Source organism: Enterococcus sp. BWR-S5, assembly GCF_016745255.1.
Taxonomy (GTDB): domain Bacteria; phylum Bacillota; class Bacilli; order Lactobacillales; family Enterococcaceae; genus Enterococcus_L.
Genome location: NZ_JADOEQ010000011.1, coordinates 115,343 through 163,214 on the forward strand (window position 1 = coordinate 115,343; position 47,872 = coordinate 163,214).

Annotated in this window: 43 protein-coding genes and 1 pseudogene (1 of these 44 only partly in view); 8 read left to right on the forward strand and 36 right to left on the reverse strand. The window is 40.5% G+C overall.

Annotated elements, in window-relative coordinates:
* The 4 genes from IW510_RS13395 to IW510_RS13410 all read right to left on the reverse strand — a co-directional run.
* Positions 1 to 177, reverse strand: partial view of an AbgT family transporter gene (locus IW510_RS13395; RefSeq protein ID WP_202060485.1) — the beginning only. It extends 1,344 nt beyond the left edge of the window; the window shows 177 of its 1,521 coding nt (coding positions 1–177); its start codon is at positions 175 to 177; its stop codon lies beyond the left edge, outside the window.
* Positions 178 to 395: 218 nt separating this feature from the next.
* Positions 396 to 1,529, reverse strand: coding sequence for a sensor histidine kinase (locus IW510_RS13400; RefSeq protein WP_202060487.1), 1,134 nt, complete (start codon positions 1,527 to 1,529; stop codon positions 396 to 398).
* Entirely contained in the window at positions 1,530 to 2,180 is a 651-nt protein-coding gene (locus IW510_RS13405) for a response regulator transcription factor (protein ID WP_202060488.1), read from the reverse strand.
* Positions 2,181 to 2,199: 19 nt separating this feature from the next.
* On the reverse strand, positions 2,200 to 2,808 hold the full coding sequence (locus tag IW510_RS13410; protein WP_202060490.1) for a hypothetical protein: 609 nt from the start codon (positions 2,806 to 2,808) through the stop codon (positions 2,200 to 2,202).
* Between the two features lie 504 nt (positions 2,809 to 3,312).
* On the opposite strand from IW510_RS13410, the gene IW510_RS13415 reads away from it, so the two are divergent.
* From IW510_RS13415 to IW510_RS13435, 5 genes are all read left to right on the forward strand, one after another.
* Entirely contained in the window at positions 3,313 to 4,290 is a 978-nt protein-coding gene (locus IW510_RS13415; protein WP_202060491.1) for an ArsR/SmtB family transcription factor, read from the forward strand.
* A gap of 79 nt (positions 4,291 to 4,369) precedes the next feature.
* Positions 4,370 to 5,167 (forward strand): ABC transporter permease, encoded by a 798-nt coding sequence (locus IW510_RS13420; protein WP_236674746.1) that lies wholly within the window; start codon positions 4,370 to 4,372, stop codon positions 5,165 to 5,167.
* A 10-nt stretch (positions 5,168 to 5,177) separates the two neighbouring features.
* Positions 5,178 to 6,152, forward strand: a complete 975-nt coding sequence (locus tag IW510_RS13425; protein WP_202060494.1) for an ABC transporter ATP-binding protein — start codon at positions 5,178 to 5,180, stop codon at positions 6,150 to 6,152.
* On the forward strand, positions 6,152 to 6,952 hold the full coding sequence (locus IW510_RS13430; RefSeq protein WP_202060495.1) for an ABC transporter permease: 801 nt from the start codon (positions 6,152 to 6,154) through the stop codon (positions 6,950 to 6,952). The genes IW510_RS13425 and IW510_RS13430 overlap by 1 nt, the downstream gene beginning before the upstream one ends.
* Positions 6,953 to 7,071: 119 nt before the next feature.
* Positions 7,072 to 8,523: a helix-turn-helix domain-containing protein gene (locus IW510_RS13435; RefSeq protein ID WP_202060496.1), complete on the forward strand. Its 1,452-nt coding sequence runs from the start codon at positions 7,072 to 7,074 to the stop codon at positions 8,521 to 8,523.
* A 72-nt stretch (positions 8,524 to 8,595) separates the two neighbouring features.
* Here IW510_RS13435 and IW510_RS13440 read toward each other — a convergent pair whose 3' ends face one another.
* From IW510_RS13440 to IW510_RS13490, 11 genes are all read right to left on the reverse strand, one after another.
* Positions 8,596 to 9,030 (reverse strand): GNAT family N-acetyltransferase, encoded by a 435-nt coding sequence (locus IW510_RS13440; protein WP_330932657.1) that lies wholly within the window; start codon positions 9,028 to 9,030, stop codon positions 8,596 to 8,598.
* A 46-nt stretch (positions 9,031 to 9,076) separates the two neighbouring features.
* Entirely contained in the window at positions 9,077 to 9,541 is a 465-nt protein-coding gene (locus IW510_RS13445) for a DUF7832 domain-containing protein (protein ID WP_202060497.1), read from the reverse strand.
* Positions 9,542 to 10,009: 468 nt separating this feature from the next.
* Complete coding sequence (locus IW510_RS13450; RefSeq protein WP_202060498.1) at positions 10,010 to 12,589, reverse strand: HAD-IC family P-type ATPase; 2,580 nt, start codon at positions 12,587 to 12,589, stop codon at positions 10,010 to 10,012.
* Positions 12,590 to 12,755: 166 nt separating this feature from the next.
* Positions 12,756 to 14,168, reverse strand: coding sequence for a glycoside hydrolase family 1 protein (locus IW510_RS13455; protein ID WP_202060499.1), 1,413 nt, complete (start codon positions 14,166 to 14,168; stop codon positions 12,756 to 12,758).
* A 60-nt stretch (positions 14,169 to 14,228) separates the two neighbouring features.
* The gene (locus IW510_RS13460) at positions 14,229 to 16,079 is read right to left on the reverse strand and encodes a beta-glucoside-specific PTS transporter subunit IIABC (RefSeq protein ID WP_202060500.1); all 1,851 of its coding nucleotides are present in this window, start codon (positions 16,077 to 16,079) and stop codon (positions 14,229 to 14,231) included.
* 95 nt (positions 16,080 to 16,174) lie between these two features.
* Complete coding sequence (gene licT, locus IW510_RS13465; RefSeq protein ID WP_202060501.1) at positions 16,175 to 17,008, reverse strand: BglG family transcription antiterminator LicT; 834 nt, start codon at positions 17,006 to 17,008, stop codon at positions 16,175 to 16,177.
* Positions 17,009 to 17,517: 509 nt separating this feature from the next.
* Positions 17,518 to 18,150, reverse strand: a complete 633-nt coding sequence (locus tag IW510_RS13470) for an MATE family efflux transporter (RefSeq protein WP_202060502.1) — start codon at positions 18,148 to 18,150, stop codon at positions 17,518 to 17,520.
* Entirely contained in the window at positions 18,072 to 18,893 is an 822-nt protein-coding gene (locus tag IW510_RS13475; RefSeq protein ID WP_202060503.1) for an MATE family efflux transporter, read from the reverse strand. Before IW510_RS13475 ends, IW510_RS13470 begins: the two co-directional genes overlap by 79 nt.
* 308 nt (positions 18,894 to 19,201) lie before the next feature.
* On the reverse strand, positions 19,202 to 19,741 hold the full coding sequence (locus IW510_RS13480; protein ID WP_202060505.1) for a DUF3267 domain-containing protein: 540 nt from the start codon (positions 19,739 to 19,741) through the stop codon (positions 19,202 to 19,204).
* A gap of 23 nt (positions 19,742 to 19,764) precedes the next feature.
* Positions 19,765 to 21,156, reverse strand: a complete 1,392-nt coding sequence (locus IW510_RS13485) for an SMI1/KNR4 family protein (RefSeq protein WP_202060507.1) — start codon at positions 21,154 to 21,156, stop codon at positions 19,765 to 19,767.
* 43 nt (positions 21,157 to 21,199) lie between these two features.
* Positions 21,200 to 21,961 carry a hypothetical protein gene (locus IW510_RS13490; RefSeq protein ID WP_202060509.1) on the reverse strand — a complete coding sequence of 254 codons (762 nt, stop codon included), beginning with the start codon at positions 21,959 to 21,961 and terminating at the stop codon, positions 21,200 to 21,202.
* Between the two features lie 860 nt (positions 21,962 to 22,821).
* Here IW510_RS13490 and IW510_RS13495 point away from each other — a divergent pair.
* The gene (locus IW510_RS13495) at positions 22,822 to 23,766 is read left to right on the forward strand and encodes a helix-turn-helix domain-containing protein (RefSeq protein ID WP_202060511.1); all 945 of its coding nucleotides are present in this window, start codon (positions 22,822 to 22,824) and stop codon (positions 23,764 to 23,766) included.
* A gap of 152 nt (positions 23,767 to 23,918) precedes the next feature.
* On the opposite strand, the gene IW510_RS13500 is transcribed toward IW510_RS13495, so the two are convergent.
* The 8 genes from IW510_RS13500 to IW510_RS13535 form a co-directional block, all read right to left on the reverse strand.
* Entirely contained in the window at positions 23,919 to 24,659 is a 741-nt protein-coding gene (locus IW510_RS13500; protein WP_202060512.1) for a DUF2310 family Zn-ribbon-containing protein, read from the reverse strand.
* Positions 24,660 to 24,827: 168 nt separating this feature from the next.
* Positions 24,828 to 25,346 (reverse strand): hypothetical protein, encoded by a 519-nt coding sequence (locus tag IW510_RS13505; protein ID WP_202060513.1) that lies wholly within the window; start codon positions 25,344 to 25,346, stop codon positions 24,828 to 24,830.
* Positions 25,347 to 25,475: 129 nt separating this feature from the next.
* Positions 25,476 to 26,087: a hypothetical protein gene (locus IW510_RS13510; protein ID WP_202060514.1), complete on the reverse strand. Its 612-nt coding sequence runs from the start codon at positions 26,085 to 26,087 to the stop codon at positions 25,476 to 25,478.
* Positions 26,087 to 27,517 (reverse strand): glycoside hydrolase family 1 protein, encoded by a 1,431-nt coding sequence (locus IW510_RS13515; protein ID WP_202060515.1) that lies wholly within the window; start codon positions 27,515 to 27,517, stop codon positions 26,087 to 26,089. Before IW510_RS13515 ends, IW510_RS13510 begins: the two co-directional genes overlap by 1 nt.
* A gap of 82 nt (positions 27,518 to 27,599) precedes the next feature.
* Entirely contained in the window at positions 27,600 to 28,406 is an 807-nt protein-coding gene (locus tag IW510_RS13520; protein ID WP_202060516.1) for a histidine phosphatase family protein, read from the reverse strand.
* 24 nt (positions 28,407 to 28,430) lie between these two features.
* Positions 28,431 to 28,772: a PTS lactose/cellobiose transporter subunit IIA gene (locus tag IW510_RS13525; protein ID WP_202060518.1), complete on the reverse strand. Its 342-nt coding sequence runs from the start codon at positions 28,770 to 28,772 to the stop codon at positions 28,431 to 28,433.
* A gap of 22 nt (positions 28,773 to 28,794) precedes the next feature.
* On the reverse strand, positions 28,795 to 30,066 hold the full coding sequence (locus tag IW510_RS13530; protein ID WP_202060519.1) for a PTS sugar transporter subunit IIC: 1,272 nt from the start codon (positions 30,064 to 30,066) through the stop codon (positions 28,795 to 28,797).
* A gap of 20 nt (positions 30,067 to 30,086) precedes the next feature.
* The gene (locus tag IW510_RS13535) at positions 30,087 to 30,401 is read right to left on the reverse strand and encodes a PTS sugar transporter subunit IIB (protein ID WP_202060520.1); all 315 of its coding nucleotides are present in this window, start codon (positions 30,399 to 30,401) and stop codon (positions 30,087 to 30,089) included.
* A 248-nt stretch (positions 30,402 to 30,649) separates the two neighbouring features.
* On the opposite strand from IW510_RS13535, the gene IW510_RS13540 reads away from it, so the two are divergent.
* Positions 30,650 to 32,566 carry a BglG family transcription antiterminator gene (locus tag IW510_RS13540; protein WP_202060521.1) on the forward strand — a complete coding sequence of 639 codons (1,917 nt, stop codon included), beginning with the start codon at positions 30,650 to 30,652 and terminating at the stop codon, positions 32,564 to 32,566.
* A gap of 75 nt (positions 32,567 to 32,641) precedes the next feature.
* Here the strand turns inward: IW510_RS13540 and IW510_RS13545 are convergent, their stop codons facing one another.
* The 4 genes from IW510_RS13545 to IW510_RS13560 form a co-directional block, all read right to left on the reverse strand.
* Positions 32,642 to 33,367: an ABC transporter permease gene (locus tag IW510_RS13545; RefSeq protein WP_202060522.1), complete on the reverse strand. Its 726-nt coding sequence runs from the start codon at positions 33,365 to 33,367 to the stop codon at positions 32,642 to 32,644.
* A complete protein-coding gene (locus IW510_RS13550) occupies positions 33,351 to 34,283 on the reverse strand; it encodes an ABC transporter ATP-binding protein (RefSeq protein WP_202060523.1) in 933 nt (310 codons plus the stop codon). The genes IW510_RS13545 and IW510_RS13550 overlap by 17 nt, the downstream gene beginning before the upstream one ends.
* A gap of 64 nt (positions 34,284 to 34,347) precedes the next feature.
* Complete coding sequence (locus tag IW510_RS13555; RefSeq protein WP_202060524.1) at positions 34,348 to 35,313, reverse strand: sensor histidine kinase; 966 nt, start codon at positions 35,311 to 35,313, stop codon at positions 34,348 to 34,350.
* The gene (locus IW510_RS13560; RefSeq protein WP_202060527.1) at positions 35,314 to 36,006 is read right to left on the reverse strand and encodes a response regulator transcription factor; all 693 of its coding nucleotides are present in this window, start codon (positions 36,004 to 36,006) and stop codon (positions 35,314 to 35,316) included.
* A gap of 372 nt (positions 36,007 to 36,378) precedes the next feature.
* On the opposite strand from IW510_RS13560, the gene IW510_RS13565 reads away from it, so the two are divergent.
* Positions 36,379 to 36,666, forward strand: coding sequence for a hypothetical protein (locus tag IW510_RS13565; protein WP_202060528.1), 288 nt, complete (start codon positions 36,379 to 36,381; stop codon positions 36,664 to 36,666).
* Between the two features lie 49 nt (positions 36,667 to 36,715).
* Here IW510_RS13565 and IW510_RS13570 read toward each other — a convergent pair whose 3' ends face one another.
* The 9 genes and pseudogenes from IW510_RS13570 to IW510_RS13610 all read right to left on the reverse strand — a co-directional run.
* On the reverse strand, positions 36,716 to 37,273 hold the full coding sequence (locus tag IW510_RS13570; protein ID WP_202060529.1) for a TetR/AcrR family transcriptional regulator: 558 nt from the start codon (positions 37,271 to 37,273) through the stop codon (positions 36,716 to 36,718).
* Positions 37,274 to 37,371: 98 nt separating this feature from the next.
* Positions 37,372 to 37,869, reverse strand: a complete 498-nt coding sequence (locus IW510_RS13575; protein ID WP_202060530.1) for a hypothetical protein — start codon at positions 37,867 to 37,869, stop codon at positions 37,372 to 37,374.
* Positions 37,870 to 38,024: 155 nt separating this feature from the next.
* Complete coding sequence (locus IW510_RS13580; protein WP_202060531.1) at positions 38,025 to 39,407, reverse strand: MATE family efflux transporter; 1,383 nt, start codon at positions 39,405 to 39,407, stop codon at positions 38,025 to 38,027.
* 127 nt (positions 39,408 to 39,534) lie between these two features.
* Complete coding sequence (locus IW510_RS13585) at positions 39,535 to 41,388, reverse strand: BglG family transcription antiterminator (RefSeq protein ID WP_202060533.1); 1,854 nt, start codon at positions 41,386 to 41,388, stop codon at positions 39,535 to 39,537.
* Between the two features lie 134 nt (positions 41,389 to 41,522).
* A pseudogene (locus IW510_RS13590) lies at positions 41,523 to 42,859 on the reverse strand (PTS sugar transporter subunit IIC).
* A 4-nt stretch (positions 42,860 to 42,863) separates the two neighbouring features.
* A complete protein-coding gene (locus IW510_RS13595) occupies positions 42,864 to 43,154 on the reverse strand; it encodes a PTS sugar transporter subunit IIB (protein WP_202060535.1) in 291 nt (96 codons plus the stop codon).
* Positions 43,155 to 43,267: 113 nt separating this feature from the next.
* Positions 43,268 to 44,665, reverse strand: a complete 1,398-nt coding sequence (locus tag IW510_RS13600; protein ID WP_202060537.1) for a glycoside hydrolase family 1 protein — start codon at positions 44,663 to 44,665, stop codon at positions 43,268 to 43,270.
* A complete protein-coding gene (locus IW510_RS13605; RefSeq protein WP_202060538.1) occupies positions 44,658 to 44,999 on the reverse strand; it encodes a PTS lactose/cellobiose transporter subunit IIA in 342 nt (113 codons plus the stop codon). Before IW510_RS13605 ends, IW510_RS13600 begins: the two co-directional genes overlap by 8 nt.
* 208 nt (positions 45,000 to 45,207) lie before the next feature.
* Positions 45,208 to 47,872 (reverse strand): YfhO family protein (locus IW510_RS13610; RefSeq protein ID WP_202060539.1); only part of this gene is annotated, 2,665 nt, incomplete at its 5' end.

Here is a 47,872-nt window from a genome sequence, read left to right on the forward strand (position 1 = left end):
CAGATTTTTTACTTCGTATGTGGTTCCTTCCTGCACTCCTGCGTACTCTCCTTGAGCGATAAAACTGATAATAATAATAATACCTATCAAGATAAGAAATAGTAAATTTGACTCTGGTAATGCTGCACCAATTCGTTCAACTAACCCTTTTTTCATTTTTCCATTTTTATTTTTCATAGATAGCCTCCAATTAAAAGATAGGCTTATTCTATCATAGTGACAAATTTCATACATTACATATCTAAGAAAATTCTGTGAGGGGACTATTAAAATTGCCATTTCATTAGATATAGATTAAAAAAATATCCGCCATTTTGTGTTCACTTTCTTTCCTATTTGCATCAAAAAAAGAGTGACCATGCCCTATAAATCAGCATCCTCACTCAAAAAAACGATTAAAAGCTTATATTCACTTTTGTTTGCTTATCATCTGAATGAATAGTTATCTTGCCATGATGGAGCAAAACAATTTGCCGACAAATCAAGAAGCCTTGACCGGAGCCTTCATATTCAGATACAGAGAGCTTTTTGCCGCGATTCATTTTTTTCAGCTGACTATCGGAAATGCGCTTCCCTGCATTGACAAGCTCAAGCTCTTTTCCAGAAATTGTTAGCTGTACTATTTCGTTTCCAGCAGCTTTGAAGGCATTATCTAAAAGATTATCGAATAGACGCAACAATAGCACGCGATTCCCCCTAAGCTCTTTTTCTCCGGAAATAGATAACTGCAGCTTTGGGTATTTATGGCTGAGGTTTTGGAATAGCTCACTCACATAGAACTGCTCCATTTTGATGGTGCCATCCGTCAAGTCTCCCATGATTAATAGCTGTTCGATGACCTCCTGCAGCTGCTGCGCTTCTTGAAATATCTCCTGACTCATCGTCGTCTTTTCTTCCTCTGTTGTTTTCAAACGCATCAAATATTCTGAATAGCCTGAAATAAGCGTTAACGGCGTTCGCAGCTCATGAGCAAGATTTTGAACAGGTCGATAAATCTTCTTCATTTGCCAATAAATAACGCCACTCAAAAAAATGGAGAAAAGAATACCAAACAGAAGGCTGTAGCGGATGCGCTGGTTCTGTTCTAAATAGACGGAAGAACTGTCTTTGATAAAAAACACCTCAAACGTTTCTTCACCTATTTCTTTGGTTTCAATATAGAGAAGATAAGTTTTTTCGTTCCTCTTTTTAACTGAAAGTCTGTCCATCGTATAACTCTTCTCTTCCTCCAGAAAAACATCCTTTGGGATCGAAGAAAAAAGTGTTCCGTCACGATTATTAGCTACTTGAAAATAGAACTGCTGCTGCTCGTTTATTACCTGTACGAGTTCCTGAGTATGGCTTGAGGCAAACTCCTCAGTTACCCTCTCAATAAGGAAATCACTTTCTCCTCTTAATTGTTTAAATAGTGCGACATCCTTAGTCAGTGATTGTTGAAAGCTATAGCTGACAAAGGCAAACAGCCCTGTGAACAAGAGTATTTGAAACAGCAATACCACAAAGAAAAAATTCTTTTTCCATAGCTGCATTTACTCCACTTCCAATCTGTAGCCCAGTTTAAAAACGGTTTTCAACTGCTCATCCAACTGCAGTTTTTTTCGAAGCCGCTGAACATGGACGTCCACAGTGCGCACATCACCACTGTAATCAAATCCCCATGCCAGTTGCAATAGTTGTTCTCTCGTCAATGCCATATTTTTGTGACGAATGAAAACCTCCAACAGACTAAACTCCTGAGGCTTCAAGTCAATCGTGCCTCCATTCAATTTGACCGTATATTTTTCAAAGTTCACAGTCAGATTACGCCACTTGAAAACTTCCTCCTCAGAATCAAAACGCCGTAGGACAACTTGAACACGGGCAATCAATTCGTCTAAAGCAAAGGGTTTTACGATATAATCCTCCGCCCCACTGTTTAATCCATGAATACGATCTTCAATAGCCGAGCGGGCGGTCAAATAGATAACCGGAATATCTTTCATGCTTTTGATTAGAGAGAAGCCATCCGTATCTGGCAGCTGGATATCCAAAATAATCAAATCAACTGTTTCCTTTTGTAAAACGGCAAGAGCCTCCATGCCATAATAAGCCTGGAGGCAGCTGTAGCCGACAGCCGTTAAGCTGCTGAATATCAGCTTGTTGATTTTCACTTCATCTTCAACGATCAAAATAGTTTTCATTTACTCTTCCTTTTTCTGTCTATTCCGGATGATCGGATAACTCAAACAGCTTCTGATCAATCTCCATAATGATTTCCGGGCTCAAGTCGCGGATTTTTCCATCCGGATCTATACCATGTTTTACACAGATTTCAACAATCGGCGTTTCAGAATCAATCTCGTCGGATAGCGCAGCTACATCACCGGAAAGTGTTTCTAGGGAATAAGCAAAGTCTCCGTTTTCTCCGAGAACAACCTCTCCATCTTCTTTCTGTTCATTTCTGGCAAGGATTGGCTGATTCCCATTCTCATAAAATGAAGCCAAAGCTACAAGATAATTAAACTGTTCTCCCTTGACCTCATTCATTTTAGTTTGATTGGCATCAAGTGTATATTTTTCCTCAAAATCTGCTGCAATCCGCGGATCATAGTTCAAAAAATCAACATAATATTCTCGTACCGACATTTTTTCGATTCGTTCAAATTCCTGTTGTGCTTTCTCTATCGCTTCTTCTATGTCTTCTTCATTGGAAGCCGCAACAATAGATTCCTCTGATAGATTTTGGGCAAGCGTGATTCCCCCAAAAAACAACCCGCAGATTACCACAGTTGCAATAATCAATTTTTTCCAAAGTCCAATTTTTTTCATAAGCTTTTCCTCCTTCATTCTTACAGTACCATTCTTTTAACAGCATATTTCGATCGTTGCTTTTTTATCAGCAACCAACTTGTTGATACTCTAAGAATAGCGGACAGTTATTGCCAAGTTGTAAACAACTTTTATTTTGGTTAGTTGAATTTATTTTTTTCATTTTTTCTCTTTCAAGTTATCCAGTTGCACCAGCATCCAGATACCTTTTTTGACTTATTATTATGATTTGAGTATATCATGATAGAGAGTGCTCCTGAACAGTGATTCGCTGATTCTTTTCTTTCAATCAATTATTTACGATTCAGAAGTCAAAGCATAGAAACTCTCTTATTACCTGCTACATTTCTGTCTCCATTTCATACTACCATTTGTCTGTCGTAATATTCAGAGAAATCCTTTATACTTTATATAGAAAGATGCCTGTGCTTGGTACTATATAAGGTACAGGACAATGACACGCGGAAAACAGCTCTACAAGCCGCTGCAGGAGTGAATTTACCATTGAAAATAACAATTGAACAATCCTATATCTGCGAAGCCGCTATTGCTGCTTCCTATTTGGCAAAAAAAAATACAAAGGAACTGCTTCCTTTTTTTTCAGAGAAAGAGCTTGAGAATTGGTCCAAGCACTATGAGAACTTTCTGAATCAGCAGAATCAGATGTATTTTCCGATGCTGTTTCTTTGGGATTTTCTCAGTGAAATGCCGAACAAAAACGATTTAAAAGGTCTTTTTACTGCCATTAGTCGTTTATCAGAAACAGAGCTGCTGATAAAAATGCTTCCTGGGTTGTCTCCGAAAGAAATCGAGGAGAGACAATTTTCTTTTGAGAAGGCATACTCCGGCTTCAAAACAGAGGCTGCTTTCCAAGAATTTTTGAATAAGCCCAGAGAGATGTTCCAAGTTGCTGAACAGCTTTTGACAGAACTCTCACAAGATACCTTTTTGAAAAAGGTGACGATACCCAAAGAAGAATTTCAAGCAGCTGAAGCATGGTTAACTACCCTAACCCAAAAATCAAGCTATTTGGACATGCTACGGACAGTCACAGGAAAGCCGCTTCCTGCCTTTCCGGAACCGAAAGAAGCCGTCTTAATTCCGACCAAACTCTATTACATACCGGTTATCGCTCATTCAGAAGATTTTTCCAAGCAGCTGCTGACTTTCCCAGTTGCTTTTGCCGGACCGGAGGAAGTAAGGATTTCACGCGAACGGGCGGTCAAGACCTTGAAGGTGCTCGCAGACGAAACACGTCTGGCGCTAATTGAGCTGCTGCTGCAAAAAAGCTACTCGGGCAAAGAGCTGGCAGAGCTGCTTGCTATTCGCCCCGCTTCAATCTCTCACCATATTCAACAATTACGTGAAGCTGGTTTACTGATGGAGTATCGTGAAGGAAATACCAAGTTTTTTGGTATCAATAAACGCATTCTTCGTCAGACACAGGACTATTTGGAACACATGAAAATAAAAAGCCATTGACTTTCCACAGCTCAAACAATAGAATTAGACAAACATCTAATTAGATGTTTGTCTAATTCTATATAAAGAAGGTGTTTTTTTGTTTGCAATCATACGTAGAAATTGGCAAATGTACCGTCGCTATTTTCCATTTACATTATTTATTAATCGAATTTTAGGTTCAGCCTTTCAGCTAGTCAGTGTTTGGTTGATTGCCAATTTTCTTTTTAACAATCGAGTGGATTCATTGACTGCGGGCTATATGACAACCGCTCACTATTTTACTTATGCAGCGATTGGTATTCTTTTTTATAACTTGGGCGTTGCAACCTTAATGAATGTTGGGCGCGCATTAATCACGGAAGTACGTGAAGGCACTTTGATGAGTCTTTTGATTACACCCTACAAGGTTTTTCAGTATTTTTCCGGTGTCTTTTTGGAGCAGCTTTGGCGGACGCTCTTGGAGTTCGCTGCATTGTTTGGAATCAGTAAACTGTTAGATGCCGACTTTTCAACAATCAGCCTCGGGGCTTGGACAGCAGGGATTGCCTTTACTATTTGGGTATCCTTCGGTATGAGTATCTTTCTTGCCAATATTATGCTTCAGCTAAGAGATACGTATATCAGTCAGAACACTTTATTTATCCTTATCTATCTCGTCTCCGGCATTACCTTTCCTAAGGAAATACTGCCAAAATTTTTACAATGGATTGGGAATCTTCTCCCCTTAACTCAGGCCCTGGAAGCCTTTCGTATCCTTTGCTTTCGGCCGGAAAAATACAACCAGCTTGCCTCACTCTTTATCGTCGGACTGCTTAGCTCTTCTCTCTACTTGTTGGCAGGACTGTACTGGTATAGAAAAACGGAACAGAAAATCATCAGCTACATTTTTGAATAGGAGTGAAACTATGTTAGAAGCAGCCCACCTTTATAAACAATACACCACCAAGACCCGCTTAGGACTTTTTAAAAGCGAAAAAATAACAAAGCAGGCAACAACGGATATTTCGCTGACTATCCCACCTGGGAAAATCATTGGGGTACTAGGAGAAAATGGCGCTGGGAAAACAACATTGATAAAAATGTTGACGACACTATTACTGCCAGACTCGGGAACCATCCAATTAGATGGCGAAGATATCAATCAACAACTGAAAAAAACACGTAAGCGAATCAACATGATTGCCGGAGGAGAACGCAATATTTACTGGCGGCTAAACGCATTGGAAAATTTACACTATTTCGGCTCTCTATATGAGTTGCCGAAGAAGACTATCGACGAACGTTCTGAACAGCTGTTAAAGCAATTCGAGCTTTGGGAAAAGCGGCATATCCCCGTGGAGCAGTTTTCTAAAGGGATGAAACAGCGGCTGCAAATCGCCAAAGGACTGATTAATAATCCTGATTATCTCTTCTTGGATGAGCCGACACTTGGACTGGATGTTCAGATTGCGAAAGAACTGCGACAGACAATCAAACAGCTGGCAACACAGGACGGTAAAGGAATCCTGCTGACCACCCACTACATGGCTGAGGCGGAAGAGCTTTGCGATTATATTTATATTATCGATAACGGTGCTATTTTGTTGTCTGGAACGAAAGAAGAGATTTTCTCTCAACTGAATTTGACAAAGCAGGTGGTTTTCACTGTGCCCCTTTCAGATACTGAAGTGCTCAACCAATACCTGTCCGATTGGTCTGACCCCTTTGAAATAATTGAAAAGGATGACATGCTGGAAGTCCGCCTTTTTACTAATCAGCCGGATCTGCGTAAAATCATTAATTTCTTTTCTGATAAAAATATCGACCTGCTGCAGATAGAAATCATCGACCCCACCTTAGAATCTGCCCTGCTAGCGTCGAAGGAAAGGAGCGTTGAATAATGAACCTCCTACTCTTGCTTAAGGCTGAGCTGCGGCGAACCTTTTTGAATGATAGTATCAACAGCTTTTACCTTTTCTCCATGATTCTGTGGCCAATCGTTTCTTTTATCCAACTGAGCTATAACTACCAGATTTTCCCTATTGACTCACTGAAAATCTCTGGTATTCATTCTCAGAAGGAACTATTGTATTTTGTTTTTATCGGCTACTGTGCACTGACCTTCTTTCAAAATATCGTCCAAAGCGCTTGGCGCTTGGGCTATGAGCGACAGCAAGGAACACTCAGCCAGATTTTCATGACACCGGTCAATAAGCTGAAATGGCTGTACAGTCGAACCTTTGCCATGCTTTTTGGTAATGCCTGGTTTTTCCTGTTACTATTCGTTTTAGGAAATTTATGGTACTCAGGGATAACCAGCCATAGTCTTTTAACTGCTCTGCTTTCAGCCGTTCTGATTAGTATTGGCGGATTAATTTGGGGTGCTTTTATCGTCAGCTTTTTTGTAATTTTGAGGGATGGAACGATTCTTTATGTATTTTTAGAAGGACCTCAAGAAGCCTTCAGCGGAGTAAAAGTTCCATTATCCGTTTCTCCCATACTGATTCAGTTTATTGGTTCTCTTTTCCCTTTATCTTATACAATCATGCTTTTGCGTCATTTATTGATTACGAAACAAAATTTTACTACTGAAGCTTTATGCTTTGTCGGTATCAACCTCTTTCTGGTGCTGTTGACCAGAATCATTTTGAGCTATGGGGAAACCTACATGCGAAAAACCGGAAACTTTGATTTATACTGATTTCATACATTCGGCAATCTCAAGAGTAAGTAATCTGCACGCTGGAAACAGCTATTGATTGAGTCCAGCCAAGAAACAACGTATAATTTGAGTAACCAAACGGAGAGGGGCGAACCCCGATGTATTCACTAGCCAAACGATTGATTACTGAAAAAGATATTCGCAGGAAAGTCGCGCTGCTGGAAAACCTAGTCAACCATCCTCAGCTCACTGCCAGAGAACTAGCTGAGCGTATCCAGACAACACAGCGCACGGTGTTCAATGATATACAAGGACTACGAATGGAGCTGCCGGAAGGCTGGTCATTAGAGGCAGACGGCAACAATGGACTTTCTCTTACCTCCACTGAACATGCCACAACCAACGAAGTCTGGGAATATTTCATGAAGGATTCCATTAGCATTCAAATTATCAGAGAGCTGCTTTCTTCAAAAAGTGTCCAGGTTCAATCCTTTTTGCATGCACAAGGAATTTCGTTTGAAACCCTGAAACGCCATCTAAACAAACTGAATAAAGAATTGAAGGCTTTTCAATTAAAAATCAGTGTATCTGGTGCTTCCTTTGAATGGGCAGGTGATGAATCAAGTATCCGTATTTTCTACCATCGCCTTCTGTTGCCTTTTACACATAATAATTTCTTTTTTGATGAGTACCCGATTCACCAAGCCAATTATGCACATTTCTTACGCCGAATTAACCGAACACTATTGAAAGTAGATACGGAGGAGGTTTTCGGGACCTGCTGGTTTTTCATTAACACGATTCGAATAAAATCAGGCTGTCTAATTGAAGATATGACCTTTGAGAAGAACGATATACTGTTCAACCTTTATCAGGAAGAATTGGAAAAACTCTATATCTTAGAGGGCATACACCTGAATCCAACAGAAGCCTTTTTTGCCTTCTTTGCTTTTATGGAAAGCTGGAATTACAGTACTCCGCCAACAGATGAATTAAAAAATATTCTGCTGAAGAATTACGAACTGCTTTACTCTGCTTGCGGACAGTTTATGAATCAGCTGATTGAAAAATTACATCAGCCAAAGCTTGAGGATTCACCTTTATTGGATAATTTAGTTCTGTTTTTATTGAAGTACTATGAATCACGGCGATTATCTGATAGATTCTTGTTGGAATATCAAGAACTATTTCCTTTCAGCCAGCAACGATTTCCGGCGCTTTATCAGCTAATCCAGAAAGAAGTAGCCAGTTATGAGCTGACCTATCTGCCTCATTCAGGCTATGTACTGAATACCATCACACTACTGGTGCGAGAAGCCATGTATCTTGTCAGTCCCAAACAAATTACCGCTTATTTCCTTTTTCAAGGCGAGCCTGCGTGGAAGAACTTTCTTTTCAGAGAGCTGCAGGACCTCACAGGAAATCGAGTACAGGTGGAAGCTGTTAATACGGATGGACTTGAGAATGCTCAGTTAACAGAGAACGATTTGATTATTTCCAACTATCCGTTGGCGAAGAAATATAAGCAGACCATCGTGTATATTTCATCAATCCCCACTCAAAATGAGCTGCAGGAATTGCGTGAACTGATTGTGCCACTTTACTTATAAGAAAATAAAAACAGTGCTTGAAGCAGCAACTTTCATTTGCCCTTCAAGCACTGTTTTTATCAGCTATCTCCCCTATTTTCCCAATACAATCAAATTAGATAATTGATGAAAACCGTTTTTAAGATAAAATTCTTCTGCAGGAACGCCTTTTTCCGTATTCAGAATCATGCCATCCAAACCAAGCTTGCTGATTTCCTCCTCAATCCCAGCTAAAAAGGCACTACCAATCCCTTTTCCCAGAAAATCGACTTTGACACAAAACTCATCAATATAATACTCGACCCCATTAATCCATGGCTTTTTCATTCCCAAGCAAAGACCGACCAGTTCTCCGTTTTTCAATGCCGCAAAGTTCAAGTAACAGGACTCTGCCATAAAATTTCTGATAAGCGTTTCTACCTGCTCAAAGGATTCATACTCTTCATTCCATGGCTCTTGACTGAATACCGAAATATACAAATCCGCGGCTGCTTTTACTTGCTCTTCCGTTAAATATTGAACGTCCACCAGCGCACCTCTATTCTCCACTTTTTCCAATTCGCTTGTTTCTAATTTACTCCGCTTGAAATACTAAAAATTCTTGATAGCGTTGATCAATAATTGCTTTTACTACCTTATAATTTTCCTCCGAAAAAATGATGCCGTAATCTGATGCCTCCACGCCTTGCATATGCTGCAGCGTTAGTGTGCTATAGTCGGACAGATAATCCCCATAGTTATCAGCAAACTTACTATTTCCTTCATAATAGTAATCTGCAAATGTGGCACCATCATCATTAAAATCTTCTGCTAACAATACGCCATCATTGAATTCAAATAGCAGCTCCAGCGCACTATACTTGCCGATTTTAACGGCTGCGACTTCCTCTGCCATGTCATCCAGCAAGTCTTCTCCTGCAAAATTGCTCTCCAACATCCAACGGTAAAAAAATGCAATATGAACACCGCCCTGCTCAATCGCAATCTCCTTTGGGAAGTCCTTAGCATCAAAATGCCATTTAGCTTTATCATAGGCCATTTCTTCTATTCCTCCTTTATTGAATCAACTCACTCTTTTCTATAGTGTAATAGAGCTGACTGCCTACAGCAAGGAGAAGTTGACCTCAATTTTCACTATGTCCTATTTTTTCACTTAGCGTGGGCACTAGTCACTACTCCGTAAAACATAAAAAAAGTGGTGGGACAAAAGAAGTGTGTGTGTTTCCTAAATTGGTTGGTAGCAAATCCTGTGCCCCTGTTTCCCGTTTTATGTAAAAACGTCACAGTCATTGCTTGTTCCTATGAATCATACGAAATCACCTATCATCAGATAATGCGCCATTGTTTGCTATGAAAGAATTGGGCCTGCTCTTCTGATAAATGGTTTCCCTACAATCCTATTATGTGCATTCTTATTCTTGTGTTTCCCTATTCCTCGTAATTTCCTCAGCAACATTGATTCGTGTGCAATTGTGACAAGCGTATTCTTCCCCTAGTGTGTTGCGATTTACGCCACCACCTCCTTTGCTTTTTTCTTTCTAATCTTCTTAGTAATCAGCTTCTCAAGCTCTACGATTAGGAAAATTCCAAAGGTATTCAACAGGATAGAAATGTGTTGCGAGCTCGTTAACACGGTGATTCCAATTGCCTGCTGTGCAATCGGTACGAACAGCACAACGCCCTGCAATACGGCCAAACATGCCAATGAAATGAAGATTGCTTTGTTTTTTAACATCGCCTTATTGATTGAAGGATCAAGCAGCTCCCGACAGTTCAGCATATAGAACGCCTGTGCCAATACAATGCTTTGCAGCAACATGGTCTGTTGAACAAGCTGACTCTCTGCCTGCATCGCAATCAAGTATGCCGGAACAGTGATTAATAAGGAGACATAAACAATTCTGAAAATACTGTAGCCTGAAAGCATCGGCGCTTTGGGATCACGTGGTGCCCGCTCCATAATCTTCTCATTTGCCGGTTCAAATCCCAATGCGTAAGACAGCGTGATTGTTGTCACCATGTTTACCCATAAAATCTGAACGGGTGTCAACGGAAGCGGCAGGTTAGTCATCAGAGCGAAAATCACGATTAATCCTTGAGCTAAAGCAGTTGGTAAGAAAAAGTTAATCGTCTTTTTCAAGTTATCAAAGATTCGTCTACCTTCCTTCACTGCTCTGGTGATTGTCGCAAAGTTATCGTCCGCTAAAACCATATCTGCGGCTTGTTTACTTACTTCACTCCCCTTAATACCCATCGCAATACCTATATCTGCTTTCTTCAAAGCCGGAGCATCATTGACTCCATCACCTGTCATTCCAACTACCTCACCGTTTTTCTGTAAGGCGCTAACAATCCGCAGCTTATGCTCAGGTGTTGTTCTGGCAAAAATATCGACAGTTTTTACTTGCTTCTGCAGCTCTTCATCGGAAAGATGATCTACATCCTTTCCTTCTAATGCGTACGCTGTATGGTTCAATCCTATTTGCTTGCCAATCGCAATCGCAGTATCCTTATGGTCGCCGGTAATCATTTTTACTCCGACTCCAGCTTGATGTGCTTCTTTCACCGCTTTGATTGCAGACTCCTTTGGCGGATCAATAATTCCAGCCAAGCCCGCCATCGTCAGGCCTTCCAACGTCTCATGACTCAACTCCTGCTCCTTCGACAAATGCTTCAGGGCAAATCCCAGTACCCGCTGTCCTTTTTGTGCCAGCTCAGCTGCTTGGGCTTTCCAGTAGCTTGTCTCTGAATTGCTCAACTGTGCCTTCTCCAATAGAACCTCTGGTGCTCCCTTGACGAATAATACCTTTTCGCCAGTCGTTAGCTCATGAACAGTTGCCATGTATTTGTACGCAGAGCTGAATGGAATTTTGTCTTTTTTCACCATGAAAGGAACAGGCTTGTCATCAACAAATTTCAGCAAGGCTAACTCTGTTGGATTTCCACTCAATTCTTCCGCAGATTGCGACCCTTCAAGCTTTAAATCCTGACAGTTATTCATAATGGACGTAACAGCCAGTTCATCTTCCAGCGCCACGGATTCTTTACTTACCTGCTCAGGTAAGATGATATCGACGACTGTCATTTCATTTTTCGTTAAAGTTCCTGTTTTATCAGAACAAATCACGGTCATCGAGCCCAAGGTTTCTACTGCCGGCATACTTTTGACAATCGCTTTTTCCTCTGCCATCTCTTTGACACCCATCGACAGAATCATTGTTAAGACTGCCGGTAACCCTTCCGGAATAACTGCTACAATCAGGGCAATCACGGAAGAAAGCAAGATATTAATATCCATCCCATGCCTTAGTGTTGTAAAGAAAACCAAGAATACGATAAACCCGATTAACCCCTTGAAAATCTGCTTGTTCAATTGATTCATTTTGCGAATCAATGGTGTTGTCTGCTTTTCCACAGACTGTAACGCTGAGTTAATCTGCCCGATTTCTGTTTCATCGCCAACTGCAACGATAACGCCGATTCCTGAACCATCCTGCACCAAGGTTCCTGAGAAAGCCATATTTGTTCTATCGCCCAAAGGTGTATCTTCTTCGAGCATCTTTGTCTGCTTTTCTACCGGCAAAGACTCTCCCGTCAACGCTGACTCTTCAATGACCAAGTCATGTGTTTCAATCAGACGAATATCCGCCGGTACGACATCGCCGCTTTTCAGTAAGACGATATCTCCAACAACCAACGCTTCAGAATCAACGGTCTTTCTGATACTACCTGAAAGAATGACTGCCTCTTGCCCCATCATTTGCTTCAGCCCGTTTAATGATTCTTCTGCTTTACGCTCCTGCAGATAGCCAATCAAGCCGTTAATAATAACAACTGCTAATATGATGCCCATCTCAACGTAGCTTCCTGTGATTCCTTTTAAAACAGCCGCTACCATTAACACAATCATCAGTAAGTCTACGAAATGCTTTCCAATTTTCTGCCATGTCTTCAATTGATTTTTTTCGGAGAGGATATTTTTTCCTTCCTGCTCCAGTTTCTGCTCTCTTGTCTCTCTATCTAAGCCCTTTGTCGAGCTGTTCAATGTCTGTAATGTGTCATCTGCTGTGTATTTATGCCATTTCATAATTTTTTCCTCCTGTTATTTCTTTTGGATATACTCTTAGTATACGGATTTTGCTTTGCTGTGAAGGTCACGTTTTTCAGAAAGCTATGAAAAAAATAGTTCTGTTTGCATACATCTCTAACAAAAAACAGGCGAAAAGGATAACATCCTCTTCGCCTGTTTTTTACTATTTTCTAATAAGATTATCTCCATTGGCTGCAATGACTTCTTTGTACCAATCAAAGCTCTTTTTCTTATATCTCTCCAGCGTCCCGCTACCATCGTCATTGCGATCAACATAGATGAAACCATAACGTTTTCGCAGCTCAGCAGTTGTAAAGCTGACTAAATCTATACAGCCCCAGGATGTATAGCCCATGATTTCTACACCATCCTCAATAGCCTCTTCCACCTGCACCAAATGATCATTCATGTAATCAATACGATAATCATCCATCACTGTTTTCGTTCCGTCCGCAAGTTCGACTAGCTCATCTACTGCACCCAACCCGTTTTCAACAATGAACACTGGCTTTTGATAGCGATCATACAAAATATTTAGATAATAACGAAGCCCTTCCGGATCAATTTGCCAACCCCATTCACTTGCTTTCAAATATGGATTTGGTATACCACCAATAATATTTCCTTCTCCTGCTTCTTTCGTTGGATCTGCCGATTCACACACACTCATATAGTAGCTAAATGAGATAAAATCAACGGTATGCCTTAACGCCTCTCTATCTGCCTCGGTTATGTCCAAGTGAATATTATTCTCTTTAAAAAAGCGCTTGGTGTAGCTAGGATAATAGCCTCGTACCTGAATATCAGAAAAATAGAAATTCTCACGTTCTGTTTTTAAGGCTTGTAAAACATCCTTTGGTTCAGGAGTCAACGGATAAACCGGCACGCCTAAAATCATACAACCGATTTTTGCAGAAGGGATAATTTCGTGACAAGCCTTGACTGCTTTTGCACTTGCAACTAGCTCATGATGAATCGCCTGGTAAATATCTTGTTGGCTCAACTCAGCTTTTGGCGTGTTGATTCCACCACTTAAAAACGGCACATGAGTAATTGAATTGATTTCGTTAAAGGTTAGCCAATACTTTACTTTTCCTTTGTAACGCTCGAAAACAGTACGAACATAGTGCTCAAAAAAATCAATCATTTTACGATTTCGCCAGCCATCATAGGTTCTAGTCAAATGAAGCGGCGTTTCATAATGAGATAATGTCACTAAAGGCTCAATGCCATACTTGAGGCACTCATCAAACACATCATCGTAGAATTTCAAACCAGCTTCATTCGGCTCTTGCTCATCACCCTTGGGAAATATTCTAGCCCAAGCAATTGACAGCCTAAAAACCTTGAATCCCATTTCTGCAAATAAACGAATATCCTCTTTATAGCGATGGTAAAAATCAATACCGACAAGCTTTAGATTATCTTCCTTCGGCTCTTCTGTCGGTTCTTCTCGCCAGCCCTTACGTGTCACATCTTGAACAGTCAGCCCTTTTCCATCTTCCAGATAGGCTCCCTCACATTGATTGGCGGCAGTTGCTCCGCCCCATAAAAAATCTTTTGGAAAGTTACTCATGTTATCCTCCTTCTACTTAATCAATAAGAGACATCTCTACATTTCTATCGCAACGATTACTTAGACAACATATAAAACAGCTTCATTGTACACTGCTTCTGTCATGTCATCCTTAGGAACAACTTCTATATATTGATCTGAATTTGTCACAATCAATGGAGTAGTTATATCGTAACCCGCTTCTTTGATACCAGCGAAATCAACTTTTAATAATGGCTGTCCGGCTTTAATCACCGCATCCGGTTCAACTAAAACCTCAAAGAATTTCCCGTTCAGCTCAACGGTATCGATACCAACATGAATCAACAATTCCAGACCTGCTGTGCTTGTCAGACCAATCGCATGCTTTGTTGGGAAAATCGCAGAAACAACACCATCGAAAGGCGCGACAATTGTATCGTCCTCCGGCAGAATCGCAAGTCCTTCTCCCATAACCTTACTTGAAAAAGCTGAATCATTGACCTTGCTTAAAGGAATAATTTTCCCTTTGACAGGCGTCAGAATCTTTTTAGGATCACTACTTCCAGCTTCCACCATTTCCAAATTCACCGCTTCTGTTTCTACAGGTTCTTCATCAATACCAAAAACTAGAGTTAAAACAAAAGTCAGCACAATGGATATTGCTGCAACGATACAGGCATTGATAATATTTCCGTTCCCTTCTCCCCCAATAAATTGAGGCAAGGCAACCAATGAAGGGACTGCAAAGGCATACGATTCTAGACCAGTAATCCCCATATAAATACCACAGATTGCCCCGGAAATCATAGCTGCATATAGTGGTTTCTTATATTTCAATGTAACCCCATAAAGTGCCGGCTCGGTTACGCCAGCCAACAAAGCTGATATTCCAGAAGCCAAAGCAACCTGTTTCAAATTTTTATCTTTTGCTTTTAAAGAGACAGCAAGTGATGCTGCCCCTTGAGCCAGATTCGCTGCCAGCATCGCCGGAAGAATCAAAACATCTGGTGTTGCCGGAGAAGCAATCAGAAAAATTGGTGCGAAAGCCCAATGCATTCCTGTCATAACGATTAATGGCATAAATGCAGCCATCAAGCCTAGCGCTAACCAGCCTGCTTTACTTTGAATCCAAATAATTCCTGCTGAAAGTCCTTCTCCTGCAAAGGTACCTAATGGACCAACTACTACTAAGGCGATAATTCCTGAAATAACAATGATGAACAATGGTTTCATAAAGCTTTTCATCACCGTTGGAATAATTTTATCAAAGAAAGCTTCTATATATTTCATCAACCAAACCATAATTAATATTGGAATAACCGATGAACCGTAGGAAGCCAATGTAATCGGCAGCCCAAAGATATTCAGTGGTTCTCCCTCTGCTACCAAGCTGACAAAATTGGGATGCAGCATAATCCCGCCGACTGTTACAGCCAGCATTGGTGTTACTTTAAATTTCTGTGCTGCTGTGTAAGCAAGCATCATCGGCATAAAATAAAACGGCGCATCACCGAAAAATGACAATACAGCGTAGCTCTTAGATGCTTCATCTAAAATGCCCATCAACGGTAGAATAATCAGCAAAACCTTGATCATTCCTCCGCCAAGCATTGCAGGAATCAATGGCGACATACAACTGGAAATAACATCAACAAAGGATTCAAACAGATTTTTCTTTTCTTCCGGTTCAATCTCAGTATTATTAAAGTTCCCCAACTTAGTCAATTCCTTATAATAATTGGCCACATCATTTCCCATGATAATCTGATATTGGCCGCCTTTCTTCATAACGCCCATAACACCTGAAACAGCTTTGACTGCTTCATCATCGACTGTTCCTTCATTTTTCAAAACAAAACGCAGGCGCGTCATACAATGGGTCACTGAACGAATGTTTGACTCTCCGCCTACTAATTCAAAGATTTTTTTTGCTGATTCTGTATAGTTCATTCTCTTTTCCTCCTCATAGAAAAAGACCTGAAACTGCACTCAAATAGAGTAACAGCTTCAGGTCATGCTCCAAACTGGATAACAATCCTGCTCCATTATAAATTTTTTGTGATTCTGCGAATGTGTGCGGTCAAATAAAGCAGCTCTGTGGAACTCAGTTCATACTCAAACTGTCCCTTAACGTATGTGCCGATTTTCAATGCACAGTCATATTCCGATGCGTATTTCTTCTTCAGAGTATCCAATAGCTCTGCATCATCATCGTCGTAGTGATCGCTTACCAGTAACCGCTGTGCAAAAAACTTCACGTGCGTGATAAATCGATAGTAATCCAAGGACTCTTCATCAAACTCTGTTCGATAATGTGTTTTGATGATTTCTTCTATATGCTTCGTGATTTCCGCAATTTCATAAGCTAAATCATCTCCGCGATCCATCTCAGCATTGACAAAGTGTGTTGCAATAAAAGCTGCTTCATCAATTTCAAAGGATACACCTAAATCATTGCGAACAATCTCTACTGCTTTTTCTCCCACAGCATATTCATCTGGATAAAAACGGGCAATATCCCAACGCAACGGATTTTTCAATATCGTTCCTACTGCATACCGTTCCACAGCTGAATGTATATGATCGGTTAGATTGACATAAATGATTTCATTCAGATTCTTCCCAAGCTTGATTTTTCCAAAATTAATGATTTTCTCAGCTACTAAAATATGCTCCATCGGCACATCAATCAATAATTCTGTAAATCGGTTTTGGGTTGCTTTGTCTCGCAGCAGAAATGTCTTTTCGACTAGCTCCATATCAACAGGGCTACCCTTCTTTTTCCCAAAGGCAATTCCTCGCCCCATTAACAGTACATCAACGCCTTTGCTGTTTGATGACATAATTGTATTATTATTTAGTACTCTTTTTATGATCATAAAAATTCCCCACTAGCTACAAAAAAAGCCCATTTACCTGCACTTCTCCTGTGCGTTGTAAATAGGTCCTGCTCACCGAAGTGATAACATCCAACATTTTTTCTATTTTTAGCTGTTGCATGCTTACCTGAAGTAATAACATCAACAACTCAAGACAAAGGTTATCATGGATATCAAGCGCTGTCAATAATTTTTTTAGAAGCTGCTCTTTTCCTCCCCAGTCAAGTATAGGATAGAGGAGGGTAGCAGCAAGAAAACACCACAGCTTAAGCCAGAAATCAGAATCGCCGCGTCATTACCAGAACCAGCACGATATTACGTTTAATCTTTCCAAGGAGATTTAGAAAGTAAAATCAAATTAGGTGAAATTCCCAAGCAACCAGCCAGCATAGTGAACGATAAGGTCAGTTTTGAATGGTAGAAATATAGATAGTCATACTGATTATAACCGCTGCAATCATACAAAGATGACTTCTCAGCTCTTCTTTTTTCAAGGTCAACATTGCTCCTTAACTAAAAAACAGTCCTTCTTTCTTTTTTGCTTCTTTGATCCCTGATTGATTTGGAAGCTGATCTGTATAGCGTTTCATTAAGAGAACCCCTCCGATTGCCGTCAGCAGCTCTGCAATCGGCATAACTAGCCAAAGAGATGACGAACTAAAAACTGTTGGGAGCAGGAAAATCAAGCTGCCGCTAATGACTAATCCACGAGTAATGGAAATGACAAATGCTGCTTTTGGCCTCATCACTGCTTGAAAATAGTAGGTTGCAAAAATATTAAAGGGAAGAAAAATGAACGACAAGCTATAGCTGCGAATAATTGTTGGTGCCATCCTGATTATTTCCTGACTTGGTTCCATAAAAACCTTTATGAGAAGTAACGGCATTGCTAAACTAAGTACCGTCCAAAATAGGCTGAAAAATCCTGCACTTCCCAAGGCATACTTCAGTGTCTCTATAATTCGATTCCCTTGTCTTGCACCAAAATTGACCGAGATGATTGGCTGAGCAGCTTGACCAACACTGTAGGCACAGCACTGAACAAAGGTGCTGATGTTCACAATTACTCCATAAATCGATAAAGCATCCGTCCCCAGATAACGCATAATCTGTCGATTAAATAAAATCGTGATGATACCCATCGCAACATCGACAAAAAAGTGGAAAAACCGACAACTGTTATTTCTTTCAGCTTTTTTAGAATGTTTGTTGGTTTTCTTATTATCAGCATATTTTTCTTCGTCAGAAAATGTGTGAGAAGTAATAGAAAGGAAATCCCGGAGCCAATTGCGGTAGCGAGCCCTGCACCAAATATTCCTAAATCAAGGGTGAATACAAAGAGATAATCAGCAAACATATTGAATACTCCGCCAGCAAGAATCGCTGTCGTTGCAAGTCCCGGACTGCCGTCATTTCTCAAGAACGCTGCCAACATTTGATTGAATAGAAATAGAGGCAGTACAAATTTGACTGGTAATAGGTATTGCTGAGCTAATGGCATCAGAGCCTCACTGGCACCAAACACTTGCAACAACGGCTGTTCAAATAATATCAGCCCCACCCATGAAAAAATTGCCAATATGATTGAGCCAATGACTGCAACAGTGAAATAGTCATCCTCTATTTCAGCAGTGCTCTTCTTTCTCCCTTTCATTGTACTGAATAGTACTGAGCCGCCAATTCCCATGAGCAGTCCGAAGCTGTAAATAATATTCCAAATGGGTGCAACCACTGCCAGCGCCGCAGTTCCATCTGAGCCTTGGTATTGCCCAACCATCGCCATATCTACCACTGAATAAATCGACGTAATCAAGGCACTTCCAAATGCTGCCGACAAGTATCGAACATAGACTGCCTTAATTTTTCCCTCTAAAAATTCATTCATAATAATCCTCCCCTAATTTAGAAAAAATGAACAAGCTCATGAAGCGGCTAAATCCGATTATTGATAATTCTCCATGAAGCCAATCTTCTAACGATATCTATACCATCTATCGTTTATTCCTTTAGCTTCTAACTATTAATCTTTTATAACCCCACAAACAAAAAAGCCGGATAAGGCAACAGATATCTCAATCCGTTGTCTTATCCAGCGTATCATTTTTATTGAATGATCTACCCTCCGAGCAAGTAATATTTATTTTAGTGGTTGTTTTCTCTGATGTCAAGGAGCTATTTTTCACAAAAAACTTGTTACCTTCTATAAAAAGCAATCCCTTCTTTTGTGTCCTTAACCACTGCATCTTTCGGAGCTGTAAGAACTAGATATACCCAATAAAAATCACCGATACACGCCGCGCCATGGAAGCTGCTTAAAACGACAAACACGAAGGGTGTCACTATATACAGTCCTAAAGCAACAATCAAACCAAAGGTAATCAAGACAAAGGGTGCCAGGCTAATCCATATAAAAGCTTCCTTTGAATAAATCGAATCCGGACTGGCTGCATAAGCTACTCCTTGTTTAAAGCCAAAAATCACTTTTCCTTTTAGGTTAAAAAGCTTGAAAAATAAGCCATGAATCAACTCATGAATCAGAATCGATCCTATTAGCCCCACACCCATAATAATGACTCCAGACGTTGTAACACCTTTTGTCTGTATATCTCCAATAAGCATCCCAATACCGGAAAATACGAGAAGAAATACAAGGGTTACTGGAATACTGAGCTTCTCCAATCGGCGAACCAACGCTTTATTATCTATTAAATCAATCTTCTTTATCAGTTCCATTTACTATACTCCCTACTTCTTAATCACCTTTGACTCATTTCTTTCTCTATTTGGATACCATTGTTTTCAAACGCAATGACTAAATTAGACCGCATTGTTTGATCAGTACTGTATTTTTCCCACATCCTATAATAGGCGTCAACCAGCTTGGGATGTTGCTCACGAGCCATGCCTTGGAGCGCCGCATGAGCAACCCAATAGGACTCTTCATCCATCCAAAGAATAAACTCATTAAGATACGTCATACAATCCTTTGCATTGCTAATGGCCCAAACCGCTGTTTTCCTATCGTTTTCTGCCAAGGTTTTATCCATAGCAAATGCAAGCAAGTCTTTTCCTGTAAAGACACTGCATTCCTTCATAAAGAAAATCACTCTGCTTTTTTCCTGCAGTGTTTCGTCCCAAAGTAGTTTTGCCATAGTAGTATAGTAGCCGTCTTTTTCAGCCTCAGGAATTCTTCGCGCACAAGCAACGGCTGCTTCACTATTTTCTCCACTAAGCAGCAGATGAAACATTTCCATAGCAGCAGCCTCATCGAACTTCAGCAATAAATCCAATCGCAAGGTATCTAGCTCTTTATCTTCTCGTTGTTGAATAAAGGCGACTGTATGATCATCGACTGCTGAAAATCGATATAGGCTTCTCAAAATGTCATGCTTTTCTTCTTTATTCGCTGTAGCATAATCCCTCTTCAGCTTCTCTTCACTTCCTAATCTAAAATAACCATAGGAAGAAGTGCTATTCCCTTGAATAATTTCTTTGAAATAATTTTCATACCAGTCCAAGAAAGTCATGTTCGTTAAATAAGGTGGATAGTCAGAGAATAAATTCCAATCGATATAAACAATCTTACCAGCCTCAGACCCGCTGAGCATCAATAAATTGTCATAGGTACAGCCTTGTGTTCCGATATTCAGCATTCCGCCATACAAGCGTTCCATCGCTTTGTCGTATAAATCGTCATCCTCTTCCGTCTCATCCATCAGCTGCTGCCACTGCGCCCTACTCAGTTTTTTATCTATCAACGCCTCGTTCCTAATTGCCGCTGCATGTTCCTCAGTACCAATCAGCTTTTCCAATGTGGTCAAGCCATAATAAGGTCCTGCTCCGCCATTTCCAACATGAGTCAAGAAGAACACATACTCTTCCGGTAAGCTGATTTGATACTTTACCTCAAAGGCCTTTAACTCTTCCAATGATAAGACCGGTCGTAGCTGGTACTTGTGTTTACTTGAACCAAAAACCTTTCGTTCAGCATCCACCTTGCCAGCCATTGCAACTAAATTCTGTATGTATACACCATGCGCATTCGTCAGGCGCTCATCGGTATAAGGAGACCATTCCACAGCTTCCAGGCTTTTCGATTCTTCCTTACGTGATTTTTTAAGAAATAATTTTTTTATAGTGTTTAACATCGCTTCCTCCAAAATTATGTATTTCTGTTAAAATTAATGAGGCTCAATGGTCAAAAAAGTCATCTGAGTAAGGAAAATCCCCTCTGTTCCATAGCCATAAAGGTGTGTGGATATCAATTGGTTCATACTCACTTCCCTGGAACAGCTCCGCCCATCGTTCTGCTACAATTTGCTGAACCTTGCTATGACCGGCCTCTTCCTCTGTTATTAAGTCCAGCTTGACACTAGCTTGTATAACATTCGTATCTGGTGCCACAGAAATATTTTCCCGATCCTTTAATTGTACATCAGTGTATTGGGTCATAACATATAACCAATAATTCATGATTTTATTCCCTGATAAATAAGGAAATGCTTTTTTGTGCTTGAGCATGTATGCCCTAATTTTTGACACAGTGTACTCGTTGTCTTCGAAAAAATTCCGAACATCACCGTCAAAGCGTTCATGAAACGTCTGACACAACTGTCTCCAAATGACAGGCTGTTTGTTTTTTTGCAGAGCAACCTTGTGCTTGGTCAGCTTTTCTCTCAGTTCTTCCTCCCCCATAAGAATAACTTTTTCAGGAAGAAACAACTCGGCTGTCTGCGAATCGTTTGCTGAAGCGTTAACACTTTCCCATAATTTATAAGCATTCCTTTGATAGTTCAATGCCATTGGTAATGTAAAATATAAATAGTTTTCTCTACTTCCAACCGAGTAGTTTGGATTACAGTCTTCAGGCATAATTGTACCGCCTAGCTTTCCAGCTTTGTGATAGTCAATCAACGTAATTGCTTTTGCCAAAACTTTTTCTTTATTCTTCATACAAGCCTCCCCCACAGTTCCTTCGATTAACGAAAAAAACTGTAAATTCTTCTTACAAAGTATAGTTTTAGTCTCTTCGTTTTTTTCACTGCTAATCCTATAGTACCATTATCTATAGGAAAGTTCGTTACTTTTATGAGTTTAACTGCGGTTTTTTGACTATCTAAGATAAGGTACAGACATTGAACCGCCTACTAACTTGAATTGCGTATTATCTACATTTTTTATATCTTAATTTGCTATGACAGCTTCTCCAACCAACCCAAAATATTCTTGTCTAAACACTCGCTCACTATTTCACTAGGACAAACAGGCTCGTTGCCAAAGCAACGAGCCTGTAGTCATGGACGTAATGAAAGCTGCGTTGACACAAAGCAGTCTGCAACTTATTTTTGACTGTATTTATGTATAATTTCAAAAAAAGAAAGAATACGCACCGTCAACAAACAAATATATTAAAAGTAGGAAGATAAAGCTTAAAACTCTTAGTTTAAAGTAAACTGCCTACGTCCAATCACACACTTATCATGAGTTCTTAAATCGAAAACCAAAGAATAGCTTTGAGCTTTTTTCACACATATCCAAAAATGATTCTTATCATTGATGCATCACAACAAGCTCTTGTTCTCTTTGTTTCATTTACCAACACTCTTCCACCAGGTATTGGATAATCCCTCATTCATCAATACATTCCACCGTACTAACTACCAGATTGGAAGCTCTCTAAAGGTAAATAAAAGAAGCTCAAACATACTATCACCTCACAATATATTGGGGAAAACACTTTCAATATATTCTAAATAGATTATAATATATACAAAACAAATTGTCTTATTACAATTGTAATATTCGGAGGAGCTATGAAACTAGGAGCATATATACAATTTTATAGAAAAAAAAGAGCCTTAACCCAAGCGGAGCTGGCTGAACGTATTTGTTCTCAAGCAGAAATCAGTCTGATAGAACAAGGGAAGCGGACACCCTCGTATGACATGCTGATGAAGCTTTGCAGCAGATTGAATATATCGATGGAATCCATCACTGAAAAATCAATTGATCATATTGAAGTATTAAATGAAAGCTTCCAGCAGCTCAATCTATTCCTGCTGAATAGAGAATACGAAAAGATGGACCTTTTACTGAATGACGAAACCATCTGGCGTGCAGCATACGAGAAAACGGATAAACAAAAGCTTTTATATTATCAAGGAATTTATACTTGTTTTCATTTGAAAGATAACACAAAGGCGCTGAATCTTCTCAAACTAGGATTAACAGAAACACTTTCTTTAAAGAATAGGGACTTGCATGAAATTCTCAATAGAAAAAAAATCTTCCAAAAAACTGAAACCTTGTTGATTGGTTCTATTGGTGCTGTGCTGCACCTTGATGGAAAGTACAAAGAAGCAGAGCTGTTTTTCGATACCGCCTGCAGCAATATTAATAATCTTGCTTTCCAAGACCAGCCATCCGAACTGGCCATCATCTACTACAGTGCCAGCAAAAACTATAAGTATCTGAACATGCATACTCAGGCGTTAGATATCGCTATGACAGGAAAGGATTGGGTATTGACTCATCATTCCACGGCACGGTTGCCGGAAATGCTGTATGAAATCGCTGAGAATTATCGTATTTTAGAAGAACCGGAAAGAGCAGAATGCTATTATATCTCCTCACTATCCGCTGCGTTGGCGATTGAAGACAAAATAATTTTTGATTTGATGTGCAAGGAATATCAGAATTTCACATCTATGAAAAAGCTGCAAAGCTTTTTGAAGGTAGTTAAATGCGTAAGTTGCTAGTTGCAGTAGGCTATCAATTTTGAGAAGAAGCAGGTGTACACCATTCCTTTGTGCATACACCTGCTTCAGCGTTCTTCTATACAAAGATTTTCTAAGCCTCAATTGCTCGCATCTTGAAAATAATTCACCACTTGCTTTCAACGATGCCACCATCAATCATAGGTCGTTCGATCACTTGCTAATCTGCATGTACTGCACTGATAATCGACAACACTTTTTTCAGCTTGCCAATCATTCCCACACACAGGGCATTGTTTTGTTGTGCGGTAATAGCTAAATAAATAATAATAGAAGGGCTTACCTACAGCCTGTTCAAAAGCATCTGCAATTTCTCTGCCTTCTATTGACAGTTGGGAATCCGGCTTATGTAACTGGCGGTAAGTGTAGCGGTCATGCAAGCTATGTAGAAATAGGCGATCCATCGCTTCATAAGCACTTTTCCATCCTAATACCGTATAGTATTCTTGTTCGCCATTGATATAGGGGAGTTGATAGAGCGGTACCCTACCGTTACAAGTGCCGCATACTACAGGAGTGATTTCAACAGAAAAATCAGTTTTTAATAGATACCAACTAGATTTTTTGCACTGACAAGCCGACTCGAAGTCTGTACTGACACCAATTTTCTGCCACTCTATTTGAAAATCCTTTTCCAGCTCATTTCTCTCTTTTCTACTGTAGATATTTTCATATTTTGCCTCTTGTATCTCTGAACCCGAAGCAGTAACAACAGCCTTTACTACCTTCTCCGTTCTATATACTTGATAGTTTACAGCAATTAATCCATTCTTGTACAGCATGGCTAGATAGGGAATAATACGGTTCTCGTCCTCCTCTGACACACAAATTGATTGTCTCAATGTAAAGCTTATTTCATAGATATCATAAGCCATAGCTGAACCTCCAACTTTCATTATTATTCGTTAGATAAAGAGATATATCTAATTCTAAATATTGTTTTTTATGCTGAACCAGTGCCCACAGAGTACTGGTTTCTTTATCAGCAAACAACGCCTGGTTTTCATCCAGTCGTGTGTCTATTCCACCTCTGCAAAGGAATACTATCGAATATTTCGATTGTAAAAATTTTCAAAATGCTTTCTGCACTCCCCTATTTGCTGGATTTCACTCTGATAGGTCTTCTTTATCTCCTGTTCTTGGCCATCTCTTCTCAAGTTCTGTGCCAGACCGGAAACTGCTTCATACGCATTAAGAAGACCAAAAAAACAGCTGCATTCGATTCTCCCTTCACAGCAGTCCGATAGCTGTCCAGCCTTAAGTAAAAAATCCGCCCAGTTAATTTCGCCCGCTTGGTAATCAAGGTACAGAACAGCAATCTCCAAATCTGTTTCATAGGGAACCTCACCAACCGGACCTTCACGATAAATACATGAATGAAGGATTGCTTCCACAGCTCTTCCGTCCTGAGCATAGCTTATATCCAGCAACCATTGTGGCGGTTCCTCAAGTTGTTCGATCAGTTGATAACACCACGGTAGATAATGCTCTCTGCTGATATTTTCTGTTTTCAATAGTACTCTGATAACAACCAACTCTGCTTTGCTGTATGCCAGTTTCATCCCAACACTCCTTTATCACTATCTGCCTATGATTCTTTCCTTTATCATAGCATTAGTTGCAGGCAATAAACGAGATTATTTATAAAATGAAAAACAGACCTCTTATCGAAAGGTCTGTTTTTCATTTCTCTATTCTTTCACAGTCTCCATCAATGGCGCAATCGCTCTGCTGCAATACTGGCTGGATAGCTTCAATAAAGGTCCAATCAATACCACACCAAAAATCGGTCCCAACATAAACTTGCCGCCAAGAAGCATCCCCATCACAAAGCATAGCGTGTCCAATCCCATACGAACTTTTGCTAAATCGAGCTGCCATGTGTCGCTCAAAGCAAAGCTTAAAGCGATGTAGCCCTCTTTGCCGGTATTAGTTGCCGCAGCAATCCCTGAGCCAATCCCAATCAAAGCAATTCCGCTAATTACAACGCCTATTTTCATCAAATAGGGCGCATCAATGACAACTTGTCGAATCATGATATCTGTAAAAATACTGGTTGCGATGGGATTCAATAAAGTAGCGAGTCCCAATTCTTTTTTATTAATAAAGAACACCGCCGTCAAGCAAATGAAGGTTACCAGCAACGATGCCTGACCGACAGTGATGGGCAAACGTCCTGCCAGCCCTTCCCATAAAACACCTAGCGCATCTGCCCCCAGTTCGGTCACTACACACAAGCCAACACCAACGCCGACAATTGAAGAGCCGATAATCGAAAGCAGATAGCGAAGAAGCATTTTCATTAATCCAAATCCACGCCGTCAGAAGCGATAACTTTCTTATACCAGTAGAAAGAATCCTTCTTGATTCGTTTGCATTCCTTCGGATCATCATCAGTTCGATCAACATAGATTAATCCATAGCGTTTCTTATAACCATTACTGGTAGACAATAGATCGATTGCTGACCAAGGCATATAGCCGACAACCTCAACACCCATATCCATTGCTCGTTTTGTTGCTTGAATGTGCTCTCTTAAATAATCAATACGATAATCATCGTGAATCTTCCCATCAGGCGTCAGCTCGTCATAGGCACCCAGACCATTTTCAGTAATCATAAAAGGAATTTTGTAGCGAGTATATAGGTCACGATAGACATATTCCAATCCAATTGGATCAATCGCCCAATCCCAATCTGTTGTACGCAGCTCAGGATTCGGGCACATTTGGTAAAATCCCGGATGTGTTTCAAAACCAGACATATCCCCTTTTTTCCCGCTAATATTATAGCCGGACCAGCTTCTTTCTGCCCCCTCCGGACAAGCATGTGCACACTGACTATCATAATAATTGATAGCAAAGAAGTCTGAAATGTTTTCCGCGAAGAATGCTTCATCTCCCTCTTCCATGATAGGTGCCAAATCTGCTTGCTTCAAATAAGTCAGTGCTGCAACGTTGTAATAGCCCTTAAAATAAACATCCAGATAATACGTATTTCTTAAATCGTTGGCATTTAATGCCGCTAATTGGTCTTCCGGTTTGCAGGTTCTTGCATATACCGGCGCATAGCCCAAAGCAGGTCCCGCCAATCCGCCAACCTCATGAACATATTTGACTGCGGTCGCTTGTGCCAAATTCATATGGTGATTAATCTGATAACGCAGCTGATTATTATTCTGGTATTCCGGCAAGACATAACATTTTTGTGTCCAATACTGAACGATGATACTTTGTTCATTCAACGTAATCCAATACTTTATATCATTCTTGAACTCATTGATAACATACTTAGCAAAAATCTCGAAGTCCTTTACGACCTCTCTTGACAGCCAGCCGCCATATTTTTCCACCAGCGCCCACGGCAAATCATAGTGATATAGGGTTGGAATCGGTTCAATGCCATTGTCCTTTAACTCTTTGATTAAATCACGATAAAATTGAACACCTGCTTCATTGACTACATCGTCGCCGTTTGGAAAAATACGTGACCACGCAATCGAAAAGCGGTAGCTGGTAAACCCCATCTCTTTAAATAATGCGATGTCTTCCTTGTACATGTGGTAGTGGTCACTGGCAACACTAGCATCTGCGAAGCCAAACTTTTCATGCCGTTCCTGATTGATAATATCCTGTTGGGACAAGCCTTTGCCATCCGCTTCTGCTCCACCCTCAACTTGATAGGCACTGGTTGCCGCTCCCCATAGGAAGTCTTTTGGAAACTCTTTGTTCATATTCTTCTCTCCTCATCTTTTTTATTAAAAACTGAAGGATGAGTCAATAACGGACTGCTTCAGATTTCTCACAAGTCATTAGCTATTGTTCTACTTGATCGGCAAATGTGGTGTCGCCAATCGCCTCAATCGTGTACTTACCATCTTTGTAGGTCAGTGTTGTTACACTGCAATTGCTGATTTTTTCGCCATTGTATTCACCCGGTGCAATGACCTCCATGATAATTGGGATAATTCCTCCGGATGAAACAATCAGTATGTTGCCGCCGCCATTTTTTTCCGCTTGGGTAATCATTTCATCCATCACGGTTGCCGCACGAGCTTTGATTTCTTCATACGTCTCCGCTTCCTGCTCAGGATCAACCTTCGCGATATGGTCTGCCAATTCCTCTTCACCCAGCTGTTCTTTCAGAAATGCCCACAGCTCGTCACTATCAGTTGGGTAATCAAGCTCTAAATCCTCTGCCACAGCAATGTTCATCGCATCATTGGACTGTCCTTCAAAGCTGCCGAAATTCTTTTCTCTAAAACCGACAAGCTCCGTCAGTTCAGGCGCCTTTCCGCTATTTTCAGCCAAAATCAGCTTAGCTGTATTCCGTTGACGAGCTAAGTCACTGGAAAACGCAGAGGTAAATGTCACGTCCTTCATCCCTTCCCCCACTGCTTTCGCCTGTTTCTCACCAATTTCAGTCAACGGGCTGTCACTATACCCCTGCACCTGATTCATTGTATTGAACCAAGTCTTGCCGTGACGAACCAGATAGACAGTCATTGCATCAGTCGTATTTTCATCCGCGGTTGCCGCCGTCTCCTTTTCTGCTGACGAAGAGCCGCAAGCGGTCAATAGGAACGCAAGCCCCATCAATAGAGCCAATTGAAATTTTTTCATTGCTTTACTCCTTCACTCTTTTCTTTAGTGCTTCAAAGCCAGCTCAAACAAATCAATCAAATCTCCTGTCATACTGACCTCACTTGATATCGTCATGAGATGATCCTGTGCATGAGTGAATAATAAACACGGCGCATAGCTCTTTCCGGCTGCTTCATTCTGGATAATCGACGTTTGCGATTTATGCGCCAATACAATGTTGTCCTTCGCTTCCTTCAAACAGACTCTTGCGGCGTCAAAATTCTTCTCCTTCGCACACTTGATTGCTTCCTGCGCTTTTGTTCTGCCATTCCCAGCATGTAAAATAATCTGCATGGCTACAGGAATCAACTCATTTTCCTCTTCCTCTACTAACTCATTTTTCATTCTGCTTTTCACCTCGTCTTTTTTAAGAAACTGCCTCTGCACCCATCATCGTTTCCTGTTGTTGTTCCTCTGCCTTAACCTCTTCTGCCAGCAATTCCTTTTCATAAACCTTGAAGAATGGATACCAAATCCCCAGATAGATGGCAAATAGGACAACATACCAAATGATTGCTCGGAAATCCTTCGTCAGTATCACGCTGGAAATCGGTGCCGGAATCTGTGCCAGCTGCATCAGCTCTGCCGGAATATTCAATAAGCCGCCTCGCATGGCAAACCAGATAACACAGCTGCCTACGATTGAATTAATCCACATTGGCATCATCAGCAAAGGATTCATGACAACAGGTGTACTGAATACAACCGGCTCATTGATGTTGAAGATGGAAGGTCCTATACAAATCCGGCCCAAAGTTTTCAGCTTCTTTGATTTTGAGAAACACATCAGCAGATTCAAGCCTAGTGTTGCACCAGTCCCACCCATCATAATCAAACCGATACTATAGACCGTTTCATTCGTTACAATATTTGTTGGATTAGCTCCCTGCTGTAAAGCCAGTGTATTTGCTGCGATCCCCGCAATAAAAATTGGGTTTTGAATTGCTGACCACAGCCAAGTAGAAATTCCCATAGAGTAGAAAAATGCTGGAATCAATACCAATAAAATTAAGCCAGGCAATGACTGTCCAAAATTTTGGATGGGTTCAAACAGCCCAATAATGACTTGGAAAATATCAATCTTCAAACCAAATATCAACGTAGACCATAGTGCTAGGCTGAGGAAAATTGGAATGATGTTATTAATCCATTCCACTACAAAATCCGGTAATTCGCTGTTTTGCAACAATTTCAGCTTGCTGAAATAATGGAAGATCACACTGACAACGGCACCTGTAATCACACCAATCAGAATTCCTGTAGGACCAACACGCCCCATATCGTAGACACCCTCCTCTGCTCCCACAGGATGCAGAAACATCATCAGAGAACAAACCGATACAATCCCTGCTGTAATGGAATAATTCGGATGTTTGAATTTCTCCATATATTGATTCGCCACCATAAAGGCTGCAATCAGACCAATCATCCCAAAGGAATAGTTGGAAATATTACTCAAATCCGGCAATGATGGTAAATAAGAGCGGAAGACATTATAAAAGAAGACAATTGACCCCGTCATGATAAACGGAATCAGCTTTTGCATCGCACTTGATAGACCTGCTACTGCAGGTTTTTGTGTTAAAACCTTGGCTTTTGGCGCAAAGGAGTTCGCCAGCCAATCCATGAATTTTTTCATTATTGTTACCCCTTTCGTTGTTAATTACTTAATTTTTGTATGGCAAAATCCAGTAGACCTTCTCCGTCCAGCATGCCGTAAATATCCTGTGGAATCACATCGACCACTACATTATGCGGTGCTGCCTGTTTGGCCATTTCCTCTTTGAAGGAAGCGTAGTGTGGTCCTAGCAGCAGAATATCAATAGTATCTAAGTATTGGGATACTTCACTTTCACTTCGTGCATCAATTGAACCGGAAATTCCGCGTTTTTTCGCAGCCTTTCTTGTTTTTTGCGCTAAGAATCCACTGGACATCCCAGCACCACAACATAACAGCATATTGATTGTTTCCATTTTCATAACCTCCAAAATGTTTTTACAGCTAGTCGATTCTTTCGTCTCGGCGGCTGTTTGTCTTGCCTTGATTATTTCGTTTTCAGCGCTTCTTCTCAACTGAACTTTTGCACTGCACCGGTGCAAATTTCTATTTAAAATCGTTTTCACAACCTTTATACTAGTAAGTACATTAGTGGAAATCGTTCTGTGGTTTTCCCCTACAAAAAAAGTCGCCACAGTCATTTTCCAGAAAGGGATCGTTCAAGATGAAAGAAAAGCAAGAACAACTATTACATTTTTTGCTTCAGCAGGAACAACCGCTGTCTTCCCGACTATTGGCTCAGACTCTTGATATCTCTATGCGAACAGTCAAAAGCTATGTTGCCGATTTAAATAAATCCAGCAGTCAGCCTGTGATTTTTTCATCCAATTTAGGCTATACCATAAATCCTCAAGCAGCTCGCTTACTCTTAAGCACTGAAGAAAAGCAGCCCGAGGTACCGCAGACTTATAAAGACCGTGCGTTTTACATTATCAAGCGAATACTGATTGAAAATGCTTTGCCTGATACCTTTGATACTGCCGAAGAGCTATTTATCAGCTATTCAACGTTAAAAGCGGACCTTTCACGAATGAATAAAACCTTTGAGAAATACAAAGTCAAATTCATCATAAAAAATGACCGCATCTATATTCTTGGTGAAGAAAAAGAAAAACGCCGCTTAATTTCCTATATCATTTTTGAAGAGATGCCGTATCAGTTCATGGATCAAGAGATACTTGAACAGAACTTTGAACCAGAAGATGTCCTGATGCTTTCCACAATCATTCAGCTGGTTATGAAGGAATCAAACTATCATATGAATGACTTTGCCTTTATGAATCTGATGCTGCATCTATTGATTCTTATCGAGTCTGTTCGAAACGATCAATCCCTGATTTCCCGGGATTGGTTCAGCTCTTGGCTCAGAAAAGACAAAGCTATGCTTGTCACACGGCTAATTGAGGAGATAGAAAAAGAATTCCAGCTCACACTGAATGAGCTGGAAAAAGAAGAAATTCATATGCTGTTCCATGCAAATGTTAATTACATTCCATCCAATGACATAAAGGAACTGGAAAATATTGCTGGACCTGAAATACTCGCGGCGATGACTACTGTACTCGAGCAAGTACGCCGAACCTTTGGTATCAGCTTGGACAGTGAAGGCTTCATGGTACCTTTTGCTTTGCATTTAAGCGGTCTCTTTTCAAGGGCGAAGCAGGAATCCTTTTTGAAAAATCCTATGCTGGACTCTTTGAAAAGGGACTATCCCATCGTCTATGATATTGCCGTTTTCATCTCTCTTCGTTTAGGCGAACTATTCGATATTACCATCAACGAAGACGAGTGTGCCTATATCGCTCTGCACATTGGTGCCGAGCTGGAAGGACAAAAACGCAACTTCTCAAAGATTAAAACAGTTGTTTTATGCCCTAAATACATGGGATTAGACAAGAAGCTTTATGCTCGGTTGTCCCAGCAATTTGGGAATGAATTGAATATCAAAGCTGTGGTTTCACAATTTTCCAATATCGAAAATCTCTCCTTTGAGCTATTAATCTCTACTATTCCTGTACCAAAAAGTGAGCACTATAAGCGAATTAATATCGCCCCATTCTATACCGAAGAACAACGACTCACACTCGTATCTGAGGTAGCCAATATTCGCTTAAATCAGAAAAAACAAATTTTGAGTAAAAACTTTGATTCTTACTTCAACGAAGAGCTTTTCTTTATTCCGGAAAAAAAGAAACAACGAGATGAATTACTTCAAGATATGTGTGTGATGATGGAAAAACAAGGCATTGTAACGACTGCTTTTTATAAACAGGTTCTTGAACGTGAAAATGCCTCCTCAACTGCGTTTGAATCCATTGCCATTCCACATTCAGTCTACATGGATGCCACGAAAACAACCATCGCTGTCCTGCTATCTAGTGAGGGCATTGATTGGAATGGCCGCAAAGTTCATATTGTTCTCCTTGCAGCTATCAATGACTTGGATCGCCAGCTATTTACGGATATCTACGAAGCGCTGATTTCCTTATTTGATTCTCCTGATATTTACTCTGAATTGAAGAATGTTTCAACCTTTGAAGATTTTCGCCGCTTTATTCATGGGAAAATAAGAACACATTAAAAGAACCACTCAGTCATGCAAATAAGTCATGACTGAGTGGTTCTTTCAAAACTATTTTTTAGCTGCTATCTGTATTTATATTTCCTGACGTTGAAAGCTGATAAACATTGAAATCACGCCGATAATACCTGTTGCAGCAACAGAAAGAACGGCAATCAATAGCTCCGTATCGCCTAAATCCATGGAGGATAACGCAAACGCAGCAGACCATGGAATAATAACCGGCCACTTATCTGGGAAAGTAATTCCGGTAACAGCCAAAATTGCAAATAGAATTCCTACTAAAATAGTTGGATAAAACAGCTGCTTCTGCTTTATCCCTACCCATGCCAAAGGTAAAATGACGATTGCCGCCATAAAAGCAGACAACATAAACTTACCCAAAATATCTGTAAATGTTAATTCATAAACAAGAAAAATATTGCGGTACCCAAGAAAAACGATTATACAAGCAACTGTGTACATAATGATGTGCAGTATAAACCAGACAATCAGCTTACTGAACAGGATTGTTGCTCTCGATACCCCGGTAATCCATAAGTTCTTTATCGTTCGTTCTTCATACTCTCTATGAATCAAGTAACCAAGAAGCATCGTACTTAAAAAGAAGGTTACCATAAAATTATTAATCATCATATTTTCAGTCAACCAAATACTTTGCGGCACTTGTCGCGTTGACTCGCTACGCAGAACATCCTTCATCACCGCTAAAAGTGTAAACAAGAAACTTCCCGATAAACAAACAAAAATCAGGGAGCTGTGCCGAAGCTTCAAAAATTCAATTTTAATTGTTGAAAGCATGCTCGTCACCTCCTATAAGCCGGCTAAAATAATCCTCAAGCTGAAAGCTTTGATTAGATACCTCATAGACCATTAGTCCTGCTTTGACAAAGCAGCTTGTGATAATTCCTGTATCTGCTTGTTTCGAATAAATACGCAGAAAATCGTCCTCTGATACCTCATAATCTGAAATGCCTAATTCATCTTCAAGTAAAAAACAGGCACGCTTCACATCAGTCACCTTTATTTTTATGAAATCCCTGTTTCTGTCCTGCAGCTCTTGAAGGCTGACCTCCTCAACTAAATACCCTTTGTTTAAAAATCCGATGACATCCACCATCTGCTCAATTTCTGATAGAATATGGCTGGAAATCAAAATAGTCGTTCCATATTTCTTATTCAGAAAAAGCAGCATTTCCCGTATCTCTTTGATTCCCATGGGGTCCAAGCCATTAATCGGTTCATCTAAAATCAATAGCTCCGGCTCATGCAGTAAAGCTGCTGCAATACCGAGTCGCTGCTTCATCCCCATAGAGAATTCTTTAAATTTCTTTTTCCCGGCTGTATCCAAACGAACATTTTCCAAAACGGTTTTTATTGCTCGATATTTTGTTACACCACGCATCTCAGCCAATATCTCTAAGTTTTCGGTGGCGGTCAGATTTCCATAAAAAGCGGCTTCTTCAATCATCGAACCAGAACGAGTATAGATTGCCGTGCTTTTTTCGGATAGCCTCTCTCCCATGAAATACATTGCTCCGGAAGTTGGCTTCTGTAAACCTAACAATAGCTTCATTAAGGTGGTTTTCCCCGCCCCATTTGGTCCTAAAAGTCCGTATATCTTACCGGCGGGCAGATGAATTGCTACATGATCCAGAATCACGTGACCTTGGATTTCCTTCGTTAATGCTTTTGTTTGAATCATCCATTTCGTCATTCCTGTCACTCCTTTCCTGATAGCTTAAGCTTACCAGCCATTTCTTACAGAAATCTTACTCAAATCATAAAAAATCCTGACTTCCTTTCGTGGAAAAATCGTTCTTTGATAACCAAACCTCAAACATACAGCCTTGATTTTCCTGACTTTTTACAGAAATATTTCCTCCCAAACGCCGAACCAGCTCCTTCGTAATGGCCAATCCCAGACCGGAACCTGACTGAGAGCGGGCAGAATCGCAACGATAAAGCTTTTGAAAAATGAAAGGCTGATCCTGTTCGGAAATGCCAATACCATCATCTTCGATTATTAACCTGACACCATTTCTATCTGATTTTAAACAAAGACAAAGCCTCTTCGCCTGACTATGCTGCACGCAATTATTCAGTAGATTCTCGATGATTCTGGTATAAGCCATTCGGTCAATCATAAATGGCAGAGCCTCTTCCGCAATTTCGAATTGATAGGTCAAATTCAGCTGTTCAAGCAGAGGTATCCAAACAACAGCACACTCTCTGGTCAGCTCGTTCAAGTCATATAGTTTGATATCCAGCGTGTCTGTATACATCTCTTTACTGTCTTCCAGCTTAAACCAAAAAAACAGTTGATCCGTCAATAGCTTCAGCTGTTCTGCTTTTTTCAATACTAATGGCAAATACTCTTGCAGCTCATTTTTCTCTAAGTATCCTTTATCAAAAGCGTCTAAATAGCCAATCAGAGAAGTTAGCGGGGTACGGATATCATGGGAAAGATGATTCAAAAACGTTCGCTGTGACTGTTCCGTTTGTTGCAGCTTATAGATTTCTTCATTTTTATCTGCCAGAAGCTGATTGAGAGAAAAGGCAACTTCTGCTAGAGGTGCATTCTGAGGCAAAACAATCTTTTGCCGAGCATCCTTTACAGTAGATAATTCGGCTAGCACAGTATTCATTGTCTTTAATTGCTGCGTCACTTTTTTCCGATAAGCAAAGTGATAGAGCATTGTCATGACTCCTATAAAAACCAGTAAAATACTCATGTAAAACCACATTTATCTAGCCCCCTTGAATCGATAGCCCACACCCCATACCGTTTCTATTGCTTCCTGCTTTGGAGCTGCCTGTCTGATTTTCAGCCGCAGCCTACTGATACAAGCCATCACAGTATTATCGGAATCCAGATAAGGTTCCTTCCAAACCTGTTGATAAAGCTGCTGCTTAGTAAAAACCTGATTTTTATGCGCCATGAAAAAAGAGAGTAAGCGATATTCAAAATCAGTTAACGCCAAGGGTACATCGTTAACCTTGATTGAGTGCAAAGCTGGTTCCAATTTAAACGCACCAATGGTCTGCACACCTTCTAAAGAGACTGCTGTATTGAAACGAGTAGAACGTCGAATGTGTGATTCAATACGTGCAATCAGCTCTTGGATACTAAAGGGCTTCGTCAAATAATCATCCGCACCTAAACGCAGGCCGGAAACCTTATCTGCTTCATGCTCCTTTGCTGTCAACATCAGTATCGGTACAAAGCTTGATTGGCGGATTTGTTGCAACACATCAAACCCGCTCAGCTTTGGAAGCATTACATCCAGAACAATCAACTGAAAAGCTTCACTTTCTGCAAGCGCCAGCCCCTTTTCCCCGTCCTCTGCCACTTGAACATAATAGCCTTCCTTGGTCAGACACTGCGCCAATAACCGACCCAATTCACAATCATCATCAATAATAAGTATACTTGTCATCGCTCCCACCTCTTCTTTCACATATAGTTTCATCATAAAAAAAATAAGCGGGCTTATCATCAGACTAAAGTCGAATTATAGCGATGAACAGCTAGCGATTTCCTATCCGCGCTGATTTCACTTGGTCAATAAATTGGCGAAGTTCACGGCTTTCTTACATATAGTTTGTAAAAGAAGTCTGATTTCTTCTTTCTTTTGCTTTTTTTCGGCCGGCTACAAGTAGTTATCATTTTCTTAAAGGAGAAACAAGCAGTGACTTGCTTTCCCACCAATTGATGCCCATTAACTGCCTCTTTATTCGCCTTCTCATTTAGTACAGCCAATGCTATACTAAATGACATGGATGGGATAGATATTGCATTAACACTTATAATGACTATCATTTTTTCAGTGGTTTCAACGCCGGTTATCGTGGTGATGCAGGCAATTCTTTATGCCTTGCTTCATAAATCGGAAGCTGTGAACGGCTTGCTGGTTTCAGCGATTGCCGCGCTTTCTCTGAAATACGTCGTCTACTTCGTGCTTCTATGGGGTGGAAATATTCCAAGCGGGCGCATCCTGCTGACCTTCTTAGTACTTGAAATTCCATTTTCACTCTTATACTGGAAGCTTACCTCAAGCCTTTTCAAAAAAACGCTAATCAAGGAAGACGATGAATAGTCAAAAAAAAAAAGAAACGAAGACTTGTCGCTTGCAAGTCTTCGTTTCTTTAATTAAAAAATAATAGCGTAACTATTTTTTCGACAAACAAATCCCGTTGTTCCTTGTTCATCAGGTCAACACCTGTTTCAGCAAGACTTTGCTTCCGTCGTAAAAAGGCCGCTTGAATCGTGTTTACCAGAGTAAAGAGTTGCCCCTCCATGCCAGCTTCAATTGACACAAACGCTGAGAATTCCTTGATACTTTTAGCTGTATTATCAGTTGATTTTGGACTCCTCATGTCTTCCAAAATAGCCATTTCTGAAACTGCTGAATGTCCGAACAGACGATCTGCAAACTGTTGACTAAATGCAATCAAATCTTGTTGTGTGTCACCGGTCCTATTATTTAATACACCCGCTTCCCTCTGCTCTTCAATAATTCGTTCCAGAGCAAGCTCAACCAGCCGGTCCTTGGATCTGAAATAGTAGTTAATTGCACCAACCGCTACATTGGCTTTCTCTGCAATCATTCTTGTTGTTACCTTCTTTATATTCCCGTCAGACTCCTGAATAAGCATCATCGTTGTAGAAATAATTTTTTCTATTACATCCTCATGAATCGTCATAGGAACCTCCTTAAAATTACATCCGCTTTCCTGCTTGGTCTACTCTGTTATATATAAATAGACAACAGTTTACCATGCCACTCTTTACTCATTCACGTTTACAAGGTATCGGATGCTACAATCCTTACCGGTACCATAATTTCTATTTGAGAATAGCCAAGTGCTTTCTCTACATCAGAAGGTGTCATAACGGTGCAAAGGTCATAATGATTTTCTCTCTCATCTAAAATAAAATTTTCACTGTCTGCGATATATCTCTTTATTTCTCCATACACTCTCTGCTCATCTTCAAAGCTGCCGGCGTTTGCTGCCGCACAGGCATAGAGACCGCCTTCCAACTCTACTATTTCCCAAGGGGAGACATCCTGATTGAAATCATCCGGAACAGCGTAGTACCAAATCATGGCATCCTGCTCTCGCCCATACATCAGATAGTCACGTGAATACCATCTATCTACTCTGCTTTCGTCCAGTTTACTCCAAAAAGAATCAAACAACTCCAGCTTGCCGTTTTTTTGAAACGGCTCCTCATTATACGCATATCCGGAAGTTACTGCTTTACATTTCGGTAATCGGATAAACCTGATAGCTTCCATCCATCTCATCCTCCTTCAAATGTTGAACAACGTTTTGAACAACGTTCAAAAATAAGTATATAGCTTAGTATAAGAACTGTCAATCAGATACATGACCAGCTTTTTGCATGCCAGCTGTATTTCTTCTGCGGATTTTGTCCAGGCACTCTTTATTTTCAAGAGCTGCAACTATTCTTTACCTGCTTCAAGCCTTTTTTTCTGTAGATTGTTTTCCGTGAATAATCCCGTTGAAATAGGTATACTGTCAAGGCTGCTGTCAGAAACTCAGCCAATACAAAAGAAATCCAGATACCTTCAATCCCCATTACTTTGCTAAGCAACCAAGCGAAAGGTAAAACTAAAAGCAACTGACGAAGCAACGTAATACTTAGAGAAAAGAAATTACTCCCTGTTGCTTGAAAATAAGAAGCAAAAATATAACCAAGAGAACCAAAAACAAAGCTGAAGCTGATGGTTCTTAGCATACCAACACCAGTGGAAAGCAGGGCACTCTCATTCGTAAACAGCTGCATAATTTCTTTTGGTAACAGCCAGAACAACAATAACCCGCCTATACTAAATATCATTGATAAAAGCAGTGAGAGCTTGAGTGTTTTCAGTAATCGTTCTCTATTTTTCGCCCCATAGCTGTAACTTAGTATAGGCAGCGTGCCTTGAACAAGACCGCTAATTGGCATATAGACAAAGGATTGCAGCTTATAATAAACGCCGAACACCGCAACACCGATTTCTGACACACCTTTTAGAATCAAATTGATGCCACTCACCATCACTGACCCAATAGACAGCATCAGAAATGAAGGAGCACTTATAAGATAGATTTCCTGAATCATTCGCCAATTCCAACTCATCCGTCGAAAAGAAATGGTCAGCTGCTGCTTTTGAAAAACCAATGCGACAACAGCCGTAAGCATGGCAAGAAGCTGACCTATTACTGTCGCAATAGCGGCTCCTTGAATGCCTAACGCGGGAAAACCAAACCAGCCAAAGATAAGAATTGGGTCCAGAATAATATTGGTTATTGCACCTATCAGTTGAAAAAACATAGGAGCAATCATATTGCCGCAGGCCTGTAAAATCTTTTCAATCATAATCTGGATATTCTGTCCAAAGCTAAAAAGAATAATAATACGTGTATAGCTGCCGCTTAGTCTGATTACCTCTTCGTTGTTCGAAAACAATCTCATAAACGGTTCTGATAGAAACAAACCAAGACTTACAATAATCAAGTAATGAACCATGGAGAGAATCAATCCCTGCGCAGCTGCCTGCTCTGCACTTTGCAGCTCTTTATTTCCCATTTTTCTTGCAATATACGCATTGACTCCTGTCCCAAATCCCACAGATAAAGCTAGTATCAGATTTTGTACAGGAAAAGCAACCGATAGAGCAGTCAATGCTTCACTACTAATTTTTGCTACAAAAACTGAATCAACAATATTGTATAGCGATTGAACCACCATCGAAAAAATCGGCGGCAATGACATACTGATGATTAGCGGGAGAATCCTTCCCTGAGCCAGTTTATTTTTTTCCATATATTCCTCCTGTTATAAAGTATTTTTTTTAACAAAAAAAGCCACTTATTCCTACTGTTTGTTTTTCCGGGAAACAGTAAAAATACGTGGCATGTTTATGCATTCATTTTTTATCAATCAATTTTGATTACTCGCACATTTCAATAAATGTTTTAAAGTTTGTCTGCTTGGACAGCTTTCTAACAAAGCTGCCTTCACTAAGTATCTTAACCAGTTGACTGAACAGCTCTTCAAAAGAATTGTCTCGTTCTTCCTTCATCGCCAACAGTAAAACTAGGCGGACACGATTACCGCCCCAGTCAATAGGCTTATCGAGACAACAAACTGCAACAGCATTCTTAAGCGCACTCCGCTGAATCGCATGAGGAATTGCGTAATAATTACCATAAGAAGTGCTAGATAATTGCTCTCGACTTAACACCTTTTCCGTATAGTCTGGTTTGCAATACCCGTATTCTGTCAAATTCCGACAGAGAAAGGTGATAACCTCTTCACGACTTTTGAATGTTTGACCGGGAAAGAATAATTCTTCCTTAAAAAACTGATTAAGGATAGACTCAGATGATTCTCGTTTTTCAAGCAGCGCTTGAATATTTTTAACATCCTCATCACTAAAAAAGGAGTTGTAATGATAGATAGGTGTGTTTGTCGGAGTTGTTAATTCTTCCGTAGATAAAATTAGATCAAGCTCATCACCTAATAAATCCTCCACATCAAAAATAGAGGTCGATTCAATCAGTTCAATTGAGTATTTCGTCATTTTTTTCAGCTTATTTCGAACAAGACGCCGACTCGCGACACCATATGGACAAATTAACAAAAGCCTTCTTTTTTTCCCATAATTAATATTTTCTGAAGCCGAAAGAAAGTGCAAAGCAATGTAGGCAATCTCATCATCAGGAAATGTGATTCCCAGCTCCTTTTGAATAAAATCAGCCGCAAAAACACTCACATTATAAATAAAGGGAAACTTGTTCTTCATCTCTTCAGTTAGCGGATTCGTCAAATACTGCTTCTGTACTGCTCGTTCATACAATGCTGATAAATGGGTAATTAAGTAATCCTTCATACGCTCATCCGCAGAAAAATCAATATGAAACACAAGCGCAATATGTGTCAGCAAATGGTCCACCATCGTAACAAACTGCTCTTCATTTGTCTGGTCTGCCAATATAAATTTGCCCGAATATAGACGGGCAATATAGTATAACTCCTGTGAAGGAATGACAATAGACAGCTTTCTCTCAAGTTCCTTTGTAAATTGTTTTGCCAACTCGTAACTACGCTCATCAATTTGCTTGGTTCGATCAACCTGAACATAACTCCCCTTACTGATGCGTTCAATTAGAACAGCCACATGGAGGATAAAAGAAATCGTTGAAAAATCATTCATCGCGAATTGGTTGCTCTTATGGTAAGAAACGATTAAGCCAGATAGCCGTTTTAAGTCACAAAATTCGAAATAATCAGCATACTTATCCAAACTAAGCTTATGACTCTCTATCTCCTGATTAAGAAAAATATTGAATATTTGCCGTTTTTGCTCCTCTTTCCCCTCAATCAATAAGCGGTTGTTTTTTCGAATAATACATAAGGATTCATCCCTTTGTGCAATCACTCTGTTCAGTTCCTTAACAATTCGATCCAGTGTTGATTCACTGATAAAGAATTCATCAGCCAATTCATAAAAGCCGGTATCCTGTTCATCAATGATTCGATTTAACAATTCAAATTGAAGGTTCTGCGGTTCATCTTCTGTCAGAAATTCATCTAAATGATGGTCTGGGTCCTGAATAAAATATCCTCGGCCAGATTTCGATTCAATAACAGCAGTCTGAAACATATTGTTAATCTGCCGAATGTCATTTCGGACTGTTTTCGAGGAGACACTCAAGGCTTCAGATAGACTGCTCGCCGTCATCATATCATGATTATTTATTAGTCTTTTAATCAATTCAGTTTGCCTTTTTGAGATATTCATATTTCCCTCCTGAAACGCTCGTACTGTTTTCTTCAGTATATCATTTCTACCCATAAAATAACACGTGAATAAGATTTATGTACAAACAGAGAACAAGGTCAGCTCATTTACTGACCTTATTCCTATCTTTATTTTTACCCTTCTGCAGCGGTCTCTCCTGCTGGGGCTGTCTCTTCCTTCGCTTCAGATTCAGCCTCTAAAGCAACCAGATTTTTTTCATACACTTTTAGGAATGGGTAATACATTAAGCCATTCAATACAATCAATACAAATACTAATACAACTGCTCCCAATCCATTGTTGACAGGAAAGCTCCTATTGGGGCCGGCATCTGCCAAGAAAAGACAGCAAAGGTTTTTCCTACAATTCCCCATGACATACACAGATAGGTCACTACACCATTGAAAACAGAGGTAAAGATGAATGGGAAAAAGAAAATTGGATTCAACATTAACGGCGTTCCAAAAATGATTGGTTCAGAGATACCGAAAATTGATGGTAGAAAACCGATTTTCCCAACAGTACTCAACTGTTTCGAACGAGAACGCATCATTAAAAGTGACAGGGCCAAAACAGAACCAGATCCGCCAATAATAACGAAATATGTCCAGAATGGCGTTGTAAAGATGTGTGATAAATCAGAACCCGCCATTTTCTCTGCCGCATTGATTGACAGATTACCATCACGGATTGGTCCTAAAATTCCCGCAAGTGCAGCGTCGTGAATACCGAAAAACCAAAACAGATGAATGAGGAAAATAATCAAAATTGTGAACGGCAGGCTGTCAGCAGCTTTAAAGCTTGGAGCCATAATATCATATAAGAACTGAACGGCTGTTGTTTCCATTGAGTGGAAGATAATGAAAATCACTGAGAAAAATGTCAGTAAAATAAGTCCGGGTACCAACGCCGCGAAAGTCTCAGATAAAGAAGCAGGCACGCTGTCCGGCATCTTGATTCGGCCAATATTTTTTTTACGCATCCAATGATAGCCTTCTACTGTAACAATTGCTACAAAGATTGCCAGCAGAATTCCTCGACCATCCAAAAAACTGATTTCAACCTCTTTGCCATCCCAGCCCATTTTCAGTGGTTCTAAAACCAGCATCAAAAATCCGGCAATTGCAAACATCATCGGCCGTAAGATATCTTCTTTATAGTGTCGGCAAAGATAATAAGTAATTCCTACACAAATGAACAGTGACATCGCACTTAATGTGACCCCGCTAATCCAATTCAGAATCATACTATTTTTTTCCGCAAAATCTGCCCAAGCTAGAATAAATCCGTTAGTGGTGTCTTCTGTAACAGGTGCTGCCTTTAAAATAATTGGAATTGATCCAAATAATGTGATTGGCAGCATTGACATAAACGCATCTCTCGTTGCTTTTAAGTGCCGTTGCTGACTCAGCTTATTGGCGATTGGAGAAATATAACGATCCATTCTTTCACTTAACGTACTAAACCCCATTTTTTTACCCTCCTATCAAGCTTTTGATATCTTCATAAACACCCTTGCCATCCATCATGCCATATTTAACAGGCGAAATAGCCTGTACCGGTACACTGACTGCCTCTTCAATCTGCGGCAGTAGAAAACGAATTTGCGGACCAATTAAGACCAAATCAACATCTGAAAGATAGTCTTTGTATTCAGACTCGCTATAAGCGCTAACCTTCACCGTATTTTCTGAAGCTGCTTCTATTTTCTTTGCAAGGATCCCTGTAGACATTCCTGCATTACACACTAACATAATTTTTTTCATTTTCTTCCGACTCCTTCTCTCATTGAATAAGAACTGGTTACTTACAGGATGGTGGAGAAGCGGCAGCCCCTCCAACAGCTTTATCTATTTCTGCGTACAATTCGCTTAGCAAATTATGAGTTGAACGGACGACGCTTAATCAGTGCTCCCTGACTTTCGATAATTTCCTTAAACCAATAGTAAGAAGCTTTGGGTTTCCTGATTTGCTCTTTGTCAAAATCTACAGCAACAATACCATAACGTTTCTCCACACCATTTTTCCAAGAATAAAGATCAAACGGTGCCCACGCATAGTAGCCGCGTATATCACAGCCAGCATCCATCGCATTCATGATTGCGTTGATATGATCGTTCATAAAGGCAATTCGGTAATCATCATTTACTTGATTCACGGTGACATCTTCACGAACACCGATTCCATTTTCCGTTACATACAATGGTCTTTGGTAACGCTGATAGGCTTCAATCAGTCCATCTTCCAATCCTTTTGGATAGATTTCCGTGTCCCATTCCGTTGTTTCATTGTTTGGGTCTTTGACTTGTTCAAACCAGTTTTTAATCAATACCTTGCTCTCACCTTTTTTCCCGCTGTGATTAAAGGACAGCTGTGTTTCTCCTTCTGTATATGGTTTTACCAGTGTTCTTGAGTAATAATTCAGACCAATGAAATCGACGGTATTTTCTTTAATGACCTTCAATTCATCTGCTTTCATAAAGCTGATATCATGCTTTTTCGCTAATTCAGCAACCAAATCAATCGGAAACTCACCCAAAGCAGCCGTATCTAAAATCCAATTATTACAATAGTTGTCAGCGTAACGCATTGCAATTTTTGTTTCAATCGTATCATCTACTCCATTAACCGGCGTATAGCTGTGAACGATACCAATTTTTCCTTTGTGGTTTCCTTCTCTAAAAGCTTTTACCCCCAAAGCACTAGCATACATAACATTATACGCAGCAATCATCGTTTTCTGTGTATCTTGATACCCCGGTGGATAATTGCCGATTTTATAGCCATTGACGACAAACCATTTTGGTTCATTGAAAGTCGTCCAGTTTACAATCTTATCGCCAAAGCTTTCATAACAAACCTTTGCATAGTGTTCAAAGGCTGAGCAGACCTCATGATTTAACCAGCCGCCAGTCTCCTCCCAATATTGCGGTAAATCCCAATGATAGAGTGTAACAAAGGGCTCAATACCATATTTATGACAAGCATCCAACACCTTATGATAAAACTCAAGCCCTTTTTCATTGATGTCTCCGGCCTGATTCTTAATAATTCTTGGCCAAGCCAATGAAAACCGATAGGAATTCTGACCGCCTTCCTTCATCATCCGGATATCCTCTTCATAACGATGGTAATGGTCACTGGCAACATCGCCATTTTCCAAGTTTGCTTCATGAAGATAATGATCCCACATTGACTCTGCCTTATCGTCTACATTCCAAGCTCCTTCACATTGATAAGAAGCTGTTGCGCCGCCCCACAAGAAATTTTTATCCATTAACAATGGTCTCCTTCCATTTATACAATTCACCTAGCTCACCAATCATATCTACAGCAATATCTGTTGAAGAGAGATGCCCCTCAGCATGGACCAGCAGCAAGTCTACCTCTTTCATTTTTTCCTCTGATGATAGTTTTCGTAACAGCTCTGCATGTGCCTTATGTGCCAGCTTTATTTCCTCTTTTGCTTCTGCAAATTTTTCATCAAATAATTTATTGTTCATTTTCTTTACTTCAATCAGTGCTTCGTATGCACTGCTTTTAGCATTTCCCGCATGCAAAATAATCGCCATGGAATCTAATTCTGTACTAAATTGATTTTCCTCCAGCATAGCATAACCTCCTTGTTCTTCTATACTTACTATAAAACGTTTTCAATCCAACTTAAAATTTTTCTTTTCCACATCCAATGTGGAAACTACAAGCTAAATTCAGTATTTACCACTTTGAATGTGGTAACTATTGAAGCTGCAAAAAAAGCATTCATTCACAACAATAGTAAGCTGTGAATGAATGCTTTAAATGATAACCAAAACAAAATTATTCGTGAGTTTCTTCTTCAGAAATCTCCAGTATATTTTCTACCTCAGTCTCTGTCTCGGTATGAAGTGCAAAACCAAAGCCCTCTTGTTGGTCACTGAAGGTAAAGCTGCTCATTAATGACTCATCCGTATCAGTCGAAGCTTCTGTGTCTTCTTGTGTATCGGCTGTAGACGAAGGCTCTTCCGAAAGACTCTCATCTTGTGCATGATCGCTCTCTTCCACGGTAGCGGTTGATTCCGCTTCTCCTGCTTCCTCAACTACTTGTGGTGTTTCAGATGCAGTTTCTGCTTCTGTCGCAAATGCTTTTGACGGTTGTGGAGGTTTTGGTGCGTTGCCGCCGCTTCCCCTTGTCGTTTGATAGAACGGATCATTCTTACGTCTCTTCAAGACAAAGAGATATCCGCCGAAAACAAGTAGACTGATACCGGAGATACCACTACCTAAAAGCAGTCCTTGAGGCAAGAATACGAACTCTATTTCATGAGTGCCCTCTTCCAGCTGAACCGAAAGAAACGCGTCTCTAAATGGCGTAATCTCCGCTTTCTTTCCATCCACATAAACCTTCCAGCCCCTATCATAAGGAATCGTCGTAAACAGAATCGGATCTTCCTTAGTAACAGTCACGGTGGCTTTCGCCTTCCGCCCACTCACTTCAAAGTCCACGCCTTTGTCCAGAATCGCTTCTGCGGATTCGGTAAACTCTGTCAAATCCAACAACGCGATATCCGGGGTCAGGAACTGGGCCCGAACAGTATCCGACAGCTCAATCGTGTACTCGACCTCGGTCTCTTCCTCATAATAGCCCAAATTGTAGTATTGACCGGTCATGTTAATGCGGGTCTGCTGTTTTACGCCATTGACCGTTAAAATCACCTCGGCCCCCTTCAGGTCATCATAGTTCAACGGATACAGGCTGAAGTACGCCTGCTTGTTCTTCGGAATCGTGGCTTTCCACGTCAGACGCATCGGCTCCTTTTCCTTCTTATCCGTTTTGACATAGGTGACCATCTGATCGGCGTCTTCGATGGTCACATGCTCTGTATCCACCAGCTCCGGATCAATAAAAGTATAGTAGTTCTTCTTCTGATTCGCCAAAAGATTGAATAAGGAAGTCTGATTCTTGCCTGCCCCATCCACATACAAATCACGGTCCGTCATCACCCCAAGAGGCATCGCATATTGGTTTTCATACAGGGCATAGTCCCCGGACTCATCGATTTTCTTAAAGCCGTATTTATTAATTTCTTCCTGAGAAAGATTGTACTTAATCCCTGAAATCATATCCATCAAGATGGTGTTGTTGCGGTAATCATTCTGCAGATTCGTTCCCCAGGAACGATACCCCAGCTCATGCAGGTAAGACAGGGAATTTCGGTTTCGAATCGAGGAGAACATCCCCACCCCGCTATACCCATAATTCAAGCTGTCGTTCTTCGTTAACATATGCATCGTTTCCATGCGATAGAAGGACTCATTGTCCTCTTTGGTCTGTGCCACCAGCCCACTGATATCGTCATAGTGGTACAGGTAACGATTCCGTGCCGGATACACCCATTCTTTTTTGATGCCTTGGAAAATCACATAGGTGTTCACGCCGGCCTCGGCACTAATCAGGCAGAGAAACAGTACCACCCACAGCTTGCCCAGTGTCTTCTTTTTCAAAAAGACCCGTAGGAACAACAGGTACAGGAAGAGAAAGACCAAGGTCATGATAAAAGAGAAGACGGTAATGTAGCGGTAGGTATCGCCAAAGGAGACATAGACCCGCACGCCGACAAAAAGGAACACCAAGCCCAGTACCAGATTGCTCATCCGACCAAAGGAGGCCTTTGACAAGTGCTCCCAGCCGTAGCCTGCCAACAGAATCACTAGAAATGACAGCACAAAGCTGTAGCGGAACAGAAACATATTCGGCGCATGAAGCCCCTGCCAGAACAGGTTCAGCGGTTCAAAGTAAAAGCTGAAAATCACAAAGGCGCCCAAGGCGCTGTACGCCAGCTTTTCCTTTAAGGGAATCTCTTTGACTGTGTAATAATACACACAGAGAATCAAAGACCACAGCCCGATAAAGACAAACGGCGTGGAGCCGAACTGAGTTGTATCATAGACCCCCACAAAGTTTTTCACAAACAAATCCAACACCCCGGTGTCTTCTGTTTTCAAAGACGTAATCGCACTCAGGGCTTCCCCGTTGTTTCTCAAATCCAGAATGGTGGGCAGAATCACCGGCATCGAAGCGCCCCCTGCCAAGAGGGAGGTTCCCAGATAATCCCCCGCCTTGCGTTTCCAGTCACCGCTATCAATCACCAGACGCGTCAGGAAATACAAAAAGGAGAAGAAGCCGACAATAAAGGCCATGTAAAAGTTGGTGACAAATAACAGAAAATAGCTGACAAACAGCACCAGCGGTTTCCGTTGCTCCAGCACCCGATGAATCCCCAAGATGACCAGCGGCAGGTAGACAAAGGCATCCAGCCACATAATCATTTCAGAAAACGCTAAGGCAAAGCTCATCAGCGCATAGGAAATACTCAGCGCCGGATAGCCCCAGCGGGGCAGTTTGAAGGTGCCCAGACTGAATACCGAAAAGGCCAGTCCGGAACAACCGAATTTCAATAAGGTCAAAAAATAAAGAGCATCGGGAATTTGACTGTTGTCAAAC

Bases quoted from the DNA above. Each gene is read 5' to 3' on its own strand.
- licT (WP_202060501.1), bottom strand. From the start codon at position 17,008: ATGATCATAAAAAGAGTACTAAATAATAATACAATTATGTCATCAAAC.
- IW510_RS13470 (WP_202060502.1), bottom strand. From the start codon at position 18,150: ATGGGTATCATCACGATTTTATTTAATCGACAGATTATGCGTTATCTG.
- IW510_RS13450 (WP_202060498.1), bottom strand. From the start codon at position 12,589: ATGAAATGGCATAAATACACAGCAGATGACACATTACAGACATTGAAC.
- IW510_RS13425 (WP_202060494.1), top strand. From the start codon at position 5,178: ATGTTAGAAGCAGCCCACCTTTATAAACAATACACCACCAAGACCCGC.
- IW510_RS13505 (WP_202060513.1), bottom strand. From the start codon at position 25,346: ATGAAACTGGCATACAGCAAAGCAGAGTTGGTTGTTATCAGAGTACTA.
- IW510_RS13550 (WP_202060523.1), bottom strand. From the start codon at position 34,283: ATGACGAAATGGATGATTCAAACAAAAGCATTAACGAAGGAAATCCAA.
- IW510_RS13485 (WP_202060507.1), bottom strand. From the start codon at position 21,156: ATGTTAAACACTATAAAAAAATTATTTCTTAAAAAATCACGTAAGGAA.
- IW510_RS13525 (WP_202060518.1), bottom strand. From the start codon at position 28,772: ATGAAAAATGAGTTAGTAGAGGAAGAGGAAAATGAGTTGATTCCTGTA.
- IW510_RS13400 (WP_202060487.1), bottom strand. From the start codon at position 1,529: ATGCAGCTATGGAAAAAGAATTTTTTCTTTGTGGTATTGCTGTTTCAA.
- IW510_RS13520 (WP_202060516.1), bottom strand. From the start codon at position 28,406: ATGAAAAAATTTCAATTGGCTCTATTGATGGGGCTTGCGTTCCTATTG.
- IW510_RS13605 (WP_202060538.1), bottom strand. From the start codon at position 44,999: ATGCTGGAGGAAAATCAATTTAGTACAGAATTAGATTCCATGGCGATT.
- IW510_RS13545 (WP_202060522.1), bottom strand. From the start codon at position 33,367: ATGCTTTCAACAATTAAAATTGAATTTTTGAAGCTTCGGCACAGCTCC.
- IW510_RS13530 (WP_202060519.1), bottom strand. From the start codon at position 30,066: ATGAAAAAATTCATGGATTGGCTGGCGAACTCCTTTGCGCCAAAAGCC.
- IW510_RS13570 (WP_202060529.1), bottom strand. From the start codon at position 37,273: ATGACGATTCATGAGGATGTAATAGAAAAAATTATTTCTACAACGATG.
- IW510_RS13410 (WP_202060490.1), bottom strand. From the start codon at position 2,808: ATGAAAAAAATTGGACTTTGGAAAAAATTGATTATTGCAACTGTGGTA.
- IW510_RS13575 (WP_202060530.1), bottom strand. From the start codon at position 37,869: ATGGAAGCTATCAGGTTTATCCGATTACCGAAATGTAAAGCAGTAACT.
- IW510_RS13445 (WP_202060497.1), bottom strand. From the start codon at position 9,541: ATGGCCTATGATAAAGCTAAATGGCATTTTGATGCTAAGGACTTCCCA.
- IW510_RS13480 (WP_202060505.1), bottom strand. From the start codon at position 19,741: ATGGAACTGATAAAGAAGATTGATTTAATAGATAATAAAGCGTTGGTT.
- IW510_RS13435 (WP_202060496.1), top strand. From the start codon at position 7,072: ATGTATTCACTAGCCAAACGATTGATTACTGAAAAAGATATTCGCAGG.
- IW510_RS13535 (WP_202060520.1), bottom strand. From the start codon at position 30,401: ATGGAAACAATCAATATGCTGTTATGTTGTGGTGCTGGGATGTCCAGT.
- IW510_RS13495 (WP_202060511.1), top strand. From the start codon at position 22,822: ATGAAACTAGGAGCATATATACAATTTTATAGAAAAAAAAGAGCCTTA.
- IW510_RS13460 (WP_202060500.1), bottom strand. From the start codon at position 16,079: ATGAACTATACAGAATCAGCAAAAAAAATCTTTGAATTAGTAGGCGGA.
- IW510_RS13405 (WP_202060488.1), bottom strand. From the start codon at position 2,180: ATGAAAACTATTTTGATCGTTGAAGATGAAGTGAAAATCAACAAGCTG.
- IW510_RS13560 (WP_202060527.1), bottom strand. From the start codon at position 36,006: ATGACAAGTATACTTATTATTGATGATGATTGTGAATTGGGTCGGTTA.
- IW510_RS13490 (WP_202060509.1), bottom strand. From the start codon at position 21,961: ATGAAGAATAAAGAAAAAGTTTTGGCAAAAGCAATTACGTTGATTGAC.
- IW510_RS13580 (WP_202060531.1), bottom strand. From the start codon at position 39,407: ATGGAAAAAAATAAACTGGCTCAGGGAAGGATTCTCCCGCTAATCATC.
- IW510_RS13455 (WP_202060499.1), bottom strand. From the start codon at position 14,168: ATGAGTAACTTTCCAAAAGATTTTTTATGGGGCGGAGCAACTGCCGCC.
- IW510_RS13475 (WP_202060503.1), bottom strand. From the start codon at position 18,893: ATGAATGAATTTTTAGAGGGAAAAATTAAGGCAGTCTATGTTCGATAC.
- IW510_RS13430 (WP_202060495.1), top strand. From the start codon at position 6,152: ATGAACCTCCTACTCTTGCTTAAGGCTGAGCTGCGGCGAACCTTTTTG.
- IW510_RS13510 (WP_202060514.1), bottom strand. From the start codon at position 26,087: ATGAAAATGCTTCTTCGCTATCTGCTTTCGATTATCGGCTCTTCAATT.
- IW510_RS13515 (WP_202060515.1), bottom strand. From the start codon at position 27,517: ATGAACAAAGAGTTTCCAAAAGACTTCCTATGGGGAGCGGCAACCAGT.
- IW510_RS13565 (WP_202060528.1), top strand. From the start codon at position 36,379: ATGACTATCATTTTTTCAGTGGTTTCAACGCCGGTTATCGTGGTGATG.
- IW510_RS13600 (WP_202060537.1), bottom strand. From the start codon at position 44,665: ATGGATAAAAATTTCTTGTGGGGCGGCGCAACAGCTTCTTATCAATGT.
- IW510_RS13500 (WP_202060512.1), bottom strand. From the start codon at position 24,659: ATGGCTTATGATATCTATGAAATAAGCTTTACATTGAGACAATCAATT.
- IW510_RS13595 (WP_202060535.1), bottom strand. From the start codon at position 43,154: ATGAAAAAAATTATGTTAGTGTGTAATGCAGGAATGTCTACAGGGATC.
- IW510_RS13555 (WP_202060524.1), bottom strand. From the start codon at position 35,313: ATGTGGTTTTACATGAGTATTTTACTGGTTTTTATAGGAGTCATGACA.
- IW510_RS13585 (WP_202060533.1), bottom strand. From the start codon at position 41,388: ATGAATATCTCAAAAAGGCAAACTGAATTGATTAAAAGACTAATAAAT.
- IW510_RS13540 (WP_202060521.1), top strand. From the start codon at position 30,650: ATGAAAGAAAAGCAAGAACAACTATTACATTTTTTGCTTCAGCAGGAA.